This is a genomic window from Coleofasciculus sp. FACHB-542, assembly GCF_014695825.1.
GTDB lineage: Bacteria > Cyanobacteriota > Cyanobacteriia > Cyanobacteriales > FACHB-T130 > FACHB-T130.
In genome coordinates this window covers 1-57,671 of sequence record NZ_JACJPB010000014.1, presented here as the reverse complement: position 1 = coordinate 57,671, position 57,671 = coordinate 1, and the positions used below count along the sequence as shown (strand labels likewise).

43 protein-coding genes and 1 tRNA gene (1 of these 44 running past the window's edge) are annotated in these 57,671 nt (G+C 46.7%); 28 read left to right on the top strand and 16 right to left on the bottom strand.

Features of this window, described 5'->3' with window-relative positions; translation table 11 throughout:
• A protein-coding gene (locus tag H6F52_RS03155) for a GAF domain-containing protein (RefSeq protein WP_190531855.1) crosses the window boundary here: on the bottom strand, nt 1-568 show its 5' end (the start). It extends 3,035 nt beyond the left edge of the window; only the first 568 of its 3,603 coding nucleotides appear in the window; it begins with the start codon at nt 566-568; its stop codon lies beyond the left edge, outside the window.
• Between the two features lie 528 nt (nt 569-1,096).
• Between H6F52_RS03155 and H6F52_RS03150 the strand changes: the two genes are divergently transcribed.
• From H6F52_RS03150 to H6F52_RS03125, 6 genes are all read left to right on the top strand, one after another.
• Nucleotides 1,097-1,507 (top strand): GFA family protein, encoded by a 411-nt coding sequence (locus H6F52_RS03150; RefSeq protein ID WP_190531853.1) that lies wholly within the window; start codon nt 1,097-1,099, stop codon nt 1,505-1,507.
• 1,076 nt (nt 1,508-2,583) lie between these two features.
• Entirely contained in the window at nt 2,584-4,902 is a 2,319-nt protein-coding gene (locus tag H6F52_RS25140) for a CHASE2 domain-containing serine/threonine-protein kinase (RefSeq protein ID WP_206754024.1), read from the top strand.
• 66 nt (nt 4,903-4,968) lie between these two features.
• A complete protein-coding gene (locus H6F52_RS03140) occupies nt 4,969-5,130 on the top strand; it encodes a hypothetical protein (RefSeq protein WP_190429225.1) in 162 nt (53 codons plus the stop codon).
• 19 nt (nt 5,131-5,149) lie between these two features.
• Entirely contained in the window at nt 5,150-6,271 is a 1,122-nt protein-coding gene (gene bchI / locus H6F52_RS03135) for a magnesium chelatase ATPase subunit I (RefSeq protein ID WP_190531894.1), read from the top strand.
• 169 nt (nt 6,272-6,440) lie between these two features.
• The gene (locus H6F52_RS03130) at nt 6,441-7,223 is read left to right on the top strand and encodes an ABC transporter ATP-binding protein (protein ID WP_190525491.1); all 783 of its coding nucleotides are present in this window, start codon (nt 6,441-6,443) and stop codon (nt 7,221-7,223) included.
• Between the two features lie 88 nt (nt 7,224-7,311).
• Entirely contained in the window at nt 7,312-8,727 is a 1,416-nt protein-coding gene (locus H6F52_RS03125) for an MlaD family protein (protein ID WP_190531850.1), read from the top strand.
• 173 nt (nt 8,728-8,900) lie between these two features.
• On the opposite strand, the gene H6F52_RS03120 is transcribed toward H6F52_RS03125, so the two are convergent.
• The 4 genes from H6F52_RS03120 to rimI form a co-directional block, all read right to left on the bottom strand.
• Entirely contained in the window at nt 8,901-9,197 is a 297-nt protein-coding gene (locus tag H6F52_RS03120; protein WP_190412039.1) for a DUF3288 family protein, read from the bottom strand.
• A 14-nt stretch (nt 9,198-9,211) separates the two neighbouring features.
• Nucleotides 9,212-10,018, bottom strand: coding sequence for an MOSC N-terminal beta barrel domain-containing protein (locus H6F52_RS03115; protein WP_190531848.1), 807 nt, complete (start codon nt 10,016-10,018; stop codon nt 9,212-9,214).
• Between the two features lie 338 nt (nt 10,019-10,356).
• On the bottom strand, nt 10,357-12,837 hold the full coding sequence (locus H6F52_RS03110) for an ATP-dependent Clp protease ATP-binding subunit (RefSeq protein ID WP_190438830.1): 2,481 nt from the start codon (nt 12,835-12,837) through the stop codon (nt 10,357-10,359).
• Between the two features lie 273 nt (nt 12,838-13,110).
• A complete protein-coding gene (rimI, locus tag H6F52_RS03105) occupies nt 13,111-13,761 on the bottom strand; it encodes a ribosomal protein S18-alanine N-acetyltransferase (RefSeq protein WP_347276183.1) in 651 nt (216 codons plus the stop codon).
• A gap of 71 nt (nt 13,762-13,832) precedes the next feature.
• Here rimI and lysA point away from each other — a divergent pair, with 71 nt between their 5' ends.
• From lysA to H6F52_RS03090, 3 genes are all read left to right on the top strand, one after another.
• A complete protein-coding gene (lysA, locus tag H6F52_RS03100; protein WP_190438827.1) occupies nt 13,833-15,299 on the top strand; it encodes a diaminopimelate decarboxylase in 1,467 nt (488 codons plus the stop codon).
• A 527-nt stretch (nt 15,300-15,826) separates the two neighbouring features.
• Nucleotides 15,827-16,741 carry a diadenylate cyclase CdaA gene (gene cdaA / locus H6F52_RS03095; RefSeq protein ID WP_190412044.1) on the top strand — a complete coding sequence of 305 codons (915 nt, stop codon included), beginning with the start codon at nt 15,827-15,829 and terminating at the stop codon, nt 16,739-16,741.
• The gene (locus tag H6F52_RS03090; protein ID WP_190438824.1) at nt 16,738-17,487 is read left to right on the top strand and encodes an isoprenyl transferase; all 750 of its coding nucleotides are present in this window, start codon (nt 16,738-16,740) and stop codon (nt 17,485-17,487) included. The genes cdaA and H6F52_RS03090 overlap by 4 nt, the downstream gene beginning before the upstream one ends.
• Nucleotides 17,488-17,568: 81 nt before the next feature.
• On the opposite strand, the gene H6F52_RS03085 is transcribed toward H6F52_RS03090, so the two are convergent.
• The 5 genes from H6F52_RS03085 to H6F52_RS03065 all read right to left on the bottom strand — a co-directional run bounded on the left by H6F52_RS03085 (nt 17,569) and on the right by H6F52_RS03065 (nt 22,239).
• Nucleotides 17,569-17,841, bottom strand: coding sequence for a DUF3143 domain-containing protein (locus H6F52_RS03085; RefSeq protein WP_190412046.1), 273 nt, complete (start codon nt 17,839-17,841; stop codon nt 17,569-17,571).
• A 38-nt stretch (nt 17,842-17,879) separates the two neighbouring features.
• Nucleotides 17,880-18,488, bottom strand: a complete 609-nt coding sequence (locus H6F52_RS03080) for a J domain-containing protein (RefSeq protein WP_190531892.1) — start codon at nt 18,486-18,488, stop codon at nt 17,880-17,882.
• A gap of 200 nt (nt 18,489-18,688) precedes the next feature.
• Entirely contained in the window at nt 18,689-19,843 is a 1,155-nt protein-coding gene (locus H6F52_RS03075; RefSeq protein WP_190531844.1) for a pentapeptide repeat-containing protein, read from the bottom strand.
• Between the two features lie 107 nt (nt 19,844-19,950).
• Nucleotides 19,951-21,366, bottom strand: a complete 1,416-nt coding sequence (locus H6F52_RS03070; protein ID WP_190531842.1) for an O-antigen ligase family protein — start codon at nt 21,364-21,366, stop codon at nt 19,951-19,953.
• Between the two features lie 30 nt (nt 21,367-21,396).
• The gene (locus tag H6F52_RS03065; RefSeq protein ID WP_190531840.1) at nt 21,397-22,239 is read right to left on the bottom strand and encodes a YaaW family protein; all 843 of its coding nucleotides are present in this window, start codon (nt 22,237-22,239) and stop codon (nt 21,397-21,399) included.
• Nucleotides 22,240-22,319: 80 nt separating this feature from the next.
• On the opposite strand from H6F52_RS03065, the gene H6F52_RS03060 reads away from it, so the two are divergent.
• The 3 genes from H6F52_RS03060 (at nt 22,320) to H6F52_RS03050 (ending at nt 25,364) form a co-directional block, all read left to right on the top strand.
• The gene (locus tag H6F52_RS03060; protein ID WP_190531838.1) at nt 22,320-23,438 is read left to right on the top strand and encodes an FAD-dependent oxidoreductase; all 1,119 of its coding nucleotides are present in this window, start codon (nt 22,320-22,322) and stop codon (nt 23,436-23,438) included.
• Between the two features lie 17 nt (nt 23,439-23,455).
• Nucleotides 23,456-23,971, top strand: coding sequence for a GrpB family protein (locus H6F52_RS03055; protein WP_190531836.1), 516 nt, complete (start codon nt 23,456-23,458; stop codon nt 23,969-23,971).
• Between the two features lie 421 nt (nt 23,972-24,392).
• On the top strand, nt 24,393-25,364 hold the full coding sequence (locus H6F52_RS03050) for an orange carotenoid protein N-terminal domain-containing protein (protein ID WP_190531834.1): 972 nt from the start codon (nt 24,393-24,395) through the stop codon (nt 25,362-25,364).
• Between the two features lie 173 nt (nt 25,365-25,537).
• On the opposite strand, the gene H6F52_RS03045 is transcribed toward H6F52_RS03050, so the two are convergent.
• A complete protein-coding gene (locus H6F52_RS03045; RefSeq protein ID WP_190531832.1) occupies nt 25,538-26,905 on the bottom strand; it encodes a CCA tRNA nucleotidyltransferase in 1,368 nt (455 codons plus the stop codon).
• 174 nt (nt 26,906-27,079) lie between these two features.
• Between H6F52_RS03045 and H6F52_RS03040 the strand changes: the two genes are divergently transcribed.
• From H6F52_RS03040 to H6F52_RS03030, 3 genes are all read left to right on the top strand, one after another.
• Entirely contained in the window at nt 27,080-27,328 is a 249-nt protein-coding gene (locus H6F52_RS03040) for a Ycf34 family protein (protein ID WP_190438801.1), read from the top strand.
• Between the two features lie 604 nt (nt 27,329-27,932).
• On the top strand, nt 27,933-30,416 hold the full coding sequence (locus H6F52_RS25615; protein ID WP_242033834.1) for an ATP-binding protein: 2,484 nt from the start codon (nt 27,933-27,935) through the stop codon (nt 30,414-30,416).
• 146 nt (nt 30,417-30,562) lie between these two features.
• Nucleotides 30,563-31,006, top strand: a complete 444-nt coding sequence (locus tag H6F52_RS03030) for a response regulator (RefSeq protein ID WP_190412119.1) — start codon at nt 30,563-30,565, stop codon at nt 31,004-31,006.
• A gap of 96 nt (nt 31,007-31,102) precedes the next feature.
• Here H6F52_RS03030 and H6F52_RS03025 read toward each other — a convergent pair whose 3' ends face one another.
• A complete protein-coding gene (locus H6F52_RS03025) occupies nt 31,103-34,456 on the bottom strand; it encodes an EAL domain-containing protein (RefSeq protein WP_190531829.1) in 3,354 nt (1,117 codons plus the stop codon).
• Nucleotides 34,457-34,908: 452 nt separating this feature from the next.
• Between H6F52_RS03025 and H6F52_RS03020 the strand changes: the two genes are divergently transcribed.
• Entirely contained in the window at nt 34,909-35,541 is a 633-nt protein-coding gene (locus H6F52_RS03020; RefSeq protein ID WP_190412055.1) for a DedA family protein, read from the top strand.
• A 92-nt stretch (nt 35,542-35,633) separates the two neighbouring features.
• On the opposite strand, the gene H6F52_RS03015 is transcribed toward H6F52_RS03020, so the two are convergent.
• Nucleotides 35,634-36,836 carry an argininosuccinate synthase gene (locus tag H6F52_RS03015; protein ID WP_190531827.1) on the bottom strand — a complete coding sequence of 401 codons (1,203 nt, stop codon included), beginning with the start codon at nt 36,834-36,836 and terminating at the stop codon, nt 35,634-35,636.
• Between the two features lie 191 nt (nt 36,837-37,027).
• Here H6F52_RS03015 and H6F52_RS03010 point away from each other — a divergent pair, with 191 nt between their 5' ends.
• The 11 genes from H6F52_RS03010 (at nt 37,028) to H6F52_RS02960 (ending at nt 50,605) form a co-directional block, all read left to right on the top strand.
• Nucleotides 37,028-37,969: a glycosyltransferase gene (locus tag H6F52_RS03010; protein WP_190531825.1), complete on the top strand. Its 942-nt coding sequence runs from the start codon at nt 37,028-37,030 to the stop codon at nt 37,967-37,969.
• 273 nt (nt 37,970-38,242) lie between these two features.
• Nucleotides 38,243-39,040: a 30S ribosomal protein S2 gene (gene rpsB / locus H6F52_RS03005; protein WP_190412058.1), complete on the top strand. Its 798-nt coding sequence runs from the start codon at nt 38,243-38,245 to the stop codon at nt 39,038-39,040.
• 42 nt (nt 39,041-39,082) lie between these two features.
• Nucleotides 39,083-39,742: a translation elongation factor Ts gene (gene tsf, locus H6F52_RS03000; protein WP_190412059.1), complete on the top strand. Its 660-nt coding sequence runs from the start codon at nt 39,083-39,085 to the stop codon at nt 39,740-39,742.
• Between the two features lie 501 nt (nt 39,743-40,243).
• Complete coding sequence (locus tag H6F52_RS02995) at nt 40,244-42,550, top strand: ATP-binding protein (RefSeq protein WP_190531823.1); 2,307 nt, start codon at nt 40,244-40,246, stop codon at nt 42,548-42,550.
• Nucleotides 42,495-42,941, top strand: a complete 447-nt coding sequence (locus H6F52_RS02990) for a response regulator (RefSeq protein WP_190412061.1) — start codon at nt 42,495-42,497, stop codon at nt 42,939-42,941. Before H6F52_RS02995 ends, H6F52_RS02990 begins: the two co-directional genes overlap by 56 nt.
• 81 nt (nt 42,942-43,022) lie before the next feature.
• Nucleotides 43,023-44,195 carry a hybrid sensor histidine kinase/response regulator gene (locus H6F52_RS02985; RefSeq protein ID WP_190527664.1) on the top strand — a complete coding sequence of 391 codons (1,173 nt, stop codon included), beginning with the start codon at nt 43,023-43,025 and terminating at the stop codon, nt 44,193-44,195.
• Nucleotides 44,196-44,617: 422 nt separating this feature from the next.
• Entirely contained in the window at nt 44,618-45,547 is a 930-nt protein-coding gene (locus H6F52_RS02980; RefSeq protein WP_190531817.1) for a hypothetical protein, read from the top strand.
• A 99-nt stretch (nt 45,548-45,646) separates the two neighbouring features.
• Nucleotides 45,647-48,157 (top strand): ATP-dependent DNA helicase RecG, encoded by a 2,511-nt coding sequence (gene recG / locus H6F52_RS02975; protein WP_190531815.1) that lies wholly within the window; start codon nt 45,647-45,649, stop codon nt 48,155-48,157.
• 88 nt (nt 48,158-48,245) lie between these two features.
• A tRNA-Val gene (locus H6F52_RS02970) sits at nt 48,246-48,317 on the top strand.
• Nucleotides 48,318-48,776: 459 nt separating this feature from the next.
• Nucleotides 48,777-49,550, top strand: coding sequence for an ABC transporter permease (locus H6F52_RS02965; protein ID WP_190531813.1), 774 nt, complete (start codon nt 48,777-48,779; stop codon nt 49,548-49,550).
• Between the two features lie 164 nt (nt 49,551-49,714).
• On the top strand, nt 49,715-50,605 hold the full coding sequence (locus H6F52_RS02960; protein WP_190531811.1) for an ATP-binding cassette domain-containing protein: 891 nt from the start codon (nt 49,715-49,717) through the stop codon (nt 50,603-50,605).
• Here H6F52_RS02960 and H6F52_RS02955 read toward each other — a convergent pair.
• Nucleotides 50,602-51,207: a hypothetical protein gene (locus tag H6F52_RS02955; protein ID WP_190531810.1), complete on the bottom strand. Its 606-nt coding sequence runs from the start codon at nt 51,205-51,207 to the stop codon at nt 50,602-50,604. The two genes, H6F52_RS02960 and H6F52_RS02955, sit on opposite strands and share 4 nt — an antisense overlap.
• A gap of 244 nt (nt 51,208-51,451) precedes the next feature.
• Nucleotides 51,452-52,411, bottom strand: coding sequence for an aldo/keto reductase (locus H6F52_RS02950; protein WP_190531808.1), 960 nt, complete (start codon nt 52,409-52,411; stop codon nt 51,452-51,454).
• A 170-nt stretch (nt 52,412-52,581) separates the two neighbouring features.
• Here H6F52_RS02950 and H6F52_RS02945 point away from each other — a divergent pair, with 170 nt between their 5' ends.
• Nucleotides 52,582-53,166 carry a DUF1802 family protein gene (locus H6F52_RS02945; protein WP_190531806.1) on the top strand — a complete coding sequence of 195 codons (585 nt, stop codon included), beginning with the start codon at nt 52,582-52,584 and terminating at the stop codon, nt 53,164-53,166.
• 150 nt (nt 53,167-53,316) lie between these two features.
• On the opposite strand, the gene H6F52_RS02940 is transcribed toward H6F52_RS02945, so the two are convergent.
• Nucleotides 53,317-56,916, bottom strand: coding sequence for a PAS domain S-box protein (locus tag H6F52_RS02940; RefSeq protein WP_190531804.1), 3,600 nt, complete (start codon nt 56,914-56,916; stop codon nt 53,317-53,319).
• Nucleotides 56,917-57,671: the final 755 nt, after the last annotated feature.

Sequence of the window (57,671 nt, the reverse complement as noted above, 5' to 3'; positions counted from 1 at the left end):
GAACCTGCTCCAGTAAATGTAGACGTTCCTGTGCTTGTTTGCGCTCAGTTATGTCATCGCAAACCAGGAGGACAACTCTATCCGTATTCGTTCTTTGTACAATGCTAGCGGTAACATTTACCCAGAAAATGCTGCCGTCTTTGCAACAGGCGCGCAATTCCCAACTAGTAACCAAAGCGTTTGACTCGATCCCTGAACTCAACTCAAATGCTTCTTGAATTGCTTGTTGCAAAAACTGAGCAAACTCAGCTTTTAACTTTTCTCGCTCGTCAGGAGCAAAAGTGCTGAAAATTGTTTTTCCAACCAACTCTTGGACGCTATAACCAAGACGAGCCGCTCCAAACTGATTAACCCCAACAACGACTCCTTCTGAATCCAAAGTAAAGTGAATACAGGGAGTCTTGTTGTACAGTGTTCGGTATGCTTCTAGTTCAGCTCTCGTGTTCCGCAGTTCTTCCTCAAGTTGGGGACGTTCTACATCTGCACCCGCGATAGTTTGTTGTAACTCTCCAGAAGCACCTTCACCTTGTAAATAGTCATGCCCAATTGGCTGGTGATTTGCGTCCATTTTGTAATCTCTTACCCCTTTTTTTTCATAGAGATAGAGGGACTAAATTTTTTATCTTTGTTTATCAAAAAACTAATTTAATGGACTAAATAGCAAGTTGTTTGATGGGTTTGAATGCCTCAGTTATGGCTATGTAATGTTAAATGCTATACCAACTCAATCGTTCGCTTTCTAAAAAGGCTATGTCTATCATAGATATTTGAGCCAGCAATTATAATAACTCATTGCAGCTCGATAAAAAACATTACCTCCTGAGAAAACCTAAGTAATGGCTCTTTTACGTTAGAATTTCCTAACTGATTTTAAAATTGTTTTTTGTTTATACTAAACAATATTTACTTTTAATCTCATAAAGAAATATATATTTATGTTTAATTTATTATAGTTGTAGAGCGGTCATAAAAGTAGCGAACCACGCTTTTCTCTACACTTTAACCATTATTTGCGAGAGAAGTGCTAGAAAATAGCCATTAACAATAGACTAGGAACTGGAAATCAACCAAACTCTGCTAACCGTGAATGACTAATATGAGCGCACAAACAGAAGAACCAATTACCTACGAAGGCGGCTGTCACTGTGGCGCAGTCCGCTTTCGGGTAATCGTTGACGAACATAAGGCAGATGACTGCAACTGTTCCATCTGTAGGAAGAAGGGATTTTTACATCTAATTGTGCCGTCCGAACGTTTTACCTTGCTAAGCGGTGCAGACTTATTGACAACCTACACCTTCAACACGGGTGTTGCTAAGCACATCTTCTGCCGTATTTGTGGGATTCACCCTTTTTATCGTCCCCGTTCCCATCCCGAATCTATTGATGTCAACGTGCGTTGTCTGGATGAGGATGTGGTGTCTCGCTTTTGCATTGTGCCTTTTGATGGGGTTAATTGGGAACAAAACGTACACCTAATTCGCTCTGAAGCATCGGACACGGATTAATAAATTCTCTCACCCAGCTTATCTATCATTGTAGGTTGGTTTGAGGTCATGTAGACGGAGTCTTCAAGAGAGAGTGACCCAACAAAAACTAAGGGAGGTGTTGGGTTTCGTCTTTGTGCGAAACCCAACCGGAAAGTCTGAAGTGAGTGCGAATCAATTTAAGTAGCTGGAACCTGCGAAAATTAACATTTTGCCCGATTGACTACCATTTATCGCAGTCCTCTCCAAACTATTGGGGAGAAAGCCAGCTTGGCGCTGAAATCAAGAGAATTGAGGAGCGTGAATCTTATCTGCCTGCATGAGGACAAAATAGGTAAGATTGGTTTCATAAAATACGCTTATGGTTTTATTAAAATTATTTTTAATTATTAATTTTGTTTCAATTTTGGCTGAATTATTAAATTGAAATTGTAAAAAGCTTAGCCGTAGACAAAGCAAGAAGAAAGTATAGAGTAACGTCTAATAAAAAATCCGAATTCAGGAGCGGGCAAAAATTATCATTATTCCTAGCAATGCGGCAGATTTTAGCTGAAAAATACTTCTTTTAGAGGAAAAATTAGAAGCAATGAGTCTATTTTTCTACTGTCTACTACCAACTTTGCCGTCTCTCGCCTCGCACGCTCAATTGCTAAAGAATCTGCCAACACCGAAACTAGCGATGAATGTATCTCAAGCGAAAGAGCACGCAAAATAACCACCTAAGAAAGTTACAGCCAAGACTTAAATATGGTACAGAAGGACTAGAGTGACAAAGGACTAAAGCAAAATAACCGATCGATCGAAATGGCAGAGCGATACTCACAGTCAGTTACGAACACTAGAATGCAAATAGGGACAGGAGGCATTTATTTCTAAAAGCCATGCAGGCTTGAAGTGGCAAAAGCAGGCTGTTATCGGACAGCAGGGCTAGGGTAACGCAAGCAAATGTTTACGCGGTAAGTATTCCCATACGTCGTAGCGATCGCTTGTTAAGATCGGTAAGTTTTAACCATTCCAACCTTTTAATTAAGCTTTTTACTTTCTAACCTGACAACGTTCCTGTGATAGATCGGCTTTCAAAGGGGAATTTCCATACAGTGCGATCGCACCTAAGACGCACTGCTGCTTTAATCTTGGGACAACCAGCACTGGTGGTTAGTGTGGTGGTCTCCCTCTTAGTGCTGGGAGTCCGGCAACAAGGTTTGCTGGAGACGCTGGAGCTAGGTGCTTATGACCAGATGATGCGGTTACGACCAGCCGAAGAGCCAGATCCCCGGATCTTGGTAGTTGCTGTTACCGAAGCAGACATCCAAACTTACAAGCAATATCCCCTGTCTGACGAACGAATGCATCAGATGCTAGCAAAACTGCTGGCAAACGAGCCGCGTACTGTCGGACTAGATATTTATCGCGATTTGCCCGTAGAACCGGGTCATGCGGCATTCTCCAAGCTGATGAGTAGCGATCGCCGCATCGTTCCGGTGTGTGCCGTCAAAGAGTCGGAAGGTCCTGGCACTCCACCACCACCCAATATTGCTGATGACCAGGCTGGCTTTGCCGATATCGGAAAGACTGATTCTGATGGCGTTATCCGTCGGGGTTTGTTATTTGTCTCTCCCTCCGCTCACAAGCCTTGTCCTAACCCGAACTCCTTTAGCTTCCAACTGGTTCAACGTTACTTGGAAAAAGAAGGAATCGTTGCTTCAGACACCCCACCTCTCCGTTGGAACAACACTGTCTTCAAACCTCTGGAGCCTAATGATGGAGGATATCAAGGTCTGGATGCACGGGGGTACCAAATCCTCATCAATTACCGCTCTGCCAATCGCCCTTTTAACCAGGTAACGATGAGTCAAGTCCTCAACGGTCAGTTTGACCCTAGCTGGGTAAAAGACCGCATCGTTCTCATCGGGGTTACTGCTTCCAGCATTGATGACGCCTTCTATACTCCCTACAGCGGCTCACAGAAGGGAAATCGGAAAATGCCTGGGGTTGTCACTCATGCCCATCTGGTAAGCCAGATGCTCAGTGCTGTCCTGGATGGACGTCGTTTATTTTGGTTCTGGTCGGATTGGGGAGAAGCTTTGTGGGTGCTGGGTTGGTCTGTAACTGGCGGGTTGATGGCTTTGCGGCTGCGGCATCCAGGGCACTTGTTACTGGGACAGGGAGCCGCGCTGGGTGTCCTGTTTGGGTCGTGTTGGGTGCTGTTTACCCAGGCGGGATGGGTGCCAGTGGTTCCCTCTGCGATCGCGTTGGTGGGTACAGCTGCCGGTGTCGTGGCTTATAGCTCTCACCAAGCCGAACAAAATCAGAAAAAAATCGCGCTTCTGGTTCAGGAACAGCAATTCAACCTGGCGCAGATGCAAGCACTTCTCCAACAGAAGAATCAGGAACCACAGACTGAGGAAGAAGCAGAGGTAGCAACTGCGATCGCGCCAGCTCCCCTATCAGTTCTGCCTAATCGCGATGATTATGATGATGATGATGAGACTCAGCCGTGGCAGCCTAGCTTAGATGTAATTACAGAACCTGAGCGACTGGAGCGCCAGCGATTATTAGATTCCTCTCCCGTAAAGTACGGCGACTCCCTGCGACCATCTCTATTGATGGGACGCTACAAGATTCTTCGACCTCTGGCTTCGGGCGGGTTTGGTCATACGTATTTAGCCGAAGATACCATGCGACCTGGTAAGCCCCAGTGTGCGGTTAAGCATTTAATGCCTGCGCTTCGGGATGAAAAATTCTTGAAATTGGCAAAACGGCTATTTTTTACAGAAGCCGCCATTCTGGAAAGCTTGGGGCACCATTCTCAGATTCCGCAGTTACTTGCCTATTTTGAAGAAAACGAAGAATTCTATTTAATTGAAGAATTTATTAAAGGTCATCCGCTCACGGATGAACTATTGATAGATAAGCGCCTACCGGAAGCGCAAGTGGTGGAAATCCTGTGCGGGGTGCTGGAAATTCTGGTATTTATCCATGAAAACCAAGTCATCCACCGGGATATTAAGCCGAGTAATATTATTCGCCGAGAAAAAGACGGTCGCTTAGTTTTAATTGACTTTGGTGCCGTGAAACAGATTCAGCCCCAAGAAGAAAGCGAACAGGAAAACCGCACCATTGCTATCGGCACCCGTGGTTATACTCCGGCTGAGCAATACGACGGACACCCTAGGTTCAGCAGTGATATCTACGCCTTGGGCATGATTGGGGTGGAGGCAGTGACGGGGATACCGCCTAGTAAGCTGGAAACTGACCGGAACACCGGCAACATTAATTGGCGCGAATTTGCCTCAGTGCGAGACGAATTTGCCGAGATTTTGGATAAGATGGTGCACTTCCACTTTGTGACTCGTTACCAGTCAGCTACAGAGGTGCTACAGGAGTTGAAACGGCTTCCTAGCGCTCCCGCGTAAACATCATCCGGTAGTCAGGCGGTAGTCAGGATGTGGGTGCTACAGGTGAGGGGGGATTGACATCGTTTGAAAAATGTTTTAGACGAAGATTTGCCTAAAAAATGCGATCGCTTCAGAAAAATTGAACCCATGCCGTTTAGCAAAATTCTGAATTCACTCATCTTCAATGGATTCGGAATTTTCGGTTCGGATGAAGCGAAAAGTGGCACAATGAAAGGCGGTGAATAATAAGATGGGTAACAATTCTGTGAGTCCGACAGCCTCAGCGTCCCCTACGGCACGCCGTGTCGTTTTTCCTTTCACTGCTATCGTGGGTCAGGAAGAGATGAAACTGGCCTTGCTGCTGAATGTGATTGACCCCTACATTGGCGGCGTGATGATTATGGGCGATCGCGGAACGGGCAAATCCACCACGATCCGGGCTTTGGCTGACCTGTTGCCAGAAATCGAAGTCGTTGCCGATGACCCGTTTAATAGTCATCCCAGGGATCCCGATTTGATGAGCGACAGCGTGCGCGATCGCTTGGCGAAACAGGAAGAAATTCCCGTCGCCCACAAAAAAGTGACGATGGTTGACCTGCCGCTCGGTGCGACAGAAGACCGCGTCTGCGGCACTATCGACATTGAAAAAGCTTTATCCCAAGGAGTCAGAGCTTTTGAACCCGGACTCCTCGCGAAAGCCAACCGGGGCATTCTCTATGTAGATGAAGTCAACCTACTTGACGACCACCTAGTAGATGTGCTGCTCGACTCAGCGGCAAGCGGCTGGAACACCGTCGAACGGGAAGGAATTTCTATCCGTCACCCGGCGAGATTTGTTCTAGTCGGTTCCGGCAACCCGGAAGAAGGCGAACTGCGACCTCAACTGCTCGACCGCTTTGGAATGCACGCAGAAATTCGCACGGTGAAGGAACCAGCGCTGCGAGTGGAAATTGTAGAGCAACGGGCTGAGTTTGACCAAAATCCCCCGAAGTTTCTGGAAAAATATCTTCCGCAGCAACAAGCATTGCAACAAAAGCTCGTCAGCGCTCAAGAACGCCTGTCCTCGGTGACGATGGACTATGACTTGCGGGTGAAAATCTCCGAAGTTTGTTCGGAGTTGGATGTAGACGGCTTACGGGGCGATATGGTTACGAACCGAGCCGCTCGCGCGATCGCTGCCCTAGAAGGACGCACTGAAGTCACCGTAGACGATATCCACCGCGTCATCACCCTGTGTCTGCGTCACCGGCTCCGCAAAGACCCCTTGGAGTCGATTGATTCCGGCTACAAGGTGGAAAAAGTGTTTGGTCGCGTCTTTGGACTGGAAGCGTCCTCAGCAGAAACCAACACAGCTACAGCGAATGGAGTTCGTCAGGGTGTTCGGTAATCAGGACTGAGAGTGTGTTGAGTGCTGAGTGATTAGAGAGTTTTTCGATTCAACGCCCATAAATTAAAATTAAAAGTTTTAATTTATGAGCGTTGAATTTTGAGTTATAAAAGAGTTCTTTAATTCAAAACTCAAAACTCAAAACTTTTTACCAATCCCCAATCTTTCTATGGCAGAGCCACTCATCGAACTAAAGGGAATTTCTAAATCCTTTGGCAACAATGTCATCTTAGATGGGGTCGATCTGACAATTTATCGGGACGATGCGCTGGCAATTATTGGCCCCTCCGGGACTGGTAAATCGACGATTTTGCGGATTATTGCGGGACTTTTGGCTCCTGATTCTGGTGAAGTTTATATCCTGGGAAAGCGACGTCGCGGCTTAATTGAAGATGCCGAAGATCCCCTTGGAATTGGGATGGTGTTCCAACAAGCGGCTTTATTCGATTCGCTGACGGTGGAAGAAAATGTCGGCTTTCTACTGTTTCAGCGTTCTAAACTGTCGCGTCGGCGGATACGAGAATTGGTGGAGGAAAAGCTAGAGATGGTTGGGTTGCCAGGGGTTAGCGATCGCTACCCCTCGCAATTATCGGGTGGAATGCGAAAGCGGGTGAGCTTCGCCCGTGCAATTATGTCCAATCCAGACCATCCCCAAGACAACCCAGAAGTTTTACTCTATGATGAGCCTACTGCTGGTCTTGACCCCATTGCTTCCACAGTGATTGAAGATTTAGTTCGTCAGTTGCAGGAAATACCAGACAGTTGTAGCAGTTATGTCATGGTGACGCACCAAGAAAGCACCATTCGCCGCACTGCTGACCGAGTGATATTTCTCTATCAGGGACAGGTACAGTGGGAAGGTGCCGTCAGCGAGATTGATACCACCCAAAATCCTATCGTTCAACAATTTTTTAGTGGAAGTGTAACCGGCCCAATTCACGTCATCGGCTAAAATCAATTAAAAATTAAAAATTAAAAAAGGCAGAATTTTTAATGTAAGCATTTTTAATTCTTAATTGTTAATGGTATGAGGAGAACAGATGCGATCGCGAACGGTTCGAGAAGGCTCCGTCGGTTTGTTAATCCTGCTGTCCCTTTTCTTGTTTGGGGGTCTGATTTTGTGGATACGCGGGATGAACCCCGGTAGCCGTAGCTACACAGTCGTGGCAGAATTTGTCAATGCTGGCGGGATGCAAGCTGGCGCACCCGTCCGCTATCGCGGCGTCAATGTTGGGAAAATTACTGCCATCAACCCAGGCTCGAATGGCGTCGATGTGGTGATGGAAATTGCACCGGCTGACTTACTGATTCCGCGTGATGTCGTCGTTGAAGCCAATCAATCCGGTCTGCTCAGCGAAACTTCGATTGACATTACTCCCCTGAAGCCCTTCCAGCCAGACGCAAAGGTAGCGAATCCGCTCGATCCGCAATGCCAGTCTAGCCTGATTGTTTGTGACGAGGATCGTGTGCAAGGTCAAATTGGGGTCAGTTTTGATGAACTGCTTCGCAGCACCACCCGCATCGCCAATCTCTACAGCGACCCCGCATTCTTTGCCAACCTCAACTCAGTTGCTAAAAATACCAGCGTCGCCGCCGTTGGGGTATCTCAACTTACCCGCGAACTCACGGGTTTGAGTCGCTCAGTGCAACAAGAAATTAAAAACTTCTCAGTCGCAGCCAATTCAGTGACGAGTGCTGCCAATCAAACCAGCAATCAAGTTGCTTTGGCAGCCAATCAGATTTCTAAGACCGCGAATCAATATAGCGGGACTGCCACCCAGGTAAATCGGCTCGTCGATAATATGAATAGTCTGGTCGTAGGCAACCGCTCGACTCTCGTCAGTACCTTGAACAACTTTAGCCAAGCCAGCGAACAGCTGCGCCTGAGTGCGAGTAACCTGACCGGACAAGTCAACCAGTTTGGAGGTGGACAACTACGGCGTAACTTAGAACTCGTGTCTGCAAATGCGGCGCAGGCGTCCATCAATGCAGCGCAAGCATCTGCTAACTTTCGCGATCTTTCCACCGCTCTTAACAGTCCAACGAATTTGGTTGTATTGCAACAAACTTTAGACTCAGCGCGGATGACGTTTGAAAATGCTCAGAAAATTACATCTGACCTGGATGATTTGACAGGAGATGAAGCTTTCCGTAACAATTTGCGAAATTTGGTGAATGGACTCAGCAATTTGGTGTCTTCGACAGAAGACCTACAGCAGCAGGTTCAAGTGGCTGAGGTTCTAGAACCCGGAGTGCCAGCAGTCAATCCGGGAACCGGGATCGGAACGCAGCAGAATAATTCTTTGCTCCCTCTTGCATCGCCTTCTTTGACACCCATCGCCCAAAAGAAGCAGTTAAAGTCTGTACAGCGCGAACCAATCGGAAAGGCGTTACCTTCCGCTTACTGGGAGGAAGAATCTATTCAGCCACTAGCTGACTCTGAAAATAAGAATTAGCAAGCCTCAGTTCCATGCTCTTTGCTAGAAGAAGAGAAGCTTTCAATGATTCCCCCGTCCTTACAAGGCAATGCATCACCTACACCTGTTGGAATTATGTAGGGGTGAAGCATTCGCGCAAAAACATTTGGGTTTTAAAGATACTGTATCCAAACGAGATTTGCTCTAGCACGCTAATTCCAATCTTCTTCATCTTGCCGCTTGCTGCGACTTTTATAGACAATACTTGTGGCATGAATCTGACGAGTTTTTTCAAAGAGTGCATCTTCTGTCAAGTTCCACTGGCGGAGAATCATATCCAGGTCTTGTTGAATCTCCCTTGCCCCTGGAAAGCCACGATAACGAATGCGTAGACGGGCGAGTTCCGCCAGATTGAAATCATTCATTTCCCCGGTTAAGAGGCTGTTAACGAGTTGGCGATCGCGTCCTTGGAGGGGATGCTGTTGATCTTTGTTTCCTGTCTCTGCCATATAATCTCTAATTTTTAGTTTTTAAGTGTTTGAATTTCTACTTCGTCTCCCACCTGTAAAATATTACCGGCTTCCGATTCAGGGATGCGCGTGTTTACCGAGAGTCGGTAAAAGTGATTGAATCGGGATGAATCTACCCAACTGGGCAAAGTTTCTTTCCGCGCTTGCACAAATAATTTTTGAAAATTAGGGTAAACCTCGCCCATTAGAGAGTCTCGTGTCGGCACTACACAACGCTGACAGGGATTGACCCCATTTATCTGCACATCTCGCACCAGAAACGGCACCACATCCTCTTCCGCCCCAAACAGCCGATCTTCCCAAAATGCTGGGACGCCCCCAATTTCCAGATTTGCCCGCAGGCGTCGCCGCAATTCATCCCCCGTCAGGGGAGGAAACCAGGAGGCAACTGTCTCCAGCGTGGCGGTACTGATGACTGTTGGCCCGGAGGCATTGGTATCATCTGGAAAGCCAGAGACTAAGTTCTGGCAGAGTTTTACGGGAAAGTCGAAATAGTCGCTCAACCAAGCTTCTAATTCACTCCGTTCCCGATCGATGTGAAAAATGTGGGTTTGTTCTGTTCCTTGGACTTCTAAGCAAACACGAGTAATCTTCTCAGTATCCGTATCAATGTCAAAAGAAGTCCGCAGTAAGTGAACTTTCGGATTGCGCTTGGCATTCACGAATCGACCTTGAGCGTCACAGATAGCAAACTCTCGGTCATACTGTAATGCACCACTTTTAAGGATGGTTGCTTTGGTAACGGAAACACCATCTAGAGATTTGATTGGATAAACCAGAATGCGGGCAAGGTAAGACACGGTAATCAATTAGAAATTAAAAATGCTTGTATTAAAAATGGACAACTCTTTTTCAATAGAATTTTTGCTTTCATTAGATATTCCGAAAGCTTACCCTATCTTTCGGGGAACGGGAAACCGCTTCGCTTCTACATCTGAGTTCATCTGTGTTTAAAAATTAAAAGTTCGGTATTTTTGCAAGAAGCTTATTGTTGATTTTTCAGCTTTCTTGAAATGAGGCAAGACTCTCATCAAACGCCCGCTACATACAAAAACGGTAGAGAAACTATCGCTTCTCTACCGTATAACACTAAAAATTAAAAATGAATCATGACAAATTCATTTTTAATTTTTAATCTTTAACTTTCAGCCGCTTGGGGAAGCAATTCTCGCTTCTGACCTTGCAGCACTTTCACTTCCTTCGTGGTTTCATCGACATCCACAATTGCCGTGTCTCCATCTGAGACGCGACCGCTGAGGATTTCTTCAGCCAAGCTATCCTCTAACAGGCGCATGATGGCGCGACGCAGCGGACGGGCACCATAGCTGGGGTTGTATCCTTCTTCCACCAGACGATCCTTGAAGCGTTCCGTGACTTCTAAGATAATTCCCTGTTCGCTCAACCGTCCGATCACCTCTTTGAGCATGATGTCGGCGATTTCCTTCACCTCGTCCTTCGTCAATTGGCGGAAGACGATGATCTCATCGAGACGGTTTAAGAACTCTGGGCGGAAGTATTGCTTCAGTTCTTCGTTCACCAGCGAGCGAATGCGGGTGTATTGTGCCTCTGCTTCGTTCTCTTGGGTATCGAAGAAGCCAAGCCCTGTGCCACCTTTCTCAATCACCTTAGAACCGATGTTGGAGGTAAGAATCAACAGCGTGTTCTTGAAGTCTACCGTGCGTCCCTTGGCATCGGTCAGGCGACCGTCTTCCAAGATTTGCAGCAGCATATTGAATACATCCGGGTGGGCTTTTTCGATTTCGTCGAATAGCACCACGGTGTAAGGACGACGACGTACTGCTTCGGTGAGCTGACCGCCTTCGTTGTAACCGACATAGCCTGGAGGCGAACCAATCAGTTTGGAAACCGTGTGGCGCTCCATGTATTCGGACATATCTAAGCGAATCATCGCTTCTTCCGAACCGAAGAAGTAAGTAGCCAAAGACTTTGCGAGTTCCGTCTTACCTACACCCGTCGGCCCTGAGAAGACAAAGCTGGCAATTGGTCGGTTGGGGTTCTTTAAGCCGACCCGTGCCCGACGAATGGCTCTGGAAACTGCTTTGACGGCTTCTTCTTGACCGATCAGCCGATTATGCAGCGTGTCTTCCATGTGCAGCAGCTTCTCGGATTCGGATTCGGTGAGCTTGTTCACCGGCACTCCAGTCCAAGAGGCGACAATGTGGGCAATGTCTTCCTCGGTAACGACGGGGGAAACATCATCGCGTTTGTCGGATTCGGTCTTTTTGCTTTGAGCGATCGCGCGAATTTCGGCTTTGATTTCCATTTCGCGATCGCGCAGTTCTCCTGCCCGGTCGAAGTCTTGACTGCGGACTGCGTCATCCTTATCCTTGAGAACCTGACGCAGTTCTTTATCCAATTCCTTCGCTGCGGGGGGCAACTGAGAGTTGAGCAGGCGCACGCGGCTTCCGGCTTCATCAATCAGGTCAATCGCTTTATCCGGCAAGTAGCGGTCGGAAATATAACGATCTGAAAGCTTGGCAGCAGCTTCTACGGCTGTATCGGAGATTTTCAGTTTGTGGTGTTGCTCGTAGCGTTCGCGCAACCCGTACAAAATCTCAATGGTTTCGGCAACCGTCGGCTCACCGACCATCACCGGCTGGAATCTACGCTCTAGGGCGGCATCCCGTTCGATGTGCTTGCGGTACTCATCTAGCGTGGTTGCGCCGATGCACTGCAATTCCCCTCTCGCCAAGGCGGGTTTCAGGATGTTTGCCGCGTCGATGGCACCTTCTGCGGCACCTGCACCAATCAGGGTGTGAACTTCGTCGATTACTAGGATGACATTCCCCGCTGAGCGGATTTCATCCATAATTTTTTTCAAGCGCTCTTCAAATTCACCCCGGTATTTGGTGCCCGCTACCAGCAAGCCAATATCTAGTGTGACTACGCGCTTTTCTTCCAGGATGTCGGGTACATCGTTGTTTGCGATGCGACTCGCCAACCCTTCCGCGATCGCGGTCTTACCAACTCCGGGTTCCCCAATCAGCACTGGGTTGTTCTTCGTGCGGCGTCCCAGGATTTGGATGACCCGTTCGATTTCTTTCGCCCGACCGACGACTGGATCGAGTTTGCCTTCTGATGCCATCTGGGTCAGGTTAGAGCCAAACTCATCTAATGTCGGGGTCTTGGTGCGTCCGCTACTTTGCCCCGCAGAGACTTCTGCCGTCTCTCCCAGCATTCTAATCACTTGCGTCCGCACTTTCGTGAGGTCAACCCCTAGGTTTTCCAACACTCTGGCAGCAACCCCTTCTCCTTCTCGGATCAGACCCAGTAGCAGGTGTTCCGTCCCGATGTAGTTATGCCCTAGTTGGCGAGCTTCTTCTAGAGATAACTCCAGGACGCGCTTGGCTCTGGGGGTGAACGGAATTTCTACCGCCACAAAGCCAGAACCACGACCGATAATTTTTTCCACCTCAATCCGAGCATCCTTGAGGTTGACGCCCATAGATTTCAGGACTTTGGCGGCGACGCCGGTTCCTTCTCCAATTAGACCCAGGAGGATCTGCTCCGTACCGACGAAGTTGTGTCCCAGGCGACGAGCTTCTTCCTGGGCCAGCATGATTACCTTAATGGCTTTTTCTGTGAAGCGTTCAAACATGGCGGATTTCGTTTCCCCTGCTGCGTGCCTGTAATGGTGATTCTAGCATAGGGTTTTTATCCGGCTGTCACATTGAAGATAGATGAAATCTATCCCGCAAGATTTTTCTGACTTTGTTGGTAGAACTCAGCGATCGCTAGTCTCTCGCTACTATCTAAAGTTAGAAAATTGACGGGGCAAAAAAGTGAGTAAATTGACACATTGGCAAAAAACGCCAGTTGAACCACCATGTCCCCTACAACCTTATAACCGAACCTTATAACCGTCAACCTTCTATCCTTTAACTTCATCGGCTTCCAAGAACTGCCGATGAGAGTAACGGAAGCGATCGCTAATTGAGGAATGCCAGTCGCTTAAGGTTTGCGGAAATTCAGGTGCTTGAAGACCGCTACGCCACAAAATCAAAGCATCTTCGCCCGTATCTTTGTAATAGCGCCGACGCCTACCAACTTCCTGAAACCCAAATTTCTCGTAGAGAGACTGGGCAGGTCGATTCGATGCTCTCACCTCCAGCGTTGCCCACTCCAACCGGCGCTTCCAGGCTTTTTTGAGCAAGGCATAAAGCAGTGCCTGCCCCAAGCCTTGACCTCGATAGTTGGGATGTACTCCCAAAATCGTAATGTGTGCCTCCTCTAAGATTGCCCACAGACATCCGATGCCCACGAGCGATCGCTCTAGAGGCGGATCTCCTTCCGGACTCAATGCAGTCGGGGCGGCGTTTTCCCCCACGTACTGAGTGGATTGACCGATTACCTCTGGTTCCTTGCCGCTAAATTCTTCTATAACTAGCAAGTCACTATTGGGACTTTCTAACTCTCGCTTGTAACCGTCTAGAGTCCAGAGTTGACCAAAACACAGTTGGTCTAGTTCCACTACCGCCAAGAGCTGCTCTGCTGTCAGCGGCTGAAGTTGCAAAAAAGTCACAGTTTTCAATTGTAGACTGAAAAACAAGACGCATTCACGCCTGTTAAGCATCCAAGGACAACTATTAGATCATGTTATCGACTCAACCAGTCGGGGTTCAAAATTCTGGACGGCAATATTTACCGCTTACGCCTACAACCCGTACAGACGCAAATCATCACGTCAGTGTAGATCGCTCACCCAATCAGGAACTTTTGCCCCTGACGTCTGGGGTTAACAGCCGCGACTGCCTGGAAATTGGTGGTTGTGACGTCACGAAACTCGTGCAGCAATTTGGTTCGCCCCTTTATATTTTGGACGAAGAAACGCTGCGGACAGCTTGTCGTCAATATCGGGATGGTTTAAGCCGCTATTATGGCGGTGAATCTCAGGTACTGTATGCTTCTAAAGCCTGGAGTTGTCTAGCCGTTTGCGCGATCGCTGCGAGTGAAGGCTTGGGGATCGATGTCGTCTCTGGCGGCGAACTCTACACGGCGCTGCAAGCTGGCGTCAGTCCCGACAAAATTTATTTTCACGGCAATAACAAATCCCGTGAAGAACTGACTTTAGCGGTTGAAACCGGCTGCACGGTTGTAGTAGACAACTGGTTAGAGCTACGCACCCTCGCGGCTTTGGAATCGGGACAAGCGCCTAAGGAATCAGAGGTTAACCCCTCTAATCATCCAAAATCCAAAATCCGGATCATGCTGCGGTTCACCCCTGGCATTGAATGTCACACTCACGAATACATCCGCACCGGACACCTCGATAGCAAATTTGGCTTCGATCCTAACCAATTAGAGGAAGTCTTTGCTTTTATCAGCCAGCAGTCAACTTTAGATTGTATCGGGTTGCACGCCCATATCGGTTCCCAAATCTTTGAGCGCCAACCCCATCACGATCTCGCAGGGGTTTTGGTGGAGTGGTTTAAAAAAGCAGCCACCAATGGATTGCCCGTCAAAGAGTTAAATGTCGGGGGTGGCTTGGGAATTCGTTACACCGAATCAGACGATCCTCCCAGTATTGATGAGTGGGTAAAAACTGTCAGCGATGCCATTACCGCAGCCTGCCAATCTCAACAAATCCCCTTACCTAAATTATTGTGCGAACCAGGGCGATCGCTCATTGGGACTGCCTGCGTCACCGCCTACACCGTAGGCTCATCAAAGGTCGTTCCAGACATCCGCACCTACCTATCCGTTGATGGCGGAATGTCTGACAATCCCCGTCCCATCACCTACCAATCCCTGTATCGAGCCGTTGTTGCCAACCGGATGTCGGCACCCTTGACAGAAACTGTCACCCTTGCCGGTAAACACTGCGAATCTGGAGACATTCTGATCAAAGAAGCATCGCTACCGAAAACTGAGCCGGGAGATATTCTCGTCGTCATGGGCACAGGTGCCTACAATTACAGCATGGCTTCTAATTACAATCGCCTGTCTCGTCCAGCAGCGGTTTTAGTAGGTCGAGGAGAAGCTAATCTGATTTTGCAGAGGGAAACCTACCAGGATGTAATTCGGCAGGATCGTCTACCTGAGCGATTAGTAGTTAGTTAGATTGGGAATTTTTTGCACCAATGCGGTCAACTAAAATCCCTGCCGCTTAGTCTCCTCTCAATCAAAGCAGGGAGGCTTTTCTCCCCTTTCGTCAAGGAGAGGGCAGGGGAATACATATACATAGCCCTCATGCTCTTTGACATGAGGGCTATGTAGGGGCGCACAGCTCACGCAAACGCTCTTACCATGTGTGTTGAACGCAATGGAAAACCGCTATATACGCTATATAGTCGATTGATGCAAGATGTCAGTCATCGCAAAATCCTACGACTCACTACCTAATTCGCTAGTACTCAAGGGGGCGCTTCAGCTAAAATCGAGCTTTAAGGGAAAAAGAAAGTAAAAAATAGAAACAGTAATTAGCTATTAACTGTTTAGCTGGGACGTAACCACAGGTACACTAGATTTAGACTCTAAACTGTTAATTCAAGCCAATAGCTAACTGCTCTCCTTGCTTTTTACATTCTTGCCTTCTGCCTTTAAACTCGCCCGTATCCAGCAAACTTCAGCAAATCTGATAAGGTTCAATGAATTTGGGTCCCGGTCAAGACCCTCCCGGAACTTCGACCTTGTTGCTTCAAAGCATTGATATTGTTTTAGTTCTCATCCTCACGTATCTGGTGCTACTCTTTATCGGGGAGCGTCGCACATTGTGGATGGTACGGGGTTTGATTGTCTTAATGCTAGCCTCAGCCGTGAGTAATCGCCTGGGGCTGGTACTGTTGAGTTTTGTCCTGGAAAAGTTGGTAGTTGGCTCGGCTGTGGCGATGGCTGTCATTTTCCAGTCAGAATTTCGTCGGTTTCTGGAACAATTGGGCAGGGGAGAACTGATGCAGTTGCTGCAACCCTCCCGACGAGCGATTCCCAAGGCAGATAGTGTTATTGATGAAATTGTGGATGCGGTCAAAGAATTGTCCCAAAACCGCACGGGTGCTTTGATCGTACTGGAAACGACCGGGCCAATTGATGAGCGGGATTTTTCCGTTCAAGGCGTCAAATTAAATGCTGAGGTTTCTAAGGAAATCCTACAAACTATCTTTCAAACATCTACGCTCCTGCACGACGGCGCAATATTCATTAGTGGCTCCCGCATTGTTGCCGCTGGGGTGATTTTGCCCCTTTCTGAGCGGACGGCATCGCGACAGCTGGGGACGCGGCACCGGGCAGCAATGGGAATTACGGAGCGGGTCGAAAATTGCCTATGTATCGTTGTATCTGAAGAAACCGGCTCTATTTCTTTAGCGGAGAGGGGGGGACTGAATCGCCCCCTAACCAGCAGTAAACTGAAAGAACTCTTAGAGACGCGATTCTCCACGTCAAGCGAAGAGAGGGCCGTCGCCCCCGGTCTACGCAGTTTGGGACGTCAGATTAGCGATCGGGGAAAGGCACTGGTTTCGCGTTTGCTTCGTCTTCCACCACCGGGTTCTCGTGACAAGAAATGACTTCAAAATCAACTGTCTTACAAAATTTGCCTGCTGACCTCGATCGAGACCGCCTGCCCAAACATGTGGCAGTAATCATGGATGGAAATGGTCGATGGGCCAAACGCCAAGGGCTACCTCGAATTATGGGTCATCGGCGGGGGGTCTATGCGCTGAAGGATTTACTGCGCTGCTGTAAGGATTGGGGAATTCCAGCGCTGACTGCTTATGCGTTTTCTACGGAAAATTGGAAACGACCGTTGGAAGAGGTTGATTTTTTAATGACCTTGTTTGAGGGGGTGTTGCGGCAGGAACTCCGGGAAATGGTGCAGGAGAATGTGCGAATCAACTTTATGGGAAATTTAGCCGATTTACCGCGAAGTCTCCAGGTAGAAATTGAGCGGTCAATGGCTGAAACTCAGCACAATGCCAGCATTCAGTTTACTGTGGCAACTAATTATGGGGGACGCCAGGAAATTCTGCAAGCTTGTCGAGCGATCGCGACTCAGGTGCAGGAAGGTGTTTTACAGCCTAATGAAATTGATGAAGCTTTGTTTTCACGCCACCTCTATACTGCTAAAGTTGGCGATCCCGACCTGCTGATTCGCACCAGCGGGGAAATGCGCCTCTCGAACTTCCTGCTGTGGCAATTAGCTTATGCGGAACTCTATATCACAGAGACGCTGTGGCCTGATTTTGACCGGGCGGAGTTTCACCAGGCTTTGTGTGCCTATCAACAGCGCGATCGCCGTTTCGGCAAAGTATAAGTAAATTTGTAGAGACGCGATATATCGCGTCTCTATTTTCAGTGATTTCTTGACTTCAAAACTCAAAACTCAAAACTTTTTCTAAGGACCTGCAAAAACAGCGTCTTCTACATCTTGGCGAGTCAGAGAATATTTGAAGGAGCGCAGGATATCTCGTCCGCCTTCACCCGCTTCTAGATAGCGCACGGTTAGCTCCTCCACATCTAGAGACAGCTCTGCTTTCCAAAAAGGTCTAGCAATGTGCCAACAGTGCAGCTGAGTTCGGTCTTGTTGACATCCCATCTTTTTGAGCCACTGTTCAATATCAGGTAAGGGATGGTTATAGAGGGGCGTATCAGCAGTGGGAAGAGTCATAAGTCGTTTTAAGTTGGCTAGGGGCGGATTTTCCCAAATTATCTGTCATCCGGCAAGTAGATTGAATCAACTCGCTTGTTTTGAGGGATGAGTGGGGCAAGGCGAGACCCAGATGCCACGGGTTTAGATAGATGATGAGGATGAATAGGAAGATGAGGCGACGCCTGCTGCTCGACTGGTTGCAGGGTTTCTAGCCCGGAAACCTGGAAGGCGGCTTCTCCTCGCGTTAAGCCAATGGCGATCGCTAACAATAGGCAACCCACAAAGGTTAAACCCATGATGAATAGGACAAAAATCTCTCCAGGCGAGAGGGGGCGATCGGTTGGGTCTAAGTAGGCTGAGGAAGAATATGCCTTTTTGGGTTGGGACGGAGAATTCAAGTTTGGCGGTGCTTGAATTACACTAATGCGGGAATAGCCAATTTTTAGGTCATAAGCCAGTCGTCGTTGTGGATTGCTAAGGGTGGAATAGGCTTCATTGAGCTGCTGGAACTTAGCGGTTGCTATGTTAGCAGGCAATTCTGTGGTATCGGGATGGTAGTGTTTACTTAATTCTCGATATGCCCGTCGAATTTCGATCGGGGACGCCGAGGGGTGCAGCCCTAGCAAGGCGTAATGACTGGTCGCCAAGGTTGTTTGATACGGCATCCGGCGACCTTCATTATTCGGATTTTCCCTATTTTGAGTCACCGCAGCTTCACTCTGCCTGGGTTTTGAGTGCGTTTCAATTATTCTAAGCGATCGCATAGGACGCCCCACATTATCTCGTCGCATCGAATGCTTGCCGTTGCGGGTATACAAGGAGATGGGGAAAGAATGCGATCGCATTTCTTCAACTTGCTACCAAATCATCTGTCCCACTTGCAGTGTTCCCATCGCCATTGCAGTGCATTTTTATTAATATTCTCGGGCAGTTGCAGAGATTTGCCGTCCAGCTCTTTGTAATCTGTATTGAGTAAACTAGGTTCGAGATATACTTTCAGCGTTTCTGGGTGAATAGCAATTAGGTTGAGGTCAAAAAGTGTATGTATATCAGCTCGAAGCAGCAGACCATTTGAAGAATCATTGTTTTCCTCCTCACTGTATGGAATGATGTGAGCAGCTTCCAAGGCTTCTTGTGCATCACAACCTGTTATAGCACAGCAAGAATTATAGGTTGTTAGCAAATTTTTACGAAACTGAGGTTGTCCTCTCCGTTGATTAATAGATACTGTAATTATCTTTTTGGCTTCTTCTTCTTTAAGATTATTGGGAGTAAAAAGAACCGTGGCATTAATATCCTCTTTCGCAACAGCAAATTCTTCAATTTCTGTGCTACTAGTCTCATAAATTACCTCTGGTTTTCCACAATTATTATTTATAGCTACCTCTCGAATTCTGGCATTTGTAATGCTTCCATTTTCCGAAGCCTGATTTATGTTAGCCCTTGGTGAAGATTCGCCTTTATTTTTTTTTGTTTCCTGATTTTTCTCTTTGAAAGCAGACCTTAGAATTGGTTTTCTCAAAGGTATTTTAGTACCATCTGGCTTTGTCGCCCCACGTAATTTTTCAATATCTAGTTGTTTTTCTAAGTTGGCATGACCACGCACTTTTACATTAAGTAAATTTGCATAACGCAGGTCTGCATCACACAGGTTTGCATCCAATAAGTTCGCATTTTCGAGATTTGCCCCACGTAAGTCTGCATTACATAGGTTTGCCTTTAATAGGTTTGCACTTTTGAGATTTGCCCAACGTAAATTTGCACCACACAGGTTTACATCACACAGGTTTGCCTCCAATAAGTTCGCATGTTCGAGATTTGCCCCCTGTAAGTTTGCATTACATAGGTTTACCCTTGATAGGTTTACATCTTGAAAGTTTGCTCCACAGAATTCTGCCTCCTGTAAGTTTGCATCGTTTAAGGAAGCTCCAGTTAAATCTACATTGTGAAAGTTCCGTTCCCCATTCTTCCTATAAAGATTCAAAAGTTGACGCCGAACCATTTTGTTATTATTATTCATTTCTTTACTTAATCATTTTCTTAATATCTGACTTTGAACACATAATTAGATAGCTTTATCTAATTATGTGTTCAAAGCACTTAAATTTGTTGCCTTAATATAAAATTTTAATCAGAACTATAGGTGATACGAGTAAGAGCTGCATCTGTCCGCTTATAAACGACTCCGCAAATCGCTGCTAAAAGCAACCATCCCAAGGTATTCACTCGTAAATCAAATATACTTACATCTACAGTGTTAAATAGGGTACAGGCACCAAAAGCAACTAAATAACTGAATAGAATTAATTTATTTTGTATGAACAGGATTAATCGCGTCTCTGCTAATAATAGGACAGCTTGAACCATCACCCAACCAACTAAACCACAGAAGAAAATGGTTGCTGGGATGCCAGTTTCAGCCGTTAGCATTAACAGCAAGCTGTGAGGATGTCCCAACCAGACTTTCATTTGTGTCTCGTAAAGTGGCGTAAAATTCCTTAAACCCCAGCCAGTCCAGGGACGTTGCTGAGTCATCGACCAAGCAAACTGCCACTGAGTTGTCCGTAACAACGCCACGGGTCGATCTGGATACATTTGGTCGGTGAGTCGCGCCCAAAAGTAATAGGGGACAATCGTGCGAAGCCATTCGCGCACAGGTGAAGGGCCAAAAGCTGCCCAGAGGATGCTAGTAGCGATCGCCCCCACCGCTGCGATTAGCCAACGCCAACCTTGATAGAAGGCAAAGGCAAGACAGCTAAGAACGACAATTGCCCAAGCATTGCGGGAATTCGTCAAAATCAGTGCAACTGCATTTCCAATTACCGCTACACTTAGAAACCCGATTCGCCAGGTAATCGGAAGGGGGAAAATATATTTTCTTTTAGCGTTTGCTTCCTCCCTTTTTTCTAGGGTGGCGGCGCGTAAGCGGCGAGGTTGGGGCGATCGCTTTTTGCTTTCTTCAATCCACAATCCCAGTGCCAGAATAAACACAATTTGCAGATAGGCTGCCAAAATATTGGCGTACATAAACACCGAAGCCATCCGCCCGATGGGATTGCCTTTGGGTTGCAGCGCCCAACCTACAAGACCTTCCAATAGCGCTGGGCTAGCCCAACCCAAGAATATCTGTCCGAAGCCGAGAATGACCACGGGTACAGAAGGCACCACCAAAATCCAAGCTAACCGTCGCAGTTGTGCTGGTGTCTGAATGAGTTCGTTATAGGCAGCAAAAAAGATGAAAAAGGGGAGGAAATTAAACAATCCCAGCAAGGCTTCTAAAGGAAAAGGGGCGAAGCTAGCTGAAATAATTACCCAGGTGCAAAAAATAGCAAATCCGCGATTGAGAGGGCGTCGGATAATTGTGGGATATTTTTTTCTCCAGGTGCCGACTAATCCGATAAATATTCCAATAGCACCCAGAATAGGAATCAAGGGAAAAAACAGAAACCCCAGTTGAGCATAGTGCCAAGATGCTTGCAAGCTGGGGTCGGGATGCCGACTTAAAAATGGGAAATTAAAAATTAAAAACGGGGATTTCTTCATTCTTAATTTTTAACTTTTGACTTTTAACTCCTAAGCAGGTTCCCAGCATTCGGCACGAGTTAGGCGAATTTGCGCTAAGGCAACGATGATAGGGATAATCCGACCGTAATTAGTCGCGATCGCTCTCCAGCCCAAATCGGCAAAAAACCACGCCCACATCGCGGGTCCCACTAATGCAAATACACTGCGGATGGCACCATAACGGGCGGCACTCATTGCCATCCCACGCTTCGCTGTTTGTAGCACCATATAATTTTGGAACTGTGCAGCAGCCGCAGCACTGCCTTGGATGACAGTTTCTTTGGCGACTTGATAGCTTGCAAAGTGAATCGCAAACTGACGAGCAAGTTGTTGTAGCAGCAGCGGCTGGACAATGGAACTAACGGCAAGGGCACTGCCTCCCTTGACGAGTAAAGCCATCGGGTCGTGTTGCAACTGTAATGGCAGGGGTTCGGAGAGTTGAGACTTTGCTAGCGATCGCTGTACTCTGGCAGTTAACGCTTTCTGTTCGTGTCGAGGCATTTGTTTCCACGCCCGACCCATCAGATTGAGAAATACTTCTGCTTCTAAATCAGTTGTCGAAAGTTTTGCAGAATAGGGAATTTTTAGATATCGACAAACTTGGATCAAAATTTGTCGATAAGTGACTTCACCCGTGCGTCCTCGCAAAACTGTCACTCCATCCGCCGCTAAAAAGCGAAATCTCTGCTCGATCGCATCCAACCAATCTTCGTGATCTTGGCTTTGAATGTCGATCGGGTCAGGTGTCTGAACGTAATCTAAGGGGTTAAATTTGCGGCGAAATAGAATATCTGTCAGTTGCTGTAACTCTTCTTCTGTGGCTAATTCCAGCGCGGCTCTCAGCTCGTCCAACTTCAATTCCTCCCAGACCCCAGATTTGGTGCTGTCCCTTATTCTACTTCTATATACTTGAAGACTGAGGGTTATCCGTAGTGTTTGATGTCGCCGTAATTGGTGCGGGTATCGCGGGACTGACCGTTGCTCAACAGTTGCACCAAGCTGGATATAAAGTGGTCGTCGTTGACAAATCTCGTGGCGTTGGGGGAAGGGTGGCAACGCGCCGATTGCAGGGGACTTGTGCCGATCATGGCTTGCGTTATTTAGAAACCCAAGGGCAGTTAACTGAGAAGTTTATTGATGTTTTGCGGGTGAAGCAAAGCGATTTTGAAGGAAAGCCGGGGATTGTTCAAGCCTGGACGAATCCTGTTTGCCGGGAACCAGCAAAGCCGAATTTATCCTCGACCCGTCCCCGTTATGTGGCACCAATGGGGATGAATGCGATCGCTAAATTCCTCGCCACAGGTTTAGAAATGCGGCTGAATCAACGGGTTCAAGAAATTACCCCAACTGATGAGAAAACTTGGCATTTCACTTTTGAGCCGAAAGCCGACCCATTAATTGCTAAAGCTGTTGTCGTGGCAATTCCAGCGCCTCAAGCTTTGATGCTACTGGAACCCTTAGCCAAAACCATACCAACTCAATTTCTAGATAGTTTACGCGCTGTGGAGTTTGACCCCTGTCTCAGTGTAATGGCGGGTTATCCAGCTTCTCGACAGCAAGATTTAAGTAATGCAGAGACGGTAAATTTCCCGTTACACCTAGATGTTACACAGGACTCTGACTTAGCGTGGATTGGTTTAGACAGCAGCAAACGCCCCAATCCCCAGATACCAGTCTTTGTTTTGCACAGCACCGCTGAATTTGCCAAACATTACCTGGACGCCGAAGATTTAAACCCAGCGGCAAGCCAGATGTTATCTCGCGCCGCCCAGTTACTCGTTCCGTGGCTGGATTCTCCCGAATGGTTTCAAATCCATCGCTGGCGCTATGCTTTCCCCAGTCGTCCTTTGCATCAAGATTGCCTGGACGCTGAGACACCATTGCCCCTAATTTGTTGTGGCGATTGGTGCGGCGGAAACTTGGTAGAAGGGGCGATGAATTCTGGATTAGCTGCCGCAGTCAAGATTAATCAACAGATGGAAATGCGAAGCTTGCCGGGAGAAAGTTTTTTAGAAACCCTCCAGCAAATATCTGGTAGAAGCGATCGCTAAGGAGTTAATTGAAACCGATGGAAGATTTGATCCAAGTCGTTGATTACGATACCAATTGGCCTATCCAATTTGAGCAGGAAAAACTCCAGATTCTCCACGCCCTCGGTAATGCTGTCTTGGACATCCACCATATTGGCAGTACCTCAGTGCCAGGATTAGCAGCTAAACCAATTATTGATATTCTCGTAGACTTGGAGGAGTTACCACCCAGCGTCAGTCAGATTACATCTCTCGAAACACTCGGCTATCTCTACCAAGGTGAGTTGGGTGTTTCAGGACGGCACTTTTTTCGCAAAGGAATGCCCCGCACTCACCATCTCCATCTGGTGAAACGAGGAAATCAGGTTTGGGAAAACCAGCTAATCTTCCGCGATTTTCTCAGGGCGCACCCTGAGAAGGCGAAGCAATATGATTCTTTGAAGCGCGAGTTAGCGGTACAATTCCGGCTAGATCGAGAGGGCTACGTCCAGGCAAAGGCTCCTTTGATTGAGCAGCTACTCTCAAAAGCTAGGGCATGGCGGCAAATTATCTAAGATAAGCAGCGATCGCTACCCGGAGAAAGTTTTTTAGCAGCGATTTCTTAGCATTGCCCGATTTAACGTTACATAGCCAAATACAACTCTGTTGCGGCAAAAGAGCAAATTGCCCAAAGTTGCGATCGCTGCTTGTCTGCCATTAGCTGCTAGTGATTTTCAAGGCGAGAGCGTTCATCAAACACCAGTATTTACAAACCGTTTCATAACATTTGGGGGATGGAAATTGCCATCAACCCTAGACCCTGTATGAATAAATCCGATTCTTGGCAGCCTTAGATGGTGCGATCTCTGTCTCCCCCAGTGTAAAGAAAACTTTACATTCTGTAATGTTTTGTTATATGTTTTAAGACAGGAGACAAAGATTCGTAACCCAGAAGTTTCTGGATTAATAGTTTTAACGAATCTAAATAATGCATCCATGACTTCATCCACGACTTATACGATTGAGTCCGCACAGGGCATTTTCCCTGGAACTCAGATTGCTAATGCGGTTCCAGCTACCACGGAAGCTTTCGATAAGCTCAGCGTTGACGATCAACTGGCATTACTCTGGTTTGCCTACACCGAAATGGGTGTTTCAATTACTCGCGCCGCCACAGGAGCCGCCCGCATGATACTAGCGGAAGGTTTACTAGCCCAAATTAAGCAGATGCCAGCTGCCGCCCAAACGAAAGTGATGGAGGATCTTGCTAACCGTGCTGACACTCCCATCAGCCGTTCCTATTCTTCTTTCAGCGTCAATACCAAGTTGGGTTTTTGGTATGAGTTAGGAGAGTTGATGGCACAGGGTATTGTCGCTCCCATCCCAACGGGATATCAAATGACCCCGGAAGCCGCAGCAGTGCTGGAAACCATCAAGAAACTCGATCCGGGTCAGCAAATCACAGTTTTGCGGAATACCGTCATCAACATGGGATTTGATCCGGCTCTCAACGATTACGCAAAACCCGAAGATCCCTATATAACACCCACCGCCCTAGCTTCCCGTCCGAAGATCAGTATTGATGGCATCAGTGAGCCTACAGTGCTGAACTATATTCAAAACATGAACGCATTTGACTTTGAGGCGGCTGTGTCTCTATTTGCGGAAAAGGGAGCATTGCAACCGCCCTTCCAGAAGCCAATTGTCGGTCGTGAAGCGATTTCTGCATATATGCGCGAAGAATGCCAGGGACTCAAGATGATGCCACAGAAAGGCGTCTCTGAGCGCATAGAAGATGGCTATACCCAGCATAAAGTCACAGGGAAAGTAGAAACTCCTTGGTTCGGTGCCAGCGTTGGCATGAATATTGCGTGGCGGTTCTTACTAGATCCCCAAGGCAAAATTTTCTTTGTGGCGGTTGACTTACTGGCATCCCCGAAAGAACTCCTAAACCTAACTCGTCAGTAGGACGTTAGGTACAGTTGCTGAGATAAGATAAGGCACAAATAATCGCCTTAGCAACAAGAACTGTAGGGTGCTGCTCCTAGCACCCTACATTTTTGCTTGAGTCTGCAAGACATCAATTTTTCACCAAACCACTCATAACGCCCAAATAATTCTCAAAAAGTCTTGTAAAAGTTTTACGGCTCTTCCAGTAGTTGCGAAACTAATTTTATGGCTTCTGCGGGGGTAGAGATTTTACCTTCAGCGCGTGCGATTCCAATCGCGGTGAGAAATTTACCAACTTGTGGACCCGATGGGAGATTGAAAGTTTGGATCAAATCCTTGCCGCTGACGAGGGGCGCGGGATGAGCAACTGGGTCGTCAGGAGTAAGATAGCGGTTGATGAGGGGTGTCAATTCTGCTACGGATATCCCAGTGGCTACAGCTAAAACGACGATGGCGGGAAAAACCTGTCCTGCCTCTCGAAAGAATAAATACTGCTCTCCTAAAGACATCTGGGATGGTTGCAGCTGCGGCAATAATTTGAGTGCAGTGCTAATGGCGCGAATTTCAGCGCGGCTGTATTTTAAATTCAATAATTGAGTTTCAGCAGCTTCCGGCACGGGTGATAACAATATCGCCAGTTTTGCAATGCCCAACCAAGAAGTTTTTAAGGTATCGCCTACCAAGCTAGATAAAAAGATTGCTAACTCATGCCATATTTCTCCCAGCACTACCGCTGAACTTTCAACTGCTGGCAAGATTGTAGAGACATTTTCGGAACCTCTCCCCCAAACCCCCTCCCCGTTGACGGGGAGGGGGCTAAGAGGTGGAGTTATTAACCTCGCGATTGTTCCCTCCGTTTGCAGGGGAAGGTTCGGGAGAGGTTGGGGACTTGAGGCACTGGGAAACCAAGTTTGAAGTAAACCATCCTCAACGGCAGTAATTATCCAAGGAGTGCCTTCAGAAGTGTTAAGGAGATAGGCAAACTCTGCTTGCACTCGTTCTGCCGATACTTGCCCCAGTAAAGGTGCAAGTTGTCGAATTGCTGCTTGGGTATCCGTCTCAAGGGTAAAACTGAGTTGGGCGGCTTGGCGGTACGCTCTTAATAGCCGTAAAGGGTCATCTTGCAGATTTTTGGGGGAAACCATCCGAATGATGCCCTGTTGCAAATCTGCATAGCCACTAAGAGGGTCGATGAGTTCGCCAGTGTAGGGATTGTATGCGATCGCATTCATTGTATAGTCGCGCCGCTGCAAATCGATTTCCAGATTTGACCCTTCGGCTTGTGCAATATCAACGGTTGCTTGCTCAAATACGACTCTAGCAATCTGTCGCTGGGCATCTAACAACACAAACCCCGCTTTGTAGCGACTGGCAATCTTCCGCGCTGTTTTTACCGCATCCGCCAGTAAGACAAAATCTAGATCCCGGTACTCGCGGCGGCGTCCCAGCAAAGCATCTCGCACAGCACCCCCCACCATATAAGCGGGTTCCGGGAGCAATTCCAGGCTAAAAGGCCAAGTTTTTGGCGATAGGGTAGAGGTGTCTGTGTTTAAGTGCATCTGTATACTTACCCCATTTAGATAATTTTCCGAGTCCACGCACAGGAACAAGCGTTTGTGTGTCTGTGAATTTATTCGCCTCAAAGACACATTGCAATAAAAATCAACCCAATAGGTAATTAATAGACGTGTTGACTGAGCTAGATTAACAGAAAAGCCTCTGGAGGCTGTCCTATGTGTATTTGTGTTAACTGCCAATACGTAGACCGCTGCACCACCTATCATGCGGTAGAAATGCAGCATCAGGTGCCTCATCTAACTGAAGACCCCGATTTTGAAGCCACTGAACCCACCATCAATGTCAATATCCGCACCGAGGGGGAAATGATTGAGATGGAATGGGATGTTGTGGGTTGTCTCAGCTTTAAGCGGGAAACCGGCAAATGGGCGCGGTTGCGTCCCGGCGAGTTAGTGCCAACCTGAAAATATCTAAGTCAGATTGCGTTAAGCTACGCTGTTTTACAAACTTTAACGCGACGGCTACTGCTTGCCTCAGTAGCCGTTTTGTTGCATTTAGGCAATTCAGGCGACTGCATAGAGTCGAACTTACTCAGAAAAATCGTTGACTTGTCAATAATTGCTCAGATACAGACGACCCGCGTAACAATTGGCTAAGAATCTGAGCTGTTTTAGAGTTATTGCAGTAATTAATAAACTAATGCTTTTTTAGCTTCTTGCAGCAATGATCCCTTAGCAAGTAGGCAAAAATGAAGAGAACTGGTGAGAAACGGGTGGAGATGGTAGTAGGGATTAGGTAAGCGATCGCTCTAAACCACATTTCTTAATAATTAACATATTAATCTGAATTAATTTATGAAATATTAGCCATGATAATTAGGAATCTTTAATATTTCTTATGTCTTTTTAGTTTTGCGAAGATACATATCATCTTACCTATCTCCCCGCCTTCACTCACCACTACACTCAAAAAAGGGGAGGTAATAAGAAGTCCAGTTTGTGAGTAAAGCGACTGGCTCTAACAGAATTTATCTGGCTCAACATCAATCAAGAAGACCAAGCCGTAGTTATGAATTTAAGTCCTTATCTCCCAAAAATAACACCGTTTTACGCCCGAAACAAAGCCGCTTTTGGACTAAGTATTTTAATCGCCGCCGGATATTTAGGTAATTATTTCCGTTGGTCATTATTTTTCGATATAGATTTCCTATTTGGCAGCATTGCCGTTTGGATTATAGTATTTTTGTACGGTACAGGTTGGGGTACTTTTGCAGGCTTCATTTCTGGCATTTGTACCTATTTTATTTGGCATCATCCCTACACGGTAATTACCTTTACCGCTGAAGCATTCTTTGTTAGTTTATTGTTTCATCGTCTACGTCAGAATATCGTGCTGCTAGACGGAATTTTCTGGCTGTTCATCGGGATGCCTCTCATTTGGCTATTTTACGCCATTATCTTGCACGTAGATACTACACAAGCGTTGATTATCTTGTTAAAGCAGCCTGTAAACGGGATTTTCAATGCTTTAATTGCTAGCTTGATGCTGACTCATTTACCGATTCATAAATGGCTAGGTCGTCCTCAAGCAGTTAGCACGCTTTCTTTGCAACAAACTGTTTTTAATTTGTTAGTAGCTTTTGTCTTCTTTCCTACTCTAATTCTTATGGTTTTAGACAGCCGCCGCGTAATTGATAACATCAAGACAACAGCTAATGCAGAACTCAAGGCGGCTTCTATAGATTTAGTTGTTGAAATGCGTTCTTGGCATCAGCAACATCTAAAGGCAGTTCAAGAATTTGCTCAGATTGCTGCTGATGAGCCTACCAAATTGGATGCATTGCAGTCAAGTATAGAATTTGCTAGACGGACATTTCCAGATTTCCATGAGATTTATGTAGTCAATGCCGAAGGTAAAGCAATTGCATCTTCACCACGACAGAATGAAGCGGGAGAGTCCACTATTGGATTGAATCTTGCTGTTAAACCCTACTTTAAGGAAATAAATAATACTCTGCAACCTACTCTATCGGATGTAGTGAACGGACAAAAGGTAATTCTCAGCGTACCCGTGCTAAGAGATAATCGCTTCCGTGGTTTAGTCATTGCAGAACTCGATTTGAACGGTATTGACGAACTCCTAAAATCAAATGTTGACGAGCGGGGACTGCAAATTACTCTCGTCGATCGCAGAAAATCTGTAATTGCTAGTACTCTGTCTAAGCGAGTAGCAATGCAAACATTTGATCGTCGTAAGGATGGTGAAATTCGTCCAATTGCGCCGATGACTTATCAGTGGCTACCGATAAGTGGCAGTCGGCTTGTCATGGTGCGTTGGAACAATTCGTTCTTTGTGCAAGAGACTCCGATTGATAGCCAACTTCCTTGGACTCTCATTGCAGAATTGTCTGCGACACCAGACGTCCGCCATATAGAGCGCGTTCATACCAATAGTTTAGCGATTTTGATGCTAATTTCAGCGATCGCGCTTATTTTTGCAACCCTTCTAAGCCGCAGCTTAGTTGGTCCCCTCTCAAAACTAGCGCAAGTAACGACAAACCTGCCTCATAAACTTTCAGAGCAAGAATTGATCGATTGGCCTAATAGTCCGGTGACAGAACTGGACGCTCTAGTTCGCAACTTCAAGTCGATGGCGGCGACACTTAATCAAAAATTTTCAGAAATCAAAAGCGTCAACGAAATGCTCGAAGAACGGGTGCAAGAACGTACCCAAAAATTATTAATTATTAATACAGAACTTGAAGCTGAAATTTCCGAACGACAGCGAACAGAGGAAAAATTAAAAGCTTATACCTTCAAATTGGAACAAAGCAACCGGGAATTGCAAGACTTTGCCTTCGTCGCTTCCCACGACTTGCAGGAACCATTGCGGAAAATTCAAGCCTTTGGCGATCGCCTCAAACTCAAATACGGAGAATCCCTAACTAATGAGGGGAAGGACTACCTGGAGCGGATGCAAAAAGCGGCGCAACGGATGCAAACTCTTATTAATGACCTCCTAGCCTTCTCGCGGGTGACAAGCAAAGCTCAGCCTTTTACTCGTGTCAATATCACCAACGTGCTACAAGAGGTCTTGTCTGATTTGGAGGTGCATATCCAGAAGGTAGGCGCACAAGTAGAAATTGGCGAGCTGCTAACGATTGATGCTGATCCGTCGCAGATGCGGCAATTATTACAGAATTTGATTAGCAATGCGCTGAAGTTTCGGCGTCAGGAAGAAGCACCCGTCGTCAAGATTTGGAGTCAATTACTAGAGAAGGACGAGCAGCTTTGGACACAAGACTTATCAGCTCGTCCCATGTGTCAAATTATGGTTGAAGATAATGGCATTGGTTTTGACGAAAAGTATCTGGATCGGATCTTCACAGTTTTCCAACGCCTACACGGTCGTAACGAGTATGAAGGAACGGGAGTTGGTTTAGCGATCTGCCGTAAAATAGTCGAGCGTCATGGTGGTACTATCACAGCAAAAAGCATATTAGGGGAGGGGGCGACATTCATTGTCACGCTACCTGTTAAGCAATCTAGGTGATAGATTTTGGAATTTTAAATTTTAGATTTTTGCTGATCAATCTCAGAAAGCAAGCCTTTTTTCGCGGCTGCAAATTATGCGAAAGTACTGGAATTTGGTGTGAGTAAAACGCTGTGAATAAAGCTGGAAAATTAATTACCATCTTGATGGCTGACGATGATGAAGACGATCGGCTGCTAGCAAAGGATGCATTAGAAGAATGCCGACTCGCTAACGATCTACACTTTGTTGTAGATGGTGAGGATCTGATGGATTATCTTTACCATCGGGGTAAGTATACTCAGTTAATAAAATCGCCCCGTCCAGGTTTAATTCTGCTGGATCTGAATATGCCTAAAAAGGATGGGCGGGAGGCTCTCCAGGAGATTAAAGCCGATCCCGAACTGCGACCTATTCCAGTCGTCGTGCTGACTACATCAAAGGCTGAGGAAGACATCTATCGTTCTTACGGTTTAGGCGCAAACTCGTACATTGCTAAGCCAGTCACATTTGAATCTCTAGTTTCTGTGATGAAAGCTTTGGGAAAATACTGGTTTGAGATTGTTGAATTGCCACTAAAGGAAAATGAAGCGGAAAACTCAACACTATAAAATATAGTTTTGCAGAATGCCTAGTTAGGTTTCGCCTTGGCAAAACCTAACATTAAGCAATACTAAATTTCAGTCATCTACTCAGCGCACATAAGATTATTGAGGTTTTGCAAAGATTGAGGCAAAATAATTGAAATCGGTGGTAAGCTGCTGTGTTGTAACAATTAATTCTTTTGCTGACTCTTGAGTTAAGGGTTTAGCGAAAAAATATCCTTGCCCATATTCGCATTCCATTTCTCTCAGTTGAAAGAGTTGCTCGGCTGTTTCCACCCCTTCTGCTGTCACATTTAACTCTAAAGTATGAGCCAGGGTCACGATAGCACGGACAATTTCTAAACTGTCGTCTTTCGCCCCAATTCTACTAATAAAAGAACGATCAATCTTTAACTGATCGATGGGAAACCGATGCAGATAGCTTAAGGATGAATAGCCAGTGCCGAAGTCATCAATATGCAGATGCACGCCTAAAGCTTTTAGTTGGAAAAGCATTTTGATTGCCGATTCTGCGTTTTCCATAACTGCACTTTCAGTAATTTCTAACTTCAAACTTCGCGCATCCAGGCGAGTCTCCCGCAAAATTTGATCGATTTGCTTGACTAAATCTGGTTGTAAAAACTGTTTGCTGGAAAGATTAACACTGATTGTTAATAGTAATTCTGGATAAAATTGCTGCCAATCATACATTTGGTAACATGCATTGTAGAGTACCCACAGCCCAATGGGAACAATTAAACCTGTTTCTTCGGCAATGGGAATAAATTCCGCTGGAGAGATTAAACCGCGCTCCGGATGCTGCCAGCGTACAAGCGCCTCGAACCCGTCAAGCCTGCCAGTTGTCAATGACACAATGGGTTGATAGTGAAGCTGAAATTCATCCCGCTCGATCGCACGCCGCAAGTCGTTTTCCAGTTGCAAGAGTGCCACCGCGCGGGTATGCATGGTGGTATCAAAGACTTCGTGACGCGCTCTCCCCATTGATTTGGCACGATACATTGCGGTGTCAGCATCGCGCAGGAGATTTTCCGGACAGTCATATCCGATTGCTGGGGCGCTTTGCGAACCGCCCCCGATGGCAATGCCGATGCTTGCTGTCGTGAATACCTCTTGCTCGTTAAGGCTGAAAGGATGCATAAGTTCTAAGTGGATGCGCTCGGCAATGTCAGTGGCGTTATTGATATTTTTGACATCGTCGAGCAGGATGGTGAACTCATCTCCACCTAACCGTGCAACTGTATCTCCACCCCGTAGGCAAGCTTTCAACCGCTGCGCGATCGCTACCAGCAATTGATCGCCAATCATGTGTCCCAAGCTGTCATTAATCACCTTGAAGCGATCAATATCTAGAAAAAGGACGGCGAAGAAATAGTCACTGGTTCGTTTTGACCGTTCAATTGCCTGTCCCAACCGATCCCTAAACAAGGCTCGGTTTGGTAAGCCTGTCAACACGTCATGAAAAGCATCATGGAGGAGTTGTTTCTCAACTTGCTTGCGCTCGGTGATGTCAGTTTGAGAGCCAGCCATGCGAGAGGCTTTCCCATTCGTGTCTCGTACAGCCATCCCCCGGATTAGCATCCAACGGTATGTTCCGTCTTTGTGTAGTATGCGATGTTCGTTCTCAAAATGGGGGGTCAGCCCTTCCAGATGTAAAGAAATCTGCCCTTTCAACTGCTCGATATCCTCAGGATGCACTCGCTCAAACCAGGCATCAGGCGTATTGCTAATTTCGCTCTCCTCGCAGCCCAGCATGGATTTCCAGCGGGGAGAAAAATAAATTTCGTTTGTTTTTAAATTCCAGTCCCAAAGTCCGTCGTTAGCACCAGAAACGGCGAGTTCATAACGTTCTTGACTCTCACGCAAAGCCTCCTGGGTTTGGGCGGCCTTGGTAGCTGCCCCTACGCGCTCGGTAATATCTTGGAAGGTAACGACTGCACCCACCAACTGACCATTTTCTCGAATGGGGGTGCTGATGTACTCAACGGGAAAGCTCGTACCGTCTTTTCGCCAAAAGACTTCTTCTTCTATTTGTTGAACTGTGCCATCCTTAAAGGCTGCATAAATTGGACACGCTTCTCGCGGATAAGGAGCGCCATCGGCTTTTGAATGGTGGCAAATAAAATGCAAGGGTTTGCCAATGAGTTCTTCAACTTCCCATCCCAGCATTCTCGCAGCAGCTGGATTAACAAAGGTGGCGTTTCCATGAATATCCAAACCATAAATTCCTTCACCCGCTGAGTTGAGAATTAGTTCGTTTTGGTGGCGCAGTCGTTCAATTGCCTCTTCGGTTTGCTTGCGAACCGTGATGTCGTTCTGTAACCCGATGAAGTTGATGAGTTTCCCTTCGTTATCAAAAACTGGGTTGATGGTGAGTTCATTCCAGAACGGTGTCCCATCTTTGCAGTAGTTCAGGACTACACACATAATCGGTTGCTTTGATGCGATCGCTTCTCGCATCACTTTCACAACAGTGAAATCGGTATCTTTCCCTTGTAGAAAGCGGCAATTAGAACCCATCACTTCCGCCGCCGAGTAGCCGGTGATGGCAGTAAAAGCAGGATTGACAAAGATAATTGGATTGTCAGGTAAAGTTGGATCGGTGATTGTAACTCCAGTTGTCAGGTTAGCGATCGCCGCCGCTAGCTGGCTGTTTTCGCGCATAGCTGACCGCAAGGCTTCTTCTGCCTGCTTGCGTTTGGTAATATCGGCAGCCAAACCATCGATTCGGATGACATTCCCATTCGCGTCACGCCCTAGATGAGCGCGATTGCGAATCCAACGCTCTTCCCCGTCCGGTCGGAAAATACGATACTCTTCGTCTGCTGCACCGACTTGGAGTAACGCTTGCGTCATCGCTTCTATTCGTTCTCGATCCTCTGGGTGAATCACCTCCAGCCAGAGGTTCGGGCGCTCGAAAAACTGGGAGACTGGACGACCATAAATTTCCGCCGCCGCCGGACTGATGTAAATCGGCTCCCTAGTGATGGCTGAAACCGACCATACGCTGTCATCGAGCGAGCCAAGAATATTCTCTAGCCGCGATTCACTCTCCCGCAGCGCCTCTAACGTTTTGACTCGCTCGATCGAGTAGCGGATCGCCCGCTCTAATAGCGGCGCGTCCATCTTCCTCTTAACTAAGTAATCGGCAGCTCCCGCTTTCATTGCTGCAAAGTCTACTTCCCGATCTCCTTGCCCGGTCAGCAAGATGATCGGCGCTTTACAATTAGTTGAAATGGCTTCTTGTAACAATTCCAAGCCGTTGTGTGCGCCAAGACGATAGTCCACTAAATAGACATCATGTTGATGCATCTGAATCTTTTCTAAAGCAGCATCATAACTATCTACCCATTCGAGATCAAACTTTTCTCGCTCAATTTCTGAGAGGAGATCGCGCGTCAGAATATAGTCATCCTCGTCATCCTCAATTAAAAGCACTTTTATTGAGTCTTTAGACATAAAATAATATTAGAAACAAAATACCTCTATCTTAGAGTTCCTCTCCTCAAGGGTAAAGCTAGAGAAGTCCTCACTCAGCCACAGTTGCAAATTCACTCACAACTGGTTTTTGGTTTGAGTCCTGACGAGCATTACTTTTTAACAGTCTTAATAAGAATAAAATTAAAATTTGGCATCTGTCCGTCGGTATACCTGCTGAAAATGTTTTTTTAAGGCGAAGCCGCAAATCGAAAAAGACGTAAACTCGCCTGTTTAATCCTTATTTCCTCAAGAAAGATATTGGGCTGCCTATTTGCCGATGAAGAGGAGTGCGATCGCCCTTGAGTGCTAGGGGCAAAATCCTCGCTCGTAGCCGTCTCGATAACAATCTCAAGATTTCCCGCCCTGATTGACACCCTGAGCGGATCGAGCCACTATGATAGAAGTATGAATCTATGTAAAGACCCAGATAAATGTCTTTAGAGTTTGTATCTGTAGAAAATATCAAAGAAATTGCCCACCACTACGGTTACTGGGCAGTTTTTTTGGGGATTTTGCTGGAAAATCTTGGCATTCCCATCCCTGGTGAAACGATTACTCTCGCCGGGGGTTTCTTGGCGGGAAGTAAGGAACTGAGTTACTGGTTCGTGCTAGGGAGTGCGATCGCTGGTGCAGTTGTCGGTGGTACTTGCGGTTACTGGATTGGCAGAAAAGGCGGCTGGCCCCTGCTGGTGAAAGTTGGGGGATTTTTCCGCATCCGCGAAGAAAAACTCTTACAACTCAAGCAACAAGTGAGCGAGAACGCCGGAAAAACAGTGTTTCTCGGTCGTTTCCTGGCTGTGCTGCGAATTGTCGCCAGTCCTCTCGCTGGAATTGCCCAAATGCCCTTCCTCAAGTTTATGGCTTATAACATAGCTGGGGCGACTGCTTGGGCATCGGTAATGGTCACGTTGTCCTTTTTCGCAGGGCGACTGGTACCCCTGGAACAATTAGTTGTGTGGGTCGCTCAATTTGGTTTAATCGCGTTGTTCCTTTTGATTGCCTGGATTGCCGTTCCTCTGTGGCTAGAGTCCCGCGAAGCCAAGCGTTCAATCGAGGGAGATTAGAAAAAGTTTTGAGTAATGAGCGATTAAGTTTTGAATGAAAAGAATGTGTTTTCTCACTCAAAACTCAAAACTCAAAACTCAAAACTTTCAAACTAGCCTCTCGCTTTTTGCGACCAAACGCGAGTCGGTAATCCCCAAACGTAGATAAATCCTTCAGCAGCTTTATGGTCAAACTGGTCTTCAGCCCCATAAGTTGCTAACGTTGGGCTGTAAAGGGACTTCTCAGATTTACGCCCCACAGTCATCGAGTTGCCCTTAAAAAGTTTAACTCGCACCGTTCCCGATACCCGCTCCTGTGTTTGTTGAATGAAGGCATCCAGGGCGGCTTTGAGCGGACTATACCAAAGACCGTTATAAACTAGCTGAGTATAAGTTTCTTCGATACCGCGCTTGTAGTGGGTCACATCTGCGGTTAAGGTGAGACTTTCTAAGTCGCGGTGGGCATGAATTAAAACCATGAAAGCCGGGGCTTCATAGATTTCCCGCGATTTGATACCCACTAGGCGGTTTTCGATCATATCGATCCGCCCAACGCCGTGATTTCCTGCAATTTCGTTGAGTTTCGTAATTAGCGCCACAGGCGGCAAAGCTTCACCGTTGAGGGAGATCGGGATGCCTTTTTCAAAGCCAATTTCAACGTATTCTGGCTCATTGGGCGTGTCAGCGATCGCTTTGGTCATCGCATAAATTTCTTCTAGCGGTTCCGTCCAAGGATCTTCTAGGGGTCCCGCTTCAATGCTGCGACCAAATAAATTGCGATCGATACTGTAGGGAGATTTCTTTTTCACGGGCGAAGGAATGCCATAACGCTCACCATAAGCGATGGTCTCCTCTCGGCTCATCCCCCATTCCCGCGCCGGTGCTAACACCTTCAAATCTGGGTTCAGCGCCGCAATCGATACATCAAACCGAACTTGGTCATTCCCCTTCCCCGTGCATCCGTGCGCCACCGCATCCGCACCGTATTTTTCAGCCGCTTCGACTAAAAGTTTGGCAATCAGCGGACGTGCCAAAGCAGTCTGGAGGGGATAGCGATTTTCATAGAGAGCGTTCGCTTGAATCGCTGGAAACGCATAATCTTTGACAAAACTTTCTGTAGCATCGGCAACCAGCGATTCGCTAGCACCCGATTTTAGCGCTTTTTCCCGGACTGGCTCTAGTTCGTCTCCCTGTCCCAAATCCGCCGCTAGGGTAATCACCTCTTCAACTCCCCACTCCTCCTTCAGGTATGGGATGCAGACGGAGGTATCGACTCCCCCTGAATATGCCAGCACAACTTTGGTAGCACGACCCATTGATCTCTCACTTCCGCAAAACAACGAGTTCTTATTATGCAACTAATCTATGCCAAGTCTTGTCAGGAATAGCACAGATTAATCTTCAGCCATAGCCATCCAGGGCACTAGGGGATAGATGAAAATGCTTTCTGTTTCTTGGCTTACAGTTCTTTGAGAGATACTAAAAGTGTTGTCATCCGGGGGAAATCGTGTTTTTTAGCGTTGTCATTCCAACTTATAACCGCAAGCCGATTCTAGAGAAATGCCTTAGAGCAATGGAACATCAGCAGTTGAGTGCTGGTAGCGTCGTCAGCGGCTATGAAGTGGTGCTGGTGGATGATGGTTCGACGGATGGCACGTTGGAGTGGTTATCCCAACACGCCGCAGAGTTTCCTCACGTGCGATCGCTCTTGCAAGACCATCAAGGGCCAGCAGCCGCCCGTAATCTGGGAGTAGAACAGGCTCAGGGTGACACGATTATCTTTATTGATAGCGATTTAGTCGTTACCGAGCATTTTCTCCAAGCACACGCTGATGCGTTAGTTGAGGGAGAAAAGAATCTCGGAAGCGATCGCCTCTTTACTTACGGTTGGGTGATCAATACGAATAACTTCGAGAATCCCACCTCCGAACCCTACAAAATCACGGATTTTTCCGCTGCTTACTTTGCTACGGGGAATGTAGCGATCGCTCGTAAATGGCTCGAAAAAGCTGGATTATTTGACACCCGCTTTCAACTTTACGGCTGGGAAGATTTAGAACTCGGCATCAGGCTCAAACAATTGGGTTTAAAACTGATTAAATGTCCAGCCGCAGTCGGCTATCACTGGCACCCCCCCTTTGCCTTAGAACAAATTCCCCCCATGATCGATCGAGAAATCCAACGGGGACGGATGGGCGTTTTATTCTATCAAAAGCATCCTACCTGGGATGTCAAAATGATGATTCAAATGACTCTCCTTCACCGCATCCTTTGGGGCCTTCTTTCCCTCGGTGGCAGACTCAACGAGCGCACAATGGCACCCTTTTTGCAATGGCTGATTAATCAAGGTAAACCTCAATTAGCCTTAGAAATTGCTCGAATTTTCCTTAATTGGTACAACGTTCAAGGTGTTTATGCAGCCTACGCCGAAGCGAGGCAAAAAGCCTAATTTACATGATTGCACTGCTAAGGATGCGAGCGATTTATTTTGCGCGATCGCTAATCTTTTAATATTTTCCTTGCCAAATGTCTAGAAATCGGCTACTGCAACTGTGCTAGCCTATTTTTCAATGTTTTTCCTGCAAATTTTCCCATCAAAGCTCTTATAACTCTGATAAACTGGAAGAGTTGTCTAAATTCGTACATTCCGCACATTCAGGGTTTCGGGTGTTTCCGCTGGAAATACGCCTGGATGGAGGATTAACCCGAAAGGAAAATAAATATGTCAGTTGTTTCTTTGGCTCAGATGATGGAGTCGGGTGTTCACTTTGGGCACCAGACCCGCCGGTGGAACCCAAAAATGGCTCCATACATCTATACGTCCCGCAATGGCGTCCACATCATCGACTTGGTTCAGACTGCCCAGCTGATGGAAGATGCCTACACCTATATGCGAACCGCCGCAGAACAGGGCAAGAAGGTTCTCTTCATCGGTACCAAGCGTCAAGCCGCAGGAATTGTGGCTCAAGAAGCCGCTCGTTGTGGTTCTTACTACATCAACCAACGTTGGTTGGGGGGAATGCTCACCAATTGGACGACCATTAAAACACGGGTAGAGCGCCTAAAAGATTTGGAACGCCGGGAAGAAACCGGAGTCCTCGACTTACTGCCCAAGAAAGAAGCTTCGATGCTGCGCCGGGAAATGACCAAATTGCAGAAATACCTCGGCGGTATTAAGCAGATGCGGAAAGTTCCCGACATTGTGGTGATCGTGGATCAGCGTCGGGAATATAATGCAGTTCAAGAATGCCAAAAACTGGGGATTCCTATCGTCGCGCTGCTGGATACAAACTGCGACCCGGATGTAGTGGATATTCCCGTTCCAGCCAATGACGATGCTATCCGCTCCATTAAGCTAATAGTGGGTAAGTTGGCAGACGCTATCTATGAAGGTCGTCACGGTCAGCTAGACGCAGAAGCAGAAGAGGATTACGAAGATTACGAAGGCGCTGAAGACGATATCGAATACGAGGAAATCGACTCGGTTCCTGATGAAGAGGAAGAAGAAACCGAGGGATAATTCAGCGTTAGAAACATCAATTCTTAGTTAGGAACTGAGGAAATGGCGGAAATATCTGCAAAACTCGTGAACGAGCTGCGCCAAAAAACTGGTGTCGGCATGATGGACTGCAAAAAAGCGCTAAAAGAAACCGATGGCGATATGGACAAAGCCATTGAATGGCTGCGTCAAAAGGGAATGGTTAGCGCTGGGAAAAAAGGCGATCGCCAAGCCTCAGAAGGACTGGTTGGCAGCTACATCCATACCGGAGGTCGAGTCGGCGTCCTGGTGGAAGTGAACTGCGAGACAGACTTTGTCGCCCGCAACGAAGCCTTCCAAACTCTGGTGCGGAACATAGCCATGCAGATTGCAGCTTGTCCCAACGTTGAATACGTGAAGGTTGGCGACATTCCCGCTCAAATCGTTGAGAAGGAAAAAGAAATCGAAATGGGCCGGGATGACCTAGGCAACAAGCCACAGAACATCAAAGAAAAGATTGTTCAGGGTCGAATTGACAAACGCCTGCAAGAGTTGAGCTTGGTCGATCAGCCCTACATTCGTGACCAAAGTATCACGGTGGAAGAGTTGATCAAGCAAAATATTGCGACGCTAGGTGAAAACATCCAAGTCCGTCGCTTCGTCCGATTTATTCTCGGTGAAGGACTGGAAAAGAAAGAAAGCAATTTTGCTGAGGAAGTTGCAGCTCAAATGGGCGGCAATTAATCAGCAAGTTTTCTGGCTGAATCCCTAGGAAGGACAGGTTTCCATGATGGAAACCTGTCTTTTTTTATCTTTATTTTCAAGAGATTTTCAGCGCTTGTAGGCACGATATCCCCATTCTATATATCTCAACAAATTAACACCTTGGAAACCCTTTATAAAGACAGAAACACTAAAAGCAGAAAAACTTTTTGTTTGGGTGGAATTCTTAACATCCTCCTTAGGAGTGTTGCCTCGATCCTTGTGCTAGACTTTTGAGCGCGAGCAGATTAAGGGGACACTGGGAAACACCGTTGAGGAGTGCAAACTCACTAGAAAAGTAACGAAATTTTTCAGCCCCTAAATAGACAAGCATTGTATCTTGGAGTTCAGGATCGAGCTGACTATTTGCCAGTAATACAGCGCTACGAAAGGGACATTTAGCTGGTGCGGGAAATCCTTTTAGGGTATTCAATCCTATAGATAATCTACTTCTGATAGTTCCAGAAAAAAGGAAGGATCGTAATGGAAATCAATTTACAAGTGCCAGGGATTAATATAACTAGCTTGAAAGAAGCACCCATTCATAATGCTAGTAAAGTTCAGCCTCACGGAATAATTTTCGTTCTCGCAGAACCTGAGTTAACAATATTACAAGTTAGCAGCAATATATCCACAGTTTTCGGAATCTCCCCCGAAAATATGCTGCAAAAGAAATTAGAAGAAGTTCTCGACCCATTCCAAGTAGACAGAATTAAAGCAGGACTATTAGAAGAAAATCTTGATTTTATCAACCCTATCAAGATTTGGGCTAGAAGAAAAGGCGATGAGTATTTAGTCTTTGATGGCATTTTCCACCGGAATGCAGATGGATTTTTAATTTTGGAATTAGAACCTGCGATTTCCCAAGAAAACATCCCCTTCTTAAGCTTTTATCATCTAGCCAGAGCCTCGATCAACCAGTTAGAAAAAACATCAACTCTGGGTGACTTTTGTCAAATCATTGTGAAAGAGGTGCGAAAAGTCACCGGATTTGACAGGGTGATGCTATATAAGTTTGATGACGATGGGCATGGATCTGTCCTCGCTGAAGAAAAACTAGAAAGTATGGAGCCTTACTTAGGTCTCCACTTCCCAGAATCAGATATTCCTAAACCAGCTAGAAAGTTATTTACCTCGAATTGGATCAGGTTAATCCCGGATGCCACTTCTCAATCTGCTGAACTTTTTCCGATTCTTAATCCAGTTAATCAGCGTCCGCTTGATTTAACGAACTCTATTCTCAGAAGCGCGTCTCCTTGTCATATCCAGTACTTGCACAATATGGGTGTGGGTGCTTCTCTGACAATTTCTTTGATGAAAGATCAAAAACTTTGGGGACTGATTGCTTGCCATCATCAGTCCCCCAAGTATGTTTCTTATGAGCTGCGAAAAGCTTGCGAATTCTTGGGGCGCGTCATCTTTTCAGAAATCTCAACCAGAGAAGAAACTGAAGATTACGGCTATCGCATGAAGCTGACATATATCCAATCAGCCTTGGTTGAATATATGTCTCAAGAAGAAAACTTTATTGATGGTTTAGTTAAACACCAGCCGAATCTGCTGGAGCTTGCTAACGCTAAAGGTGCCGCCGTGTGCTTTGGTGGGGATTGCACGATGGTTGGTGAGACTCCCACAGAAGAAGAACTCAACTTTTTAGTCCAATGGCTAAAGAATAACGTCGAGGAAGAAGTCTTCTATAGCGATTCCTTACCTCAGATTTATCCAGATGCAGAAAGTTTCAAAAACGTTGCCAGTGGCTTATTAGCGATTCCGATTTCTAAGAATAACTATGTTTTGTGGTTTCGACCGGAAGTAATTCAAACCGTGAATTGGGGTGGCGACCCAAATAAGGCGTTTGAAGTAAACCAGTCAGAGGGAAATATTCGTCTGTGTCCTCGCAAATCATTTGATCTGTGGAAAGAAACGGTTCGCTTAACGTCTTTACCCTGGAAACAGGTAGAAATTAAAGCTGCACTTGAACTCAGAAAGGCAATTATTAACATTGTGCTTCGCCAAGCTGATGAACTTGCCCAATTAGCTCAAGATTTAGAACGTTCCAATGCTGAGCTGAAAAAGTTTGCTTACGTCGCCTCCCATGACTTGCAAGAGCCACTCAATCAGGTAGCGAACTACGTGCAACTTTTGGAGATGCGCTATCTAGAGCAACTCGACGAAGACGCGAAGGAATTCATTGGCTTCACTGTTGAGGGAGTCAGCTTAATGCAGACGCTAATTGATGACGTGCTGGCATACTCTAAGGTGGATATGCAGGCTATTGAATTTGAAATGACAGGGGTGGACACGGCTTTAGACCGCGCCTTGGCTAATTTGCGAGGACGCATCTCGGAAACGGGAGCTGCAATCGCTCACGATCCCTTGCCGACGGTTATGGCAGATAGCACCCAGTTGATGCAACTGTTCCAGAACCTGATTGGCAATGCTATCAAGTTCCACAGCGAGCAACCGCCAGAAATCCATGTAGGAGCTTCTCGACTAGAGGATGCGTGGCTATTCTCAGTACGGGATAACGGGATTGGCATCGATCCGCAGTTTAGCGATCGCATTTTTGTTATCTTTCAGCGTCTGCATACGCGGGATGAGTATCAAGGTACAGGAATGGGTTTAGCAATTTGCAAAAAGATTGTTGAGTGTCACCGAGGGCGCATCTGGGTCGAGTCCCAATTAGGTCAGGGTGCAACATTCTACTTTACGATTCCAGTAGGGGGACGCGATCGTGAGCGTAGAAACGGAAGAAAACCACAAAACAATCTTTTTAGTCGAGGACAATAAAGCCGATATCCGCTTAATCCAAGAAGCCTTAAAAAATAGCTCGCTTCCACACCAAGTCGTGACAGTCAGAGATGGTGTGGATGCGATGGCTTTCTTGCGCCAAGAGGGCGAGTATGCTGATGCACCTCGCCCTGACCTGATTCTGCTGGATTTGAACTTGCCGAAGAAGGATGGTCGAGAAGTCTTGGCGGAAATTAAAGCCGACCCCAAGCTGAAACGCATCCCAGTAGTAGTGCTGACAACTTCTAAAAATGAAGATGATATTTTCCACAGCTATGACTTGCACGTAAATTGCTACATCACCAAATCCCGCAACCTCAGCCAGCTCTTTAAAATTGTTAAAGGAATTGAAGAGTTTTGGCTGGAAACTGTTACCCTGCCATCGGAATGATGACAAGAAATTTTCGTATCTTGTTAAAATGCAAGCAGTTGCCGAGCGGGAACAGGAGGGGAGGGGAGATCCCAGAAAATTATGCCTGGAAGCTCAATAAAAATCTTGTTGATTGAGGATAACTTGGCAGAAGCCAGATTCCTGCAAGAGCTTCTGAAACAAGCCAAGTTCAAACAGTTTAGTCTGGTGCATGTCAAACGATTGAGGGAAGCGCTCAATCGACTCAATGAAGATTGCTTTGATGTAATTTTGTTGGATCTGACCCTACCTGACAGTGAAGGTTTGTGTTCTCTAGCTCCCCTAAACAGCCACGCTTCTGGCTTACCGATTGTTGTGCTGACAAATACGAATGACGATGAATTAGCGATAGAAGCAGTCCGACAGGGGGCACAAGATTATCTGGTTAAGCGCCAAGTTAATGTAGAGGTGCTAGTGCGCTCTTTGTGCTATGCAATTGAGCGAAAGCAGGTTTCGGAAACATTACGAACAGTTAATGAGGCGTTAGAAATCCGAGTTCAGGAACGAACGGCTGAGCTAGTGAAAGCCAAAGAAATCAATCAGTCTAAATCTGAATTTGTTTCTATGCTTTCTCACGATTTCCGCAATCCTCTGAATAGGATTCTCCTTTCTGCTGGATTGCTCCAAGACTACGATCAAAAACTGAGCGATGAGAAAAAACATACTCATCTCAAACTGATTCGTTCAGCAATTAAAAATCTGGCTCAGCTATTAGATGAAATTACGTTTATCGGGAAAGCTGATTCAGGGCAACTTCAGTGCCAACTGATTCCCCTTGATTTGAAATCATTCTGTCACAAATTGGTCGAAGAGTTGCAACTCTTTACACTTGACAAATATCAACTTATTTTCACTTGTCAAGAGGACTTGGGAGAGGCGTTATGGGATGAAACCCTACTGCGGCATATTTTAGATAATTTACTCGCTAACGCGATTAAGTATTCACCGGAAGGCGGCACAGTGCGTTTTGAACTAAGAAGCCACGAGAAAACAGTCATCTTTCAGATTCAAGATCAAGGAATTGGCATTCCCAAAGAAGATCAACCTCGGCTGTTTCATCCTTTCAATCGTGCTAGAAACGTCGGCACAATTCCTGGCACTGGGTTGGGATTAGCGATGGTCAAAAAGTGTGTGGAGGCACATGGGGGCGAGATTTCAATGATGAGTGAAGTCGGAGTCGGCACGAGTTTTACGGTGACGCTGCCGTTGATTGGAGAAGCAGCGTTATCAGAATAGAGGCGGCTAAATCGGTGAATTTCAGCGAACCGACAGGGAGGGAAATGGAGAATCGGTAGCTTTTTTGCCACGCCCTGACACTACTGCCTATCTATCGGATACCGTTTCACGAATAAATTATCACAAAGGCGATCGCTTTAAAGCTCTTTAGGTAAGCATTTCAAAGGTTATAGGGGAGTAGGGTATCGGCGGCAAGGAGAGGGGCGATTAGAGGCTCTTTGATACCAGGGAAGTGGTTTAGGGTCGATCTCAAAGTTAGTTCTACATCGCGTTATTATGAGTCGTTAGTCAATAGGGATTCGTCTGTTGCTTCTGACCGATAGACGAATAACCGAATGACCGAATGACGAGGAATCGGTATTCTAAAGTAGGGAAGTACATCTGTACGCCCGTACCGTCCCGATTGACAGATGTAAGCAGCAATGGCGAGAAGAGTAGAGGAAATTGAGCGGGATATGGCAGCGCTGGAAGAAGCAATCAAAGCGATCGCTCTAGAATTCCACGATACCTACAACGATTATCTGACTGCCTTAGGACAAGCCATGCGGCAGCAGTTGATCGTGGCGAGTTATTATCTTTGCACCCAAGTCTATCCGGAAGCGTTTCTGAGTCTGTCTCTTAGAGAACGACAACAATTGCAACAGAACCTTCAGCAACAGGCAAGGCTTGCTCAACCCCAACTGCGAAACCTTGAAAGAAGCCGTCCCGCGGAAACATCGCGCGGAGAACTATCTCAAGAACCCTCTCAAGAAGAGGATTCCTCCACCTCGGCTGATGACTTAGCCATCGAGATGCTAGCACCACAAGACACTCTCGAAACCCCAAACCTCAATAGCGATCGCGATCGCTCAACCAGTCGCTTTACCTTTTCTAACGTCCCGACAAACAACCCAGAGGATTTGGCTCGATGGCAGGAAGCGGTGGAAAACGCCATGAGCGAAACCTTGCTCGCTCTTTCTTGCCAAAGCAATCGTCTACTACAGGAAGTGGGGATATTACCGAAAAACTTTCCGGAAGCTGTTCTGGAAGCTGCTGTTAGAGCGGAGCCATCTGGTGAGCCTGTGGTGGGACGCCCCAATCTTTTAAAATTTGTGGTTCAAATAGAAAATGAGCCGGTAGAAACGTCAAATCTCCCGACTTTACAAAACTCTCCTTTAATACCGATTATCGCCATCCATCTGCGGTTATCTGAGATTGAATTTGCTGATTCAACGGTAATGGCAGGACGCAACCAGATTCGGACCCTCAGCGCACGGCTTAGCACCCTGCGCCGAGAATTTCAGAAGAAGCAACGAGAGCGCACCGTGGCTGCGGCAGAAGCGGCTTGGCGTGCCTGTTGGTTTGAAGAATAATGGGAATCGTCGTGAGGATTGACAATATCCGGGTGAGGACGGCTATTGGCGGGTAATCAGCCATTCGCTACTAGCAATTAACAAAAAAGGGGAGAGAAGATGCAAATAGAATCACCGGATTGGCTGCGATTGCAGAAAGCCCTTTCAGTCGAGGCAGAGCGGGGCTTTACAGACTTAATGGGGAAACAATATCGTTTCAGTGAATTCTTAAGTCTGGAGTTCGGAAAAACCCCATCTTTTTTGCCGCTGATAGAGCGACATCGGTGGCAAGAGATGGCGTCTCAGTTTGCCCGTTACCCGAACCTCACCCTCTCCCAGCGACAACACTTGGTCTTGGAAACGCGCCGATTTCTCCATCAGATGCAACAAGTCATGGAGAGGCAAGCGCGATCGCGATCGCATCAGCGAAATGAAGACAATCAGCAGCAAGTAGAGACAATTAAATCGCCCCCATCCCCCGATACTCAAGCCCCGCGCACCACGCCCCTCGTCCAGTCCAACGCAGCGATTTCTCTTGACCAACCGCTGACCAGTTTGCCAGATGTGGGAGTTAGAAAAGGCGGGTATTTAGCCAAGCTGGATCTGCATACGGTGCGGGATATCCTCTTTTATTACCCCCGCGACCACATTGACTATGCGCGTCAGGTGAATATCTCTGAGCTGGAATCGGGTGAAACGGTGACACTGATAGGAACGGTGAAGCGCTGTACCTGCTTTAGTAGCCCAAAAAACAAGAAATTAACCATAATGCAGGTGGTGCTGAAAGATCGCACGGGTCAAATCAGCCTCAGCCGCTTTTTTGCCGGTTCTCGCTACAGCAATCGCGGCTGGCAAGAAGGGATAAAAAATCGATATCCCCAAGGCGCAGTCGTGGCGGCTTCTGGCTTGGTGAAAAAAAGTCAATACGGTCTAACTTTGGACGATCCACAACTGGAAGTTTTGGCAAACCCTGGAGACCCGATTGACTCCCACACCATTGGTCGAGTGGTGCCAGTGTATCCCTTAACAGAGGGCGTGGCGGCAGATATGGTGAGACAGGCGGTCATTGCTGCTCTCCCGGCCGCCGCCCATCTGAAAGATCCTTTACCCACAGTTTTACGCGATGGGTATGGATTGATGAAGTTGTCGGATGCGATCGCAAACATCCATTTTCCCGCCGACAGCGCCGCTAAGGAAGCCGCCCGTCGCCGTTTAGTCTTCGATGAGTTTTTCTACCTTCAGCTGGGTTTCCTCCTCCGTCGCCAAGCCCAACGCCAAAAGCAGTCCAGCGCTATCTTGGCTCCCAGAGGGAAGCTGATTGAACAATTCCACGAAGTTTTGCCTTTTCGACTAACGGGTGCCCAACAGCGGGTACTGAACGACATCCTCAACGATTTGCAATCATCCACTCCGATGAATCGGTTGGTACAAGGCGATGTCGGTTCTGGTAAAACTGTCGTAGCAGTCATTGCTATCCTCGCCGCGATTCAATCCGGCTACCAAGCGGCGCTAATGGCTCCCACTGAAGTTTTGGCAGAACAGCACTATCGCAAGTTAGTCAGTTGGTTTAATCTTCTGTACTTACCCGTAGAACTGCTGACGGGTTCCACCAAAACTGCCAAACGCCGCCAAATTCATGCCCATCTAGAAACCGGCGAACTGCCTCTATTAGTAGGGACTCATGCTCTGATTCAAGAGAAAGTCAATTTTCATAAGCTGGGGTTAGTGGTAATTGACGAACAGCACCGCTTTGGAGTGGAACAACGGGCGTTGTTGCAGCAAAAAGGCGAACAACCCCATGTATTAACCATGACCGCCACGCCAATTCCCCGCACCTTGGCGCTGACAGTTCATGGGGATTTGGATGTGAGCCAGATTGATGAGATGCCACCGGGTCGGCAAGCAATTCATACGACCGTACTCACGGGCAAAGAACGCACCAATGCCTACGATCTAATCTGCCGCGAAGTTGCTCAAGGGCGTCAAGCTTATATCGTCTTGCCCCTGATTGAAGAATCGGAAAAATTGGATGTGCGTTCGGCAGTGGAGGAGCATCAGCGCCTCTCAGAAAGTATTTTCCCTCAGTTCCAAGTCGGATTACTGCACGGACGCATGACTTCAGCGGAAAAAGATGAGGCAATTACCCGGTTCCGCGATAATCAGACTCAAATCATTGTTTCCACCACGGTGATTGAAGTGGGCGTGGATGTGCCGAATGCAACGGTGATGATGATTGAGAATGCCGAACGCTTTGGCTTATCGCAGTTACACCAGTTGCGGGGGCGCGTTGGTCGCGGTGCTGCTCAATCTTTCTGCCTTCTAATGAGCAGCACCAAAACCGCAGATGCTCGTTACCGGCTCAATGTATTAGAACAATCCCAAGACGGCTTTTTTATTGCCGAGATGGATATGCGGCTGCGCGGTCCCGGTCAAGTGCTGGGAACTCGCCAGTCTGGGGTGCCAGATTTTGCTTTGGCGAGTTTGGTGGAAGATCAGGAAGTTTTGAATATCGCGCGGGATGCCGCCGAGAGAGTGATGGCACAAGATGCCAACTTAGAGCGATCGCCCTTATTAAAAGCTGAGTTAGATTATCGTTACCAGCGCTTAATGGGTGGGGCAATCTTAACATGATTGACCGCGATCGCTGATTCAAATAACTGCTTCCTTTCTCTAGAAGGGTTGTTGGCTGTGAATGCCTGTGATAAACTTAAAAACCTAAGGGCGATTAGCACAGTGGTAGCGCACTTCCTTCACACGGAAGGGGTCACTGGTTCAAATCCAGTATCGCCCATTTAACAAATGTACAATGACTAATTATTTGTCATCAGTGACAGATTGTTGTCTCTGAGACGAATTATATGTCATCAAGACAAATGAATATCATTGTTGCAAGAACACTATCTATCTAGATAGTGTGATGTAGAATTCTGACTGCTATCCCATCCCAAATAGCGAAAGGGTTTTCAGGCTTGAGTCGATTTTTCTCTACCTAACGTTGTCAAAGCAGCATCGGCACAAGCTAAGCTAGCCAACCTAGCCACCTACCACTACAACACTCATCGATTTGAAGTCGCGGCAAGTCTAGCGTCTGTTGTTGAAAAACTGTGGGCAGAGGCTTGGGAAAGGGAGAGTGTTTTAATATCCTAGCAGCAGCGATCCGAACATATTAAGTAGTTGTGCGTCTACAGATAGGTTGCGAAAAAGCGTACCTTAATAATTGACTTATCTGGTATTGGGGTAACTTCTCACCATGAAATACGGGCGTGAAACGCTGGCAGTTTGCCAGCGAATTTTGATTGAATTATTACGACGGCGACGCAGCCTGATTTTTTGGTGTATTTTTCCAGTCTCTGTTTTGCTGATTAATGGGGTTATTCTGGCAGAAAATGCCAAGTTGTCTATGGCTGAGGCTTTTGAAAAGGCTGCTCCCTCAACACTGGTGGGTGCTGCACTATTTTTTAGTTGCTTGGGTGGTAGTGTAGCAACTGTGGTTGCAGAGCGAGAACAGCAAACCCTCAAACGTCTTTTTATCTCACCGCTCAGCGGAACGTCTTATTTCTTAGGAATTTTCCTAGCTCACAGCTGCATTGGTGTCGGTCAAGCCATTTTAGTTTACACGATTGCTGCCTTTTGGAATGCTCAGTTTCAGGGTTCTATTGTGCTAGGAATCCTGATTATTTTTTTGAGTATTATTTCCTATGTTGGTGTTGGGTTTATTCTCGGTACGCAGTTTGCTCGTCGCACAGAGGATGTCAATGCTTTGGTGGCAGCATTTGGGGTGCCTTTATTAATTTTAGGAGGTGCCTTTTTACCGACCTCGCTGTTTTCAAAGACACTGCTAAAAATTGCTAAATTTAATCCAATTTATCACATGAATGAAGCCCTAATCGGCGTATCTGCTGATGGCAGTGGACTGGGAGAAATTGCATCTCACTTTTGGTTTTTATGCGTGTTTGCAATTTTAATGGTTGTAGGAGGATGGCTGTCCTACCAGCGGATGTTGAGTCTTGAAAGGAGACTGTAATTTTTTAAAATAGGGATGTATATATACTTTTTAACGTGGAGTTACGCTAAGCTTTACGCAAAAGCCAGCAAAGTTTAATTTTATTCTTAGCGTATTTGACGAGTTTTTTGCTACATTCCGTGTTTAAAGAATATCGTTCAGCTTGTAATCAATTAGGGAATATTGTGCTACGAATTGAGAAGCTAAATAAATCTTACGGAACACGAGCTGTTTTACAGGAATTAACGCTGCATATCCCCCCTGGAGAAATTTACGGTTTACTGGGACCCAATGGAGCAGGAAAAACCACAACGATTAATATAATTTGTAATTTACTGAAAGCGGATAGTGGAGAAATTAAGATTAATAACCAACCTGTCTCAAACGCAACAAAAAATCTGATAGGGGTTGCGCCGCAAGAAAATTTACTTTATAAAACTCTAAGTTGTGAGGAAAATCTCCATTTCTTTGCTCGGATTTATGGCTTAACAAATCAACAGCGGCATCAACAGGTAGAAGCAAGTTTAGCGGCTGTTAATTTATTAGATAGAGCGAAAAGTCCGGTGGAAACGTTGAGTGGTGGAATGCAGCGGCGGTTAAACATTGCGGTTGCTTTGGTACATCAGCCTAAGCTGATCGTTCTGGATGAACCTACGACTGGGTTGGATATTGAAGCGCGTTACGAAATTTGGGAGTTAATTCGGAATCTGAAAAATCAGGGGATTACAATTCTGCTCACAACTCATTTGTTAGATGAAGCCGAACGCCTTTGTCAAAAAATCGGGATTCTTAAAGGGGGTAGTATTTTGGCGGAGGGAAGTTTAACAGAGCTGCGGAAATTAGTGCCAGCAGTGGAAGTTGTGGTGGTGGAGACGCCGGAGGAGGAACAAGCGATCGCTCGCGCTAAAAAATATAATTTCACTCCTCGACGTTATGGGAATGACTTAGCTTTTTGGCTACCAGAACATCTAGAACTGAAGGAAATTATCTCCTGTTTTGATGGGATTCCTCTCGATTCGATTGCGCGACAACCTGTACGGTTAGAGCATATTTATGTTGAGGTGACGCAGGGTTAAGAATTGCGCGATCGCAATATCTCTCCGTAACAGACAGACCAAAAATAAAGTGCAATATTAATTTCGCTGAACAACTTTGGGACACCCTCTAGCAAGACGGGAACTACATCGCCGCTTAACTTTAGCGAATCTACAGCGATCGCGCTGAACAGTAAACCGATACCACTGAGTAGCAGAATGTAGGGCGTTGATTGTATTTTCCGCCTGAAGGCTAATCCGTATCCCAAGGTCGCTATCGCATATACGACGATGGTTATTAACTTGGGAATTCCTGCTCTTAAAAGAATAATGTGAATCCGAAAAATTTCATTAATGAGAAACCCTCCAGTTATGATTGCCGAATACAGAATAAATGAATTTCGCGTTTGTTGTCGTTGAATCGTTCTCAGCAATCCAAAACTAAAAGTGCAAACAATGGGCGGTACCGCACATAATAATTGGAACGTATGAGTTAACAAACCCGCATTCGGATCGGCTGGGGCAAGCGGCGGCTCGAATAGTATTCCTGCTGGAGAACCCAAGAATTGGGTATAGACAATTAAAGCAATCACTGCTAGGAAAGAGAAACTATTGACCCAAAAAGCAGAGCGGTAACTTGCCATAATTTAACCAGAAACGCTATCTCTTCAATAGAGATACACGATTCGCGCCAGCAGTTACGAATTATTACCGTAAGAAAAATAAGGTGATGGTTCGCCAAAAGCAATTTTCTATTTTTAAATCTGCTAATTAAATAAGAGAAAATAGGAGAAAGCCACCGCGATCGCTACTGTTGGCTCATCCCGATACAGCACTTTCACGGCTGACTCCCTAAAATTCTGATGCGAAAAATTCTCTGCGTTCCGATCACCAATTCCACATGATGGGGCTATCGTCTAGATGATCGGTGACAATCCGCCCAATTGCATCAATTTCCTGCAATTCATCAGTCGATAGTTTAATATCACCCGCCTTAGCGTTGTCTACGACTTGTTGGGTATTTCTCGCACCCGCGATCGCATTCGTTTGTGGTTGGGCAATTAACCACGCCAATGCCAGTTGAGCAAGGCTACACTGATGGCGTTCGGCAATCGGACGCAGTTTGTCCAAAGCTTGCTGGGCGCGTTCGTAGTTCTCCCCTTGAAAAAGCTTATTTTTCGCACGATTATCCGCTGGATCGAATTGATGATCGGAACCGAATTTTCCAGTTAATAATCCTTGAGCTAGAGACGAATACGCAAGAATTGAAATCTTGTTTTCAACGCAGTAAGGCATGGCATCCTTTTCCACCCAACGCCAAAACAGGGAATACGGCGGTTGCAAACTATCGATGCGTCCATACTGGGCAGCTTCTTCCAACTGGGCGCGGGAGAAATTAGAAACGCCAATTGCCCGAATTTTACCTTGTTCCTTCAGGTGGTTAAGGGCGTTCATGGTTTCTTCAATGGGGACTATTTCGCTTTTAAACACTCCAGAGGGCCAGTGAATTTGGTATAGGTCGATATAGTCGGTTTTCAGGTTTTTGAGAGAGCGATCGCACGCTTCAATCACTTGGTCATACTTGAGATGATTGGCAAAAACCTTGGTTGCATAAACCGCTTGGTCGCGCACATCTGATAGCGCTTGGGCGACAATCTGCTCAGAATGCCCCTCGCCGTAGACTTCAGCGGTGTCAACTGTAGTGATACCGGCATCAAATGCCACCCGGATTGCTTTTATCGTGTCGGCGTCTTCAATTCCCACCCACATCCTTTTGCCAGCTTGCCATGTACCCATGACAATCGGAGAGATTTGAATGTCAGAAGTGCCTAAGTGTCGTTTTTCCATGCGTCAATCCTGGTTTATCGGCTTCTGTCTTCATATTAGGCAACACTTGGGAAGGGGGACGCGATCGCTTGCTTCGTTTTCAACATCAAATCAAATCAGCATCAAAGTAACGATGTTAACTGACCTGTCGTGTGGTCGCTGTTAGCCTGGGATTAGAATATCCGAGACTTATGCAATCCACGACGACCACCAAAACCACGCCTCACGCCCTCAAAGAATGGGCGGTTGCTGTCGATGCCTTAGAACAAGGCAAAACGATTATGCTGCTACGCAAAGGCGGCATCCGCGAGGAAAACAACCGCTTCACCGTTGCCGAAACAGAAGTTTTGCTCTACCCGACTTATGAACATCAACAGCCCGATTTGCTAAAAGCGGAATATTCCAATCTGGTGCAACCCGTCGCCTCCGGTTGGCATCCAGAAACCATCCGAATCGGTGCTTGGGCTGAAATTACTGATATTTTGCCTGTGAGTGAAGAATCAGCGGTGAGAGGGCTGCTACCATACCATATTTGGAACGAGCAATTTGTCAGCGATCGCCTCAAATGGAAGCCGCGTCAGCCGATTTATGTGCTGCTACTACGCACTTACAAACTGACTCAAGCGCAGATTATCGCTTACCGCCCGGAATATGGAGGTTGCAAGTCGTGGATCGATCTTGCAAGCGCGATCGCAATTGAGGATGCAAAACCTGTTTTAGATGATGCAGAATATGCCCAGCAAATCACAACAATTCGGCAAATAGCTAATTGGTGAGAGGTATTCCATTATCCGCTATGTCAAATCTGGTTAATTCGCCGTAATTCTCCGGAACCTCACCCCGCCATCTCCTGCGGCTCCGGCTCCCCTCCTCGCAAGCGGGGAGGGGCTGGGGGTGGGGTTCTTTTATTATGGAAACCGGACAGATTACCCATTACCAGACATCGGGTGTGTCAGCGGTAACTCTAAAGTAAACGTTATCTCTTCAGAAGCACTCCTGACTCGAAGAATGCCGCCTAAATGTTGGGTGAGTTTCTGCACCAGCGCTAATCCTAAACCAGTTCCGCCCTGCTTCCAGCGATCGGCACGGGGAATGCGGTAGAACTTGTCAAAAATGCGGGGTAGCTCATCAGGCGGAATCTCGACCCCAGAGTTGCTCACCTTGATTTGCATCATTGCCGAAGCGGCACGGACTGTTACTGTAATGCGTTCTCCTGGTGGGGTGTACTTGCACGCATTATTGAGCAACTCTGTCAAAATTCGCTCCACACTGGCTAATTCCGAGACTAGGGTGGGCAAGTTTGAGGGAATATCAACCTGTAAGATTTGTTCGCGTTCCTGTATGCGGGAGCGAAAGGATTCAATAATATTCGGCAACCACTCTGGTAGATCGATTGCCGTGGCAAGAAAGCTGGGATAAGACGCAGCTGCTAGCCGTTGCAAGTCTAGAAGGTCATTGATTAGCTCAGTTTCTCGGTTGCACTCTGTTTGCAATATTTGTAGATAGCGCTGAGAGCGATCGCCTGTCGGAGAAACCTTGAGCATTTGGATCGCCATTTTCATATTGGCGATAGGAGTCCGCAATTCGTGGGAAACCGTGCTGAGGAAGTCATCTTTGAGTTGATTGAGTTTCTCCAGTTCCTGCACTTGGGCAAGGGATGTTTGATAAAGTCGGGCTTGACGAATGGCGATCGCGCATTGATTGGCTACCTGTTTGACCAGCCGAATCTCCAGATTGTTAAAGGTATAATCTGGGTGATGGAATAACCACAAATCCCCCAGGACTCCTTGATCGTCGAACATCGGACAAGCTAACATCGATGCCTGACCGTGGATAGAGTTGCCAGAGAAGGAACACAATTGAAAATGCTTCCCTTGCCGGAGGGGTCGATAAATTTCCGGAAAAGAAGCCATTTGCAAGACGCGACCCTTCGAGGAAGGCATTGAGGCGGCGTATTCGTAGCAAATCGTGGCAGTTTCTTGTTCCAAGTTGTAGAGCGAAGCATGGCAGCTGCTCATGTTGAAAGAGAGTGCCAACTCCCTAACCGCTGCTTGCAAAATTTGGCTTTCGTCCAGACTATCGCGGACTTTGTCTGTGATGCGTTTCAGCACCGCATCAAAGCCGAGTGCTTTTTGCAACTGGGTAGTACGTTTTTGCACTTGGCGTTCCAGATTCGAGTTCATCTGTTGCACCTGCTTAAACAGTGCCGCTTGCTCAATGGCGATCGCTAACTGATTCGCCAATGAAGTCAGTAAGTCAATTTCTAATTGCTGCCACTGTCGGGGTTGCGAACACTCATGGACACAAAGCAACCCCCACAGAATAGGCGTAGGGGAAGTGGTGCAAAACACCGCATTTGCTCCCGTATTTTCCGCGACGGTGAAGATTTCGTCCCTGCCTCTTTGCAAAATCGGGACTATCAAAGTCGCTCTGACTTGAATCTCAGCCAGTAGGTCAAAATGATATTTATCTAAATGTGCGGTATGAATATCTTCTATCGCGGTGATTTCCCCTTGTTGGTGGCGCTGGACATAAATGTCTCCTAGTGGTTTTGAGATGGTGCTTCCCTGGAGAGACTTACACCCAGAACCGACCGATTCCATCATCACGACTCCACTCCAGTCTGGCTGGAAACGGTAAACGATTACCCGGTCGGTCTGGAGCAATTCTCGGACTTCAATGACGGTTGTATTGAGAATCTCGTCTAAGTCTAAAGATTGGCGAATGCGTTGAGCGATCGCTGCTACCAATCGCTGTCGCTCAGTCTGTTGCGTTAAGGCGGATTGTGCGAGCTTCTGTTTGGTAATATCCAGAGTAGTGCCAATCATCCGCACCGCTCTGCCCGTTTCGTTGCACAGCAACTGGCTTTTTATCATCATCCAACGAATGCTGCCATCAGGCCAGACAATGCGAAATTCCTGTTCGTAGCCCTGATTTTCTTCCAAGGCACGAATTGCTGCTTGCTGTACGGATTCGCGGTCTTCCAGATGAATGTATCCAAAGAAGGCGTCATAGGTTTTCTCAAAGCTACCTGGAGCCAGACCAAATAGCTTTTCATTGTTGTCAGTCCAGGTCACTTGATTCGTGAGGATGTTCCAGTCCCAAATGCCCATTTGTGCAGCTTCCAGAGCTAGTCTCAATCGCTCCTCACTTTGTTGCAGTGCCTCTTCTGCTTGCTTGCGTTTCGTGATATCGAATCGAATTGCTAAATATTGGAACGGTTTTCCTTGGTCATTTAGAAACGGCACAATCGTAGTATCGACCCAGTAACAAGTGCCATCCTTCGCTCTATTTTTAATTTCCCCTTGCCAAATTTTTCCGTCAGAAATCGTTGCCCAAAGATTTTGAAAGAATTCTTTTGAATGGAATCCAGAATTGATCAAACGATGACTTTGTCCAATCAATTCTTCTCTGGCATATTTAGAGATTTGACAAAACTTATCATTAACATAGTTAATCGTTCCCTTCTCGTCAGTTGCTACTGCGATCGCCGCTTTATCTAAAGCAAACTTGATGTCTGATAATTCCTTTAACGATTGTTCTAATGCCTGTTCAGCTCGCTTACGTTCGTCAATATTTTCAATAACCGAAATGAAATACTTCGGCTCACCCGTTGGTTCGCGTACCAGCGACACAGTTAAATTAATCCAAACTTGAGAACCATCTTTGCGGATGGAGCGCTTCTCGATGGAATAGGTCTGAATCTCTGACGCCAACATTTGGCGGACGTGTTCAAGATCCGCATTCAAATCGTCGGGGTGAGTAATATCCTGAAAAGTGCGCTCTCGCAGTTCCTCTGGCGTGTAACCCACAATATCGCAGAGTTTTTGATTAACCAGTAACCACTGCCCGTCGATGCTGACGTGAGCGATGCCAACAGCAGCTTGGTTAAATGTTGCCTGGAAGAACCTGTCGCTTTCTGTGCGTGCCTCTTGCACTTGCCTACGGTTGCTGATATCGGTGAATATGCCGATCGCACCCTGAAATTGACCATTTTCGCCAAAGAGGGGACTGGTTCTAGCGAATACCCACAACTCTCGATCGTTTTTGCAACGCCAACGCCACTCATGCTGTTCTTGGGTTCCTTGCTGCATCCGCTGGTAATACGAGTGTGCTTCAGCAAGGTCTTCCTCAAAGAGGAAATCAAATGCAGGACGACCCAGGATTTCCTCACTTGAATAGCCGAGCATTTCGGCGGTTTGCTGGTTAACGTATGTCGTTTTTCCCTCAGCATCGATTATCCAAATGCCTTCACCCGTCGCATCCAGAACTCGCCGATACATCTGTTCGTTTTGGCGCAGCAGTGCCTCAGTTTGTTGGCGCTGATTGATTTCATGTTGCAATTGTTCGTTAGCTTGCGCCAGTTCCGCAGTCCGGTTTCTTACCCGCTTTTCTAACTCTTCATCAGCTTCGTGCAACTTCGCCTCTGTTTGCTGACACCGGGTTAATGCAGCTTGCAACGCTTCTTTAGCTTTGAGAAGCTTTAGAGTTTGTGCTTTAAGCCGCATATCAAACTCTCTAGACATTCTGCGTTTTAATCTGCTCATCATAACTAGCCGCGTTGCAAAGTACAGTGCTACGATTAGCTTCTTCTATCTTCTTCAGTTACGAATGCGATCGCTCATAAGTTTTCTGGACTGTAGAAGACCTTTAAGAAGCTACGCTCACCATTTTCCCGCTTCTTCCATCTTCAAGGCAGCGGATGCCGCGTATACCGACATAGGTTGCGCGATCGCAATCTCCTTTTGCCTAAAAGACATTTGCCTACTTTGATATGCTATAACTTTCTCCTTGAACAAGGACTTACTACCGACAGACCAGCATCAGTCGGGCATTTTGTCCGATTCCCCAGGCATGGTTTTGTGCCTAGATTTATTAGAGCCTATATAGATCCTATAGAGTTTCAGAAGGGTTACACGTTCCCGTTTTTGCGAATTTGGCAATCATCTACGCGGTTTTTTCATAACTTCATATCAATTTTATGTTTCATATTTTACTGAATACATCTTGCTTGTTATATATTTACACCGATTAAGTGCATTGCCGCATTTGCTGATGCGAGAGCTAAGTCAAAGGGAATTCACCCGATTGGCTGAGACTCAACTGTGCTACCAAGACAATGTTTCCCCAAAAAAAGCGCCTGGCAACGACCTTTGAGCAAAAGTAATTAAGTGCTTATGTAAAATAAATTACACATAATAAAAAGTAGAATAAGCTAAAACAAAAGTCAAGAAAACAAGAGACTTATGAGATTTATTAGAGATTTAAGCCGAGAAACTCA

What these genes read in the sequence shown, in the direction of transcription:
- H6F52_RS03045 (WP_190531832.1), bottom strand. Translation starts at nt 26,905, where the DNA reads ATGCACTTAAACACAGACACCTCTACCCTATCGCCAAAAACTTGGCCT.
- H6F52_RS03125 (WP_190531850.1), top strand. Translation starts at nt 7,312, where the DNA reads ATGCGATCGCGAACGGTTCGAGAAGGCTCCGTCGGTTTGTTAATCCTG.
- H6F52_RS03130 (WP_190525491.1), top strand. Translation starts at nt 6,441, where the DNA reads ATGGCAGAGCCACTCATCGAACTAAAGGGAATTTCTAAATCCTTTGGC.
- H6F52_RS03080 (WP_190531892.1), bottom strand. Translation starts at nt 18,488, where the DNA reads ATGCCGTATCAAACAACCTTGGCGACCAGTCATTACGCCTTGCTAGGG.
- H6F52_RS02940 (WP_190531804.1), bottom strand. Translation starts at nt 56,916, where the DNA reads ATGTCTAGAGAGTTTGATATGCGGCTTAAAGCACAAACTCTAAAGCTT.
- H6F52_RS03030 (WP_190412119.1), top strand. Translation starts at nt 30,563, where the DNA reads ATGGCTGACGATGATGAAGACGATCGGCTGCTAGCAAAGGATGCATTA.
- H6F52_RS25615 (WP_242033834.1), top strand. Translation starts at nt 27,933, where the DNA reads ATGAATTTAAGTCCTTATCTCCCAAAAATAACACCGTTTTACGCCCGA.
- H6F52_RS03015 (WP_190531827.1), bottom strand. Translation starts at nt 36,836, where the DNA reads ATGGGTCGTGCTACCAAAGTTGTGCTGGCATATTCAGGGGGAGTCGAT.
- H6F52_RS03075 (WP_190531844.1), bottom strand. Translation starts at nt 19,843, where the DNA reads ATGAATAATAATAACAAAATGGTTCGGCGTCAACTTTTGAATCTTTAT.
- H6F52_RS03070 (WP_190531842.1), bottom strand. Translation starts at nt 21,366, where the DNA reads ATGAAGAAATCCCCGTTTTTAATTTTTAATTTCCCATTTTTAAGTCGG.
- H6F52_RS03085 (WP_190412046.1), bottom strand. Translation starts at nt 17,841, where the DNA reads ATGACTCTTCCCACTGCTGATACGCCCCTCTATAACCATCCCTTACCT.
- tsf (WP_190412059.1), top strand. Translation starts at nt 39,083, where the DNA reads ATGGCGGAAATATCTGCAAAACTCGTGAACGAGCTGCGCCAAAAAACT.
- H6F52_RS03120 (WP_190412039.1), bottom strand. Translation starts at nt 9,197, where the DNA reads ATGGCAGAGACAGGAAACAAAGATCAACAGCATCCCCTCCAAGGACGC.
- H6F52_RS03040 (WP_190438801.1), top strand. Translation starts at nt 27,080, where the DNA reads ATGTGTATTTGTGTTAACTGCCAATACGTAGACCGCTGCACCACCTAT.
- H6F52_RS02950 (WP_190531808.1), bottom strand. Translation starts at nt 52,411, where the DNA reads ATGGAAAAACGACACTTAGGCACTTCTGACATTCAAATCTCTCCGATT.
- H6F52_RS02995 (WP_190531823.1), top strand. Translation starts at nt 40,244, where the DNA reads ATGGAAATCAATTTACAAGTGCCAGGGATTAATATAACTAGCTTGAAA.
- H6F52_RS03025 (WP_190531829.1), bottom strand. Translation starts at nt 34,456, where the DNA reads ATGTCTAAAGACTCAATAAAAGTGCTTTTAATTGAGGATGACGAGGAT.
- H6F52_RS03050 (WP_190531834.1), top strand. Translation starts at nt 24,393, where the DNA reads ATGACTTCATCCACGACTTATACGATTGAGTCCGCACAGGGCATTTTC.
- H6F52_RS03020 (WP_190412055.1), top strand. Translation starts at nt 34,909, where the DNA reads ATGTCTTTAGAGTTTGTATCTGTAGAAAATATCAAAGAAATTGCCCAC.
- H6F52_RS03110 (WP_190438830.1), bottom strand. Translation starts at nt 12,837, where the DNA reads ATGTTTGAACGCTTCACAGAAAAAGCCATTAAGGTAATCATGCTGGCC.
- H6F52_RS02955 (WP_190531810.1), bottom strand. Translation starts at nt 51,207, where the DNA reads ATGGCAAGTTACCGCTCTGCTTTTTGGGTCAATAGTTTCTCTTTCCTA.
- H6F52_RS02945 (WP_190531806.1), top strand. Translation starts at nt 52,582, where the DNA reads ATGCAATCCACGACGACCACCAAAACCACGCCTCACGCCCTCAAAGAA.
- H6F52_RS02980 (WP_190531817.1), top strand. Translation starts at nt 44,618, where the DNA reads ATGGCGAGAAGAGTAGAGGAAATTGAGCGGGATATGGCAGCGCTGGAA.
- H6F52_RS03090 (WP_190438824.1), top strand. Translation starts at nt 16,738, where the DNA reads ATGACTTCAAAATCAACTGTCTTACAAAATTTGCCTGCTGACCTCGAT.
- H6F52_RS02985 (WP_190527664.1), top strand. Translation starts at nt 43,023, where the DNA reads ATGCCTGGAAGCTCAATAAAAATCTTGTTGATTGAGGATAACTTGGCA.
- lysA (WP_190438827.1), top strand. Translation starts at nt 13,833, where the DNA reads ATGTTATCGACTCAACCAGTCGGGGTTCAAAATTCTGGACGGCAATAT.
- H6F52_RS02965 (WP_190531813.1), top strand. Translation starts at nt 48,777, where the DNA reads ATGAAATACGGGCGTGAAACGCTGGCAGTTTGCCAGCGAATTTTGATT.
- H6F52_RS03150 (WP_190531853.1), top strand. Translation starts at nt 1,097, where the DNA reads ATGAGCGCACAAACAGAAGAACCAATTACCTACGAAGGCGGCTGTCAC.
- cdaA (WP_190412044.1), top strand. Translation starts at nt 15,827, where the DNA reads ATGAATTTGGGTCCCGGTCAAGACCCTCCCGGAACTTCGACCTTGTTG.
- rpsB (WP_190412058.1), top strand. Translation starts at nt 38,243, where the DNA reads ATGTCAGTTGTTTCTTTGGCTCAGATGATGGAGTCGGGTGTTCACTTT.
- H6F52_RS03055 (WP_190531836.1), top strand. Translation starts at nt 23,456, where the DNA reads ATGGAAGATTTGATCCAAGTCGTTGATTACGATACCAATTGGCCTATC.
- recG (WP_190531815.1), top strand. Translation starts at nt 45,647, where the DNA reads ATGCAAATAGAATCACCGGATTGGCTGCGATTGCAGAAAGCCCTTTCA.